The organism is Flavobacterium piscinae (genome assembly GCF_004122145.1).
GTDB classification, from domain to species: Bacteria; Bacteroidota; Bacteroidia; order Flavobacteriales; family Flavobacteriaceae; genus Flavobacterium; species Flavobacterium piscinae.
Genome location: NZ_SBKQ01000012.1, coordinates 1 through 57,671 on the forward strand (window position 1 = coordinate 1; position 57,671 = coordinate 57,671).

The 57,671-nt window shown below is 32.8% G+C and carries 53 protein-coding genes (1 of these 53 running past the window's edge); 42 read left to right on the plus strand and 11 right to left on the minus strand.

Annotated features, from left to right (window positions below; translation table 11 throughout):
- The 3 genes from EQG68_RS11595 to glyA form a co-directional block, all read right to left on the minus strand.
- The coding region (locus EQG68_RS11595; RefSeq protein ID WP_164975448.1) for a hypothetical protein at positions 1 to 1,195 on the minus strand (1,195 nt) is incomplete at its 3' end.
- Between the two features lie 22 nt (positions 1,196 to 1,217).
- A complete protein-coding gene (locus EQG68_RS11600; RefSeq protein ID WP_129465053.1) occupies positions 1,218 to 3,530 on the minus strand; it encodes a muramidase family protein in 2,313 nt (770 codons plus the stop codon).
- A gap of 114 nt (positions 3,531 to 3,644) precedes the next feature.
- On the minus strand, positions 3,645 to 4,919 hold the full coding sequence (gene glyA / locus EQG68_RS11605; RefSeq protein WP_129465054.1) for a serine hydroxymethyltransferase: 1,275 nt from the start codon (positions 4,917 to 4,919) through the stop codon (positions 3,645 to 3,647).
- A 110-nt stretch (positions 4,920 to 5,029) separates the two neighbouring features.
- Between glyA and fahA the strand changes: the two genes are divergently transcribed.
- The 3 genes from fahA to EQG68_RS11620 all read left to right on the plus strand — a co-directional run bounded on the left by fahA (position 5,030) and on the right by EQG68_RS11620 (position 8,812).
- Positions 5,030 to 6,313, plus strand: a complete 1,284-nt coding sequence (gene fahA, locus EQG68_RS11610; RefSeq protein WP_129465055.1) for a fumarylacetoacetase — start codon at positions 5,030 to 5,032, stop codon at positions 6,311 to 6,313.
- Between the two features lie 77 nt (positions 6,314 to 6,390).
- Positions 6,391 to 7,812: a tRNA uridine-5-carboxymethylaminomethyl(34) synthesis GTPase MnmE gene (gene mnmE, locus EQG68_RS11615; RefSeq protein WP_129465056.1), complete on the plus strand. Its 1,422-nt coding sequence runs from the start codon at positions 6,391 to 6,393 to the stop codon at positions 7,810 to 7,812.
- Between the two features lie 43 nt (positions 7,813 to 7,855).
- Positions 7,856 to 8,812: a Fic family protein gene (locus EQG68_RS11620; RefSeq protein ID WP_129465057.1), complete on the plus strand. Its 957-nt coding sequence runs from the start codon at positions 7,856 to 7,858 to the stop codon at positions 8,810 to 8,812.
- Between the two features lie 208 nt (positions 8,813 to 9,020).
- On the opposite strand, the gene dnaK is transcribed toward EQG68_RS11620, so the two are convergent.
- The 3 genes from dnaK to EQG68_RS11635 all read right to left on the minus strand — a co-directional run bounded on the left by dnaK (position 9,021) and on the right by EQG68_RS11635 (position 14,630).
- Positions 9,021 to 10,907, minus strand: coding sequence for a molecular chaperone DnaK (dnaK, locus tag EQG68_RS11625; protein WP_129465058.1), 1,887 nt, complete (start codon positions 10,905 to 10,907; stop codon positions 9,021 to 9,023).
- Between the two features lie 182 nt (positions 10,908 to 11,089).
- Entirely contained in the window at positions 11,090 to 12,115 is a 1,026-nt protein-coding gene (locus tag EQG68_RS11630) for a tetratricopeptide repeat protein (protein WP_129465059.1), read from the minus strand.
- A 16-nt stretch (positions 12,116 to 12,131) separates the two neighbouring features.
- Positions 12,132 to 14,630 carry a M14 family zinc carboxypeptidase gene (locus EQG68_RS11635; RefSeq protein ID WP_129465060.1) on the minus strand — a complete coding sequence of 833 codons (2,499 nt, stop codon included), beginning with the start codon at positions 14,628 to 14,630 and terminating at the stop codon, positions 12,132 to 12,134.
- A gap of 171 nt (positions 14,631 to 14,801) precedes the next feature.
- Here EQG68_RS11635 and EQG68_RS11640 point away from each other — a divergent pair, with 171 nt between their 5' ends.
- Entirely contained in the window at positions 14,802 to 16,226 is a 1,425-nt protein-coding gene (locus tag EQG68_RS11640; RefSeq protein ID WP_129465061.1) for an L-serine ammonia-lyase, read from the plus strand.
- On the opposite strand, the gene EQG68_RS11645 is transcribed toward EQG68_RS11640, so the two are convergent.
- The gene (locus EQG68_RS11645; RefSeq protein ID WP_129465062.1) at positions 16,227 to 16,658 is read right to left on the minus strand and encodes a nuclear transport factor 2 family protein; all 432 of its coding nucleotides are present in this window, start codon (positions 16,656 to 16,658) and stop codon (positions 16,227 to 16,229) included.
- 10 nt (positions 16,659 to 16,668) lie between these two features.
- Positions 16,669 to 17,955, minus strand: coding sequence for a sodium:proton antiporter NhaD (gene nhaD / locus EQG68_RS11650; protein WP_129465063.1), 1,287 nt, complete (start codon positions 17,953 to 17,955; stop codon positions 16,669 to 16,671).
- Positions 17,956 to 18,084: 129 nt separating this feature from the next.
- Between nhaD and panB the strand changes: the two genes are divergently transcribed.
- The 5 genes from panB to EQG68_RS11675 all read left to right on the plus strand — a co-directional run bounded on the left by panB (position 18,085) and on the right by EQG68_RS11675 (position 23,284).
- Complete coding sequence (gene panB, locus EQG68_RS11655) at positions 18,085 to 18,903, plus strand: 3-methyl-2-oxobutanoate hydroxymethyltransferase (protein ID WP_129465064.1); 819 nt, start codon at positions 18,085 to 18,087, stop codon at positions 18,901 to 18,903.
- Between the two features lie 31 nt (positions 18,904 to 18,934).
- Positions 18,935 to 19,636: an RluA family pseudouridine synthase gene (locus EQG68_RS11660; RefSeq protein ID WP_129465065.1), complete on the plus strand. Its 702-nt coding sequence runs from the start codon at positions 18,935 to 18,937 to the stop codon at positions 19,634 to 19,636.
- 128 nt (positions 19,637 to 19,764) lie between these two features.
- Complete coding sequence (locus EQG68_RS11665; protein WP_129465066.1) at positions 19,765 to 21,111, plus strand: hypothetical protein; 1,347 nt, start codon at positions 19,765 to 19,767, stop codon at positions 21,109 to 21,111.
- 42 nt (positions 21,112 to 21,153) lie between these two features.
- Positions 21,154 to 22,482 (plus strand): aldehyde dehydrogenase, encoded by a 1,329-nt coding sequence (locus EQG68_RS11670; RefSeq protein ID WP_129465067.1) that lies wholly within the window; start codon positions 21,154 to 21,156, stop codon positions 22,480 to 22,482.
- 13 nt (positions 22,483 to 22,495) lie between these two features.
- Positions 22,496 to 23,284, plus strand: coding sequence for a hypothetical protein (locus EQG68_RS11675; protein WP_129465068.1), 789 nt, complete (start codon positions 22,496 to 22,498; stop codon positions 23,282 to 23,284).
- A 72-nt stretch (positions 23,285 to 23,356) separates the two neighbouring features.
- On the opposite strand, the gene sucC is transcribed toward EQG68_RS11675, so the two are convergent.
- On the minus strand, positions 23,357 to 24,553 hold the full coding sequence (sucC, locus tag EQG68_RS11680; RefSeq protein WP_129465069.1) for an ADP-forming succinate--CoA ligase subunit beta: 1,197 nt from the start codon (positions 24,551 to 24,553) through the stop codon (positions 23,357 to 23,359).
- Positions 24,554 to 25,429: 876 nt separating this feature from the next.
- On the opposite strand from sucC, the gene EQG68_RS11685 reads away from it, so the two are divergent.
- The 33 genes from EQG68_RS11685 (at position 25,430) to EQG68_RS11855 (ending at position 54,150) form a co-directional block, all read left to right on the plus strand.
- Complete coding sequence (locus EQG68_RS11685) at positions 25,430 to 27,397, plus strand: hypothetical protein (protein ID WP_129465070.1); 1,968 nt, start codon at positions 25,430 to 25,432, stop codon at positions 27,395 to 27,397.
- 195 nt (positions 27,398 to 27,592) lie between these two features.
- Positions 27,593 to 28,192 (plus strand): hypothetical protein, encoded by a 600-nt coding sequence (locus EQG68_RS11690; protein ID WP_129465071.1) that lies wholly within the window; start codon positions 27,593 to 27,595, stop codon positions 28,190 to 28,192.
- Between the two features lie 488 nt (positions 28,193 to 28,680).
- Positions 28,681 to 29,046 carry a hypothetical protein gene (locus EQG68_RS11695; protein ID WP_129465072.1) on the plus strand — a complete coding sequence of 122 codons (366 nt, stop codon included), beginning with the start codon at positions 28,681 to 28,683 and terminating at the stop codon, positions 29,044 to 29,046.
- Positions 29,047 to 29,235: 189 nt separating this feature from the next.
- A complete protein-coding gene (locus tag EQG68_RS11700) occupies positions 29,236 to 29,835 on the plus strand; it encodes a CDP-alcohol phosphatidyltransferase family protein (RefSeq protein ID WP_394343616.1) in 600 nt (199 codons plus the stop codon).
- A gap of 212 nt (positions 29,836 to 30,047) precedes the next feature.
- Complete coding sequence (locus EQG68_RS11705) at positions 30,048 to 30,347, plus strand: nucleotidyltransferase family protein (RefSeq protein ID WP_129465074.1); 300 nt, start codon at positions 30,048 to 30,050, stop codon at positions 30,345 to 30,347.
- Positions 30,340 to 30,699, plus strand: a complete 360-nt coding sequence (locus tag EQG68_RS11710) for a HepT-like ribonuclease domain-containing protein (protein ID WP_129465075.1) — start codon at positions 30,340 to 30,342, stop codon at positions 30,697 to 30,699. The genes EQG68_RS11705 and EQG68_RS11710 overlap by 8 nt, the downstream gene beginning before the upstream one ends.
- A gap of 222 nt (positions 30,700 to 30,921) precedes the next feature.
- Entirely contained in the window at positions 30,922 to 32,100 is a 1,179-nt protein-coding gene (locus EQG68_RS11715; RefSeq protein ID WP_129465076.1) for a cytochrome-c peroxidase, read from the plus strand.
- 211 nt (positions 32,101 to 32,311) lie between these two features.
- The gene (locus tag EQG68_RS11720; RefSeq protein ID WP_129465077.1) at positions 32,312 to 34,516 is read left to right on the plus strand and encodes a tetratricopeptide repeat-containing sensor histidine kinase; all 2,205 of its coding nucleotides are present in this window, start codon (positions 32,312 to 32,314) and stop codon (positions 34,514 to 34,516) included.
- Complete coding sequence (locus tag EQG68_RS11725; protein WP_129465078.1) at positions 34,513 to 35,250, plus strand: LytR/AlgR family response regulator transcription factor; 738 nt, start codon at positions 34,513 to 34,515, stop codon at positions 35,248 to 35,250. Before EQG68_RS11720 ends, EQG68_RS11725 begins: the two co-directional genes overlap by 4 nt.
- Positions 35,251 to 35,429: 179 nt before the next feature.
- Positions 35,430 to 37,202 carry a S41 family peptidase gene (locus EQG68_RS11730; RefSeq protein WP_129465079.1) on the plus strand — a complete coding sequence of 591 codons (1,773 nt, stop codon included), beginning with the start codon at positions 35,430 to 35,432 and terminating at the stop codon, positions 37,200 to 37,202.
- On the plus strand, positions 37,195 to 37,761 hold the full coding sequence (locus EQG68_RS11735) for a hypothetical protein (protein ID WP_129465080.1): 567 nt from the start codon (positions 37,195 to 37,197) through the stop codon (positions 37,759 to 37,761). Before EQG68_RS11730 ends, EQG68_RS11735 begins: the two co-directional genes overlap by 8 nt.
- Positions 37,762 to 38,262: 501 nt before the next feature.
- Positions 38,263 to 38,832 carry a hypothetical protein gene (locus EQG68_RS11745; RefSeq protein ID WP_129465082.1) on the plus strand — a complete coding sequence of 190 codons (570 nt, stop codon included), beginning with the start codon at positions 38,263 to 38,265 and terminating at the stop codon, positions 38,830 to 38,832.
- 36 nt (positions 38,833 to 38,868) lie between these two features.
- Positions 38,869 to 40,119 carry a leucine-rich repeat protein gene (locus tag EQG68_RS11750; protein ID WP_129465083.1) on the plus strand — a complete coding sequence of 417 codons (1,251 nt, stop codon included), beginning with the start codon at positions 38,869 to 38,871 and terminating at the stop codon, positions 40,117 to 40,119.
- An 11-nt stretch (positions 40,120 to 40,130) separates the two neighbouring features.
- Positions 40,131 to 40,778 (plus strand): hypothetical protein, encoded by a 648-nt coding sequence (locus EQG68_RS11755; protein WP_129465084.1) that lies wholly within the window; start codon positions 40,131 to 40,133, stop codon positions 40,776 to 40,778.
- Positions 40,779 to 40,868: 90 nt separating this feature from the next.
- Positions 40,869 to 41,381, plus strand: a complete 513-nt coding sequence (locus tag EQG68_RS11760; RefSeq protein ID WP_129465085.1) for a hypothetical protein — start codon at positions 40,869 to 40,871, stop codon at positions 41,379 to 41,381.
- The gene (locus EQG68_RS11765) at positions 41,378 to 42,193 is read left to right on the plus strand and encodes a tetratricopeptide repeat protein (protein ID WP_129465086.1); all 816 of its coding nucleotides are present in this window, start codon (positions 41,378 to 41,380) and stop codon (positions 42,191 to 42,193) included. The genes EQG68_RS11760 and EQG68_RS11765 overlap by 4 nt, the downstream gene beginning before the upstream one ends.
- A 14-nt stretch (positions 42,194 to 42,207) precedes the next feature.
- Positions 42,208 to 42,594, plus strand: coding sequence for a hypothetical protein (locus tag EQG68_RS11770; RefSeq protein WP_129465087.1), 387 nt, complete (start codon positions 42,208 to 42,210; stop codon positions 42,592 to 42,594).
- A 161-nt stretch (positions 42,595 to 42,755) separates the two neighbouring features.
- Complete coding sequence (locus EQG68_RS11775) at positions 42,756 to 43,268, plus strand: GNAT family N-acetyltransferase (protein ID WP_129465088.1); 513 nt, start codon at positions 42,756 to 42,758, stop codon at positions 43,266 to 43,268.
- Positions 43,255 to 43,668: a GNAT family N-acetyltransferase gene (locus tag EQG68_RS11780; RefSeq protein WP_129465089.1), complete on the plus strand. Its 414-nt coding sequence runs from the start codon at positions 43,255 to 43,257 to the stop codon at positions 43,666 to 43,668. The genes EQG68_RS11775 and EQG68_RS11780 overlap by 14 nt, the downstream gene beginning before the upstream one ends.
- A 6-nt stretch (positions 43,669 to 43,674) precedes the next feature.
- Positions 43,675 to 44,016 (plus strand): n-acetylglutamate synthase, encoded by a 342-nt coding sequence (locus EQG68_RS11785; protein WP_129465090.1) that lies wholly within the window; start codon positions 43,675 to 43,677, stop codon positions 44,014 to 44,016.
- 51 nt (positions 44,017 to 44,067) lie between these two features.
- A complete protein-coding gene (locus EQG68_RS11790; protein WP_164975449.1) occupies positions 44,068 to 45,384 on the plus strand; it encodes a DUF2268 domain-containing putative Zn-dependent protease in 1,317 nt (438 codons plus the stop codon).
- Between the two features lie 14 nt (positions 45,385 to 45,398).
- Positions 45,399 to 45,938, plus strand: a complete 540-nt coding sequence (locus EQG68_RS11795; protein ID WP_129465092.1) for a GNAT family N-acetyltransferase — start codon at positions 45,399 to 45,401, stop codon at positions 45,936 to 45,938.
- A 251-nt stretch (positions 45,939 to 46,189) separates the two neighbouring features.
- Positions 46,190 to 47,041, plus strand: coding sequence for a GNAT family N-acetyltransferase (locus EQG68_RS11800; protein WP_129465093.1), 852 nt, complete (start codon positions 46,190 to 46,192; stop codon positions 47,039 to 47,041).
- 44 nt (positions 47,042 to 47,085) lie between these two features.
- On the plus strand, positions 47,086 to 48,000 hold the full coding sequence (locus tag EQG68_RS11805) for a carbon-nitrogen hydrolase family protein (RefSeq protein WP_129465094.1): 915 nt from the start codon (positions 47,086 to 47,088) through the stop codon (positions 47,998 to 48,000).
- A 102-nt stretch (positions 48,001 to 48,102) separates the two neighbouring features.
- Complete coding sequence (locus EQG68_RS15265; RefSeq protein WP_246011741.1) at positions 48,103 to 49,047, plus strand: VOC family protein; 945 nt, start codon at positions 48,103 to 48,105, stop codon at positions 49,045 to 49,047.
- Between the two features lie 110 nt (positions 49,048 to 49,157).
- The gene (locus EQG68_RS11820; protein WP_129465095.1) at positions 49,158 to 49,802 is read left to right on the plus strand and encodes a hypothetical protein; all 645 of its coding nucleotides are present in this window, start codon (positions 49,158 to 49,160) and stop codon (positions 49,800 to 49,802) included.
- A 13-nt stretch (positions 49,803 to 49,815) separates the two neighbouring features.
- Entirely contained in the window at positions 49,816 to 50,142 is a 327-nt protein-coding gene (locus EQG68_RS11825; RefSeq protein WP_129465096.1) for an antibiotic biosynthesis monooxygenase family protein, read from the plus strand.
- 20 nt (positions 50,143 to 50,162) lie between these two features.
- On the plus strand, positions 50,163 to 50,684 hold the full coding sequence (locus tag EQG68_RS11830; protein ID WP_129465097.1) for a GNAT family N-acetyltransferase: 522 nt from the start codon (positions 50,163 to 50,165) through the stop codon (positions 50,682 to 50,684).
- Between the two features lie 4 nt (positions 50,685 to 50,688).
- Positions 50,689 to 51,132, plus strand: coding sequence for a DinB family protein (locus tag EQG68_RS11835; protein WP_129465098.1), 444 nt, complete (start codon positions 50,689 to 50,691; stop codon positions 51,130 to 51,132).
- Between the two features lie 45 nt (positions 51,133 to 51,177).
- Complete coding sequence (locus EQG68_RS11840) at positions 51,178 to 51,792, plus strand: hypothetical protein (protein ID WP_246011742.1); 615 nt, start codon at positions 51,178 to 51,180, stop codon at positions 51,790 to 51,792.
- An 11-nt stretch (positions 51,793 to 51,803) separates the two neighbouring features.
- Positions 51,804 to 52,394 (plus strand): hypothetical protein, encoded by a 591-nt coding sequence (locus tag EQG68_RS11845; RefSeq protein WP_129465100.1) that lies wholly within the window; start codon positions 51,804 to 51,806, stop codon positions 52,392 to 52,394.
- Entirely contained in the window at positions 52,391 to 52,879 is a 489-nt protein-coding gene (locus tag EQG68_RS11850) for a hypothetical protein (RefSeq protein ID WP_129465101.1), read from the plus strand. Before EQG68_RS11845 ends, EQG68_RS11850 begins: the two co-directional genes overlap by 4 nt.
- The gene (locus EQG68_RS11855; RefSeq protein WP_129465102.1) at positions 52,879 to 54,150 is read left to right on the plus strand and encodes a PA3715 family protein; all 1,272 of its coding nucleotides are present in this window, start codon (positions 52,879 to 52,881) and stop codon (positions 54,148 to 54,150) included. The genes EQG68_RS11850 and EQG68_RS11855 overlap by 1 nt, the downstream gene beginning before the upstream one ends.
- 240 nt (positions 54,151 to 54,390) lie before the next feature.
- Here EQG68_RS11855 and EQG68_RS11860 read toward each other — a convergent pair whose 3' ends face one another.
- Complete coding sequence (locus EQG68_RS11860) at positions 54,391 to 55,068, minus strand: MBL fold metallo-hydrolase (RefSeq protein ID WP_129465103.1); 678 nt, start codon at positions 55,066 to 55,068, stop codon at positions 54,391 to 54,393.
- A 157-nt stretch (positions 55,069 to 55,225) separates the two neighbouring features.
- On the minus strand, positions 55,226 to 57,671 hold the 3' end of the coding sequence (locus EQG68_RS11865) for a fibronectin type III domain-containing protein (protein ID WP_129465104.1). It continues 3,044 nt past the right edge of the window; 2,446 of the gene's 5,490 nt are visible here — the last part of the coding sequence; the start codon falls outside the window, past its right edge — the gene reads right to left on this strand; the stop codon is at positions 55,226 to 55,228.

Here is a 57,671-nt window from a genome sequence, read left to right on the forward strand (position 1 = left end):
TCGCTAATGCCGGTGACCACGTTCCGCCCGTTTCAGGGCTATTGCCCAATTGTGTGAATAAATCTACTGCCGGACTTGTTTCACATAAAACAATACTGTTATCAGTTCCCGCATTGGGGATGGGGTTAATTGTGACTGTGACTGTTGCAGAAGCTGGTGGACATTCAGTAGAGGATTCTACAGTATATGTAAAAACATAAGGACTTCCTGATAATGATAACAACGTTAAATCCAGCGTCCCTAAACTACCGTTGCTCGTAATAAAAGGTCCTGTCCAAACACCAGTATTAAATGGAGTTCCACCTAAAAAGTCAAACAAATCAACAAAATTAGTTGAAGCTAAATCATCCTCACAAAATGAAACAAACCCGTTTGAACCGGCATTATTTTGAGGTTGAATTGAAACTAATACTTCTAATCTTTCATCACTTTCACAAGGAGGGTCAACAGTTGTAGCATAGTAAGTTTGACCATCAATTAAAGGTGTATTCAACTCTAATGGTAATGCTGAAGAGCTAGTTAAATACCAATTATTGTTGCCACTGGCATTTAAATCTGCTACAGTTGGAGGATTAGAAAAGTTTTGACAAAAAGTTTGTATAGCATCTCCATTAGGAACAGGAACAACTCCAACACTCACGAAAACGGATAGTCTTGAAGTTTGACAACCTGTATCGGGATTGGTTTGACTGGCGTAATAAATTGTATTAGGAACTAAAATAGTACTTTGAGCCAAGGGCGAACCACCGCTTGGAACATTATACCATTGTACATTATTTCCAATTGCAATTAAACTGGCAATCGTTGCTTGACTAGGAAAATCGACACAAACTCCTTGGAAATTTTGACCTGTTGGAGCTGAATAAATTGTTACAACAACCCTAATTCTAGTACCACAATTACCTCCACTACTGTCTGCAAAATAATCTTCGCCATTCACTAAACCAAGACCTGGAGCTAAAGGTGTAGTAGAAGAATCTGTTGCAAACCAAGCCACCCCTCCTCCATTATCAATTGCTTGCAAACTAGCAATTGTTGGCGATTGAATATCACAAAAAGTTTGACTTAAGTTAGTAACGGTTGGACATTGAGCAATGACTGAACTTCCTGTTAACAATAATGCAATCAGTAATAATTTAGAATTAACTAATTTTTTTAAAGCATAAGGAAAAAATATATTGTAAAAATAACCCATAAACGCTTGAGTTTATTGTAATTTAATTTGCAATTTTTGTATTGGAGTCTGAATCAAATTGAAGAATATAACCGCCTTTGTTGGAATACCCTCCGCTTAAATCTTTTAAATAGTGAAATTTATGATTTAACTGTTCTGAAATTTCATCTTTTGCCAATGCTTCAAAACTTTTGTCTTGAAACAATCGAACTAACGCATCAAAAGTTACATCAAAGCCTTTCAATACTTCATCAGTAGCTTCAAAGTTGAACTTCTTTTTAAATTCCGTTTTGAACTTATTAATTTCATTCAAATTATTACGACTTGAATAAGAAGGATAAATCGTATTCAATGCTTTGAATCGCATTTCTGAAAAACCTTCTTTTTGAATAGATTCTTTAGGTTCTAATAAAGCCAATTGAATAGTATACTCTTTAGAATGTTTCAACAAAACTGTAGTCGTATTCAAAATGAGTCCAATCTTGTCCGTGTTGAGCAAAACGAAATTTTTTCTGTTTAAGATAAGCTCTTTTGTTAATGTTTCATCTTCCAATACATCTTTGCCTGAAATTTTAACGAACCTGGCTTTAGGATAGTTTTCCAAAATAAAATCTTCATTTAAAGCACTAACCGCATCACTTACTACCACTAAATTTCCGTTCTTATCGGAAATATATTTTAAAACCATCAATGCTAAATCATTTTTAGACGGTATACTAACAAAGGTAGTAGCTGATTTTTGAGCACTCTCTTCATAATTCGTAACTACAAATGGAATTCCGTTTTTAGATGTAAACTCACTGATTTTTTCAGTATTTATGCCTTCTGATTGATAAAACACTGCTTTTGATTGATCTATATTATTTTTCTTGAGTGAAGAAATCTCTGCTTTTCCGTCTTTACTAATTTCAACTTGTACATTTTTCAATTCAATCATCACACCCATTTTTTGGAGTGAATCTATAGCAAAATTAGCTCCGGCATAAAACTCAATCTCTTTTGTTGCTTCCGGGATAGGATTTTGAATAAAACTCAAATATTTTTCGTTGGAAAAGGAAGTAAGAAATGTAATTTCCTTTTTTTCAACTTTATTAATAGTTTTAAGAAGTCCAACTGCCTCAACTTTGTTCTCAATTGCAGAAGTGTTTTTTGCTTCAACAATCGTTGTTAAAGGTTTTTTAAACTCAGAAACTTTTTCTGACGGCATTTTAATAATAACCCCTGCTTTTACACCTTCATTTAGTATTGGATTTACTTCTAACAATTTATCTTGCGACACTCCGGCCATTTTTGATAAACCAAACAAGGTCTCTTTTGGTTGAATTTCATAATCAATCCAATTACTTTTTTCAGATTCTGATTGAACAGCTGTTTTTTCCGTTTGTGTTGATTCCGATTTCTCTACATTTTGAGGTATTGCAACCGCGACTACTTCTTCAACTTTTTCAACTTTACTAGGTGTTTCAATAATTTCCGGTTCCGATTTAATTTCTTCTTTTAAAGGACTTTTTACAACTTTCTCTTCTTGTTTTGTTTCTGATTTCTGAACCAAACTTGAAGAAGTTGTTCCTGGAATAACAATTCGTTGACCCGTTTGTAGCATTCTAACTATTTGAGGATTACGTTGTTCTAATTCATCAATACTTACCCCATATTTTTTTGATAATCCATATTTAGTTTCTCCGGCTTGTACCAAATGAAACTGTCCATTTAAATTATTACTATTTTGACTATTTTTTACAGGAATTCGCAAGACTTGACCAATTTGTAAAATTCCGGTTAGTGAATTTTCATCCATCAAATCATCCACTGTCAGACCGTATCTTCTTGAAATCCCATACAAAGTTTCTCCCGGAAGAACTTCATAAGTTATAAATTCTGTTGTTGCTTGATTAGAATTCGAATTTTGTATTTTTGAAGGATTAGTATCTACACCTCCTCTAATTTCAAGTTGATGACCCGCTTGAAGCATTTTAACAATATGCGGATTTTGTCTTTCCAACTCGCTTATTGAAATACTGAATCTTCTCGAAAGTCCAAATTTAGTTTCCCCAAATTTCACCTCATGATAAATAATTCCATCTCCCTTTGTATTTGAAATGTTCTCTGCTTTAGAGACTTTAGGTTGACTTTTTACTGCCGAAACGGGTATCATGAGCACTTGCCCTTCTTTGATTCCATCATAAGAATCTGGATTTAATTGATACAAATCGTTTGGTGTTACTTTGTATTTTCTGGCAATGGAAGATACTGTTTCGCCTTTAATTACGGTATGTTTAGAAGAATTTTCCTGAGCGAACCCACAAAAAAAAATCAATTGAAAAACCATCAAAAACAGTAAAATATGTTTATTCATTTCTTGAATTTGCAATAGTAAATAAAAACTTACGTTTAATTTATAAATTTAAAAAAAAACCTTCAGAAGTTGAATACTCCTGAAGGTTGTTATTAAGATTGTTATTAACAATTTTTAATAGACAAAAATAGCTCTCTCGCCCATAAAATCATTTACTTCGTTAGCAACTTCTTCAATGATTTCTTCATTCGTATGATTTTGAATGACACGGTCAATGAATTCAACTACTGTTTCCATATCGTCCTCTATCAAACCTCTCGTTGTAATGGCAGGTGTTCCCACTCGTATTCCGGAGGTAACAAAAGGTGATTTATCATCAAAAGGAACCATATTTTTATTCACCGTAATTTCTGCTTTAACTAATGCATTTTCAGCTTCTTTTCCGGTGATGTTTTTGTTTCTTAAATCAATCAACATCATGTGGTTATCTGTTCCTCCTGAAATAATATCATAACCTCTTTTTACAAATGCTTCCGCCATTGCTTTAGCATTTTTTTGTACTTGCAAAGCATACCTGAAAAATTCGTCTGATAAGGCTTCTCCAAATGCCACCGCTTTTGCAGCAATAATATGCTCTAGAGGCCCGCCTTGATTTCCGGGAAATACAGCAGCATCCAGCAAAGATGACATCATTCTGGTTTCTCCTTTTGGAGTTTTAATTCCGAATGGATTTTCAAAATCTTTACCCATCAAAATCATTCCGCCACGAGGTCCACGAAGGGTTTTGTGCGTAGTTGTTGTAATAATATGACAATGCGGAACTGGATCATTTAACAAACCTTTGGCAATCAAACCGGCTGGATGTGAAATATCAGCTAACAAAATAGCTCCTACACTGTCGGCAATTTCTCTAAAACGTTTAAAATCCATATCACGAGAATAGGCTGAAGCACCTGCGATAATCATTTTTGGACTTTCTTTTGTAGCAATTTCTTGTATTTTATCGTAGTTCAATCGCCCGGTTTCTTTTTCAACACCATAAAAAACAGGATTATATAATCTTCCTGAAAAGTTTACCGGAGAACCGTGCGTGAGGTGTCCGCCATGTGATAAATCAAAACCTAAAATCTTGTCTCCTGGTTTTAAACAAGCAAAAAACACAGCAGTATTGGCTTGCGATCCCGAATGAGGTTGTACATTCGCATACTCAGCACCAAACAAAGCTTTTGCTCTGTCGATTGCTATCTGCTCCACTTGATCCACCACTTCACAACCGCCATAATAACGTTTGCCCGGATAACCTTCAGCATATTTATTAGTTAAAACAGAACCTGCTGCTTCCATCACCTGATCACTCACAAAGTTCTCTGAAGCAATTAATTCCAATCCGTGAATTTGTCTGTCTTGCTCATCTAAGATCAGTTCAAAAATTTGTTCGTCGCGTTGCATTTGATAATATTTCGTTAAATTGAGTTCAAAATTACGAAAATCGTTTGTTAAATTAATAGTTAATAATATATTTGATTGATAATTTTTCAACATTTAATAAACATACAAACATGCCGATAACAGCAAACAACCCGAACAGAAAATCTTGGATAAATGTTCAAGCAGATAGTGACTTTCCTATTCAAAATATACCCTTTGGCGTTTTTTTAACCAAAGATGATATTATAACAATAGGTACACGAATTGGTAATTGTGCTATTGACTTAGGGGCGATGCAACAATTAAATTATTTTGAAGGAATTGAATTGACTGACGATATGTTTATGCAAGACACGTTGAATGATTTTATTTCGGATGGAAAAAAAACATGGCGGTTAGTAAGAAATCGGATTGGAGATTTGTTTGACAGTGAAAATCCTAAACTAAGAGATAATAAAGCTCATCGTGATATCATTATTTTTGACATTAATGAAGTTGAAATGCAATTGCCTGTTTTGATTGGGGATTATACGGACTTTTATTCCAGTAAAGAACACGCAACAAATGTAGGTAAAATGTTTCGTGATCCTGAAAACGCGTTATTACCCAATTGGTTACACATTCCCGTTGGATATCATGGTAGAAGCTCAACGATAGTTCCGTCCGGTATTCCCATTCATCGTCCAATAGGTCAAACCTTACCAAATGGTGATACTCAACCGGTTTTTGGCCCTTCACGCTTGGTTGATTTTGAATTGGAGACAGCTTTCATTACAACTGATGCCAATGTTATGGGAGAAAACATTCCAATTTCTGAAGCCGAAGATTATATTTTTGGAATGGTTTTATTAAATGATTGGAGTGCTAGAGATATTCAAAAATGGGAATATGTTCCACTAGGGCCTTTTTTAGCTAAAAATTTTGCCTCTTCTATATCGCCATGGATAGTCACTATGGACGCCCTTGAACCGTTTAGAACAAAAGGACCTAAACAAGAACCCGCCCCATTACCCTATTTACAGCAAAAAGGCAAACATGCTTACGATATTAATTTAGAAGTTTATTTAACCCCAAACAATGGAGAACCAAATCTAATCAGTAAATCAAATTTTAAGTACATGTATTGGACAATGTCTCAGCAACTAACTCACCACACCTCTAATGGATGTAAAGTCAATTCAGGAGATATGATGGGTTCTGGTACAATATCGGGTCCGACACCTGAAAGTTTTGGTTCGATGTTAGAACTTACCTGGGGCGGAAAAAACCCCATAAAATTATCTAACGGAACTGAACGAAAATTTGTGGAAGATAATGACACAATTAATATAAAAGGCTACTGTAAAAATAGTCAGGTAAGAATTGGGTTTGGAGAAGTATCCAATAAACTATTACCGGCATTCGTAAGAAAATAATAGGTATCCAAAAACATTATCATCCAAAACTATTGTTTTATATTTTTAGTTTTCAACTAAAACGTTAAACTTATATTATGATTCCAACCGAGACCATTGTTGCTTTAGCTACACCTTCCGGTGCAGGTGCAATAGCAGTCATACGCCTTTCCGGTAGAGCTGCAATTGCCATTGCTGCAAACATTTTTGTTTCGGTTTCCGGAAAGGATTTAACAAAACAGAAAACCCATACCATTCATTTAGGACATATTGTTTCGGAAGGAAAAACGTATGACCAAGTTTTGGTTTCGATTTTTAAAAACCCTAACTCTTACACGGGAGAAGATGTGGTAGAAATTTCGTGTCACGGCTCTACTTTTATTCAGCAACAAATTATACAACTTTTGTTGCGAATGGGAGCAAAAATGGCTCAACCCGGCGAATTTACGCTTCGTGCATTTTTGAACGGAAAGTTAGATTTATCACAAGCTGAGGCAGTAGCGGATTTAATTGCCTCAGACAACGAAGCTTCTCATCAAATTGCTATGCAACAAATGCGTGGCGGATTTAGTAATGAAATTGTTCAACTGCGACAAGAATTACTCAACTTTGCTTCCTTAATTGAATTAGAATTAGACTTTGCCGAAGAAGATGTGGAATTTGCCGATCGATCACAATTTAATGAACTTTTAAATCGAATTGAATTCGTGCTGAAACGTCTAATCGATTCGTTTGCGGTGGGTAATGTCATAAAAAACGGCATTCCGATTGCCATCGTGGGCGAACCAAATGTAGGGAAGTCAACCCTACTTAATGCTTTATTGAACGAAGAACGTGCCATTGTTTCTGACATTGCCGGAACCACTCGCGACACCATTGAAGATGAATTAGTGATTGAAGGCATTGGTTTCCGATTTATCGATACGGCAGGAATTCGTGAGACCACTGACCATGTGGAAAGTATCGGTATTAAAAAGACGTTTGAGAAGATTGAGCAGGCTCAGGTGGTTGTTTATTTGGTTGATAGTTCTCAGTTATCGGTTGTCGGTTCTCAGATGACGGTAGACCACATGAAAAATGAAATTGAACAAATTAGGAACAAATATCCCAACAAGAAATTGTTGACTGTAATTAATAAAAAAGACTTACTTTCTACTGAAATGCTAAGTAAGTTAGAAACGGAACTCACAACAGTCAACAGACAACAGTATACACTTTTCATTTCTGCCAAAAACAACATCGGCATCGATGAACTCAAACAAAGGCTGCTCTCTTTTGTAAATACCGGAGCTTTACGAAATAACGAAACAATTGTAACGAACTCAAGGCATTATGATTCATTATTAAAAGCGTTGGAAGAAATTCAGAAAGTGAAATGGGGATTGGAAAGTAATCTTTCTTCAGACCTTATGGCTATTGATATTCGAGAAGCGTTGTTTCACTTTGGTGAAATTACCGGTGAAGTAACGAATGATGAGTTATTGGGGAATATTTTTGCAAATTTCTGTATTGGGAAATAATCTTTAACTATCTTTGTGATACTATCAAATGATACTATCATAAATGAAACCACCTTACATCATTACAAATGAAATTGTAACGTTAGTTGCTTCTATTTCAGAAAAGATTGGAGAAATTAACGCTTCTCATTTATATAAACCTGCTACTGAATTACGAAGGAAAAACCGAATCAAAACCATTCAATCGTCATTAGAAATTGAGGGCAATACGTTGACCGAAGAACAAATCACAGCTTTATTAGATAACAAAAGAGTTTTAGCATCTCTGAAAGATATTTTAGAAGTTCAAAATGCCATAAAAATATATGAACAGCTCAACAGTTTCAATCCGTATCAGTTAAAAGATTTAGAAAAAGCTCACAAAATTTTAATGTGTGGTTTGATTGATAATGCAGGAAAATTAAGAACTACTAATGTTGGTATCGTAAAAGGCTCAAAAGTAGAACATATTGCACCAAGCGGAACAATGGTAAATGGATTGATGAGAAATCTTTTTGATTATCTAAAAAAAGACAACGATTTAATCTTAATCAAAAGTTGTGTTTTTCATTATGAATTTGAATTTATCCATCCCTTTTTAGACGGAAACGGAAGAATGGGTAGATTGTGGCAAACGTTGATTCTCATGCAACAATATCCCGTTTTTGAATTTCTACCTATTGAATCACTCATTAAGCAAAAACAAAATGACTATTACAACACGTTATCCGAATCTGATAAAAAAGGGAATTCAACACCATTTATCGAATTTATGTTGGAAATAATTTTAGAGTCTTTAGACGGACTTTTACAATCTCAATCAATCACGCTTCGTACGGAAGACAGAATATTTTTATTTAAAGAAAAAATAGGACAGAATACTTTTAGCAGAAAAGAGTATATGCAGAATTTTAAAAATATATCGGCACCCACAGCAAGTCGAGATTTAAAATGGGCAGTTGAACAAAACCTTTTAATTAAATTTGGAGAATTTCGATTAACAGAATATCAGTTTAAGTAACTCATATTTAAATTAATGCTATCGTTATTTTTTGAAACTTTTTCCAATTGATTAGTAGTCGTAACCTTGTTATACTGAAATTTTCAAAGCAAATTTTTTAGCGGGAAGAAACCTTCATCAATGTATTTTTTGATATAGAAAACTAAAAAAAAATAGGGTTCGAAAACCCTATTTTTATTACTCCGTTATGAGTTATTTTTATTGAAGATTACTTCACCTCTTCAAAATCAACATCTTGTGTTTGATCTCCGCTGGCATCAGCTTGCGGCTGAGCTTGTTGAGCACCTTGACCTTCTTGTGATTTATACATCTCTTCTGAAGCATTTTTCCATGCTTCGTTGATTTTGTCTAAAGCAGGTTGAATCGTTGCAATGTCTTTGGTTTCATAAGCCGCTTTCAACTCGTTTAAAGCAGCCTCAATGTTTTGCTTACTTGCCTCTGACAATTTATCGCCGTATTCTTTTAATTGACTTTCGGTTTGGAAAATCATTCCGTCTGCCTCATTCAATTTGTCTACTTTTTCTTTGGCGATTTTATCTGCTTCCGCATTGATTTCCGCTTCTTTTTTCATTCTTTCGATTTCTTCCGGAGTCAACCCTGAAGAAGCTTCGATACGAATATCGTGCGATTTTCCGGTTCCTTTATCCGTTGCCGAAACTTTGATGATACCGTTGGCATCAATATCAAAGGTTACTTCAATTTGTGGCACACCTCTTGGAGCCGGTGGAATTCCGTCTAAATGGAAACGACCAATTGTTTTGTTGTCATTTGCCATCGGTCTTTCTCCTTGCAACACGTGAATTTCAACCGATGGTTGGTTATCCGCCGCTGTAGAGAAGACTTGTGATTTTTTGGTTGGGATGGTTGTGTTCGACTCAATTAATTTAGTCATTACACTTCCCATGGTTTCAATTCCTAAGGATAAAGGCGTAACGTCTAACAACAATACATCTTTTACATCGCCGGTTAACACACCTCCTTGAATGGCAGCACCAATCGCTACTACCTCATCCGGATTTACTCCTTTGGATGGTTTTTTTCCGAAGAATTTTTCAACTTGCTCTTGAATAACCGGCATACGGGTTGAACCTCCCACTAAGATTACTTCATCAATATCAGAAGTTGATAAACCGGCATCTTTTAAAGCTTTTGCTACAGGTTCCATTGAACGTTTTACTAAACTTTCTGCCAATTGCTCAAATTTAGCTCTGGTTAATGATTTTACCAAGTGCTTTGGACCGGTTGCAGTAGCCGTAACATAAGGCAAGTTGATTTCTGTTTGTGTAGAAGAGGATAATTCAATCTTCGCTTTTTCAGCCGCTTCTTTCAAACGTTGCAAAGCCATTGGGTCTTTACGTAAATCGATCCCTTCTTCGCTATTGAATTCATTAGCCAACCAATCGATGATTACTTGGTCAAAATCGTCTCCACCTAAGTGAGTATCTCCATTTGTTGATAATACTTCAAAAACACCATCACCTAATTCAAGTACAGAGATATCAAAAGTACCTCCACCTAAATCGTAAACGGCAATTTTTTGATCTTTTCCGGCTTTGTCTAAACCATAGGCTAAAGCCGCAGCCGTTGGTTCGTTGATGATTCGCATTACTTTTAGACCGGCAATTTCACCCGCTTCTTTCGTCGCTTGGCGTTGAGCATCGTTAAAATAAGCAGGTACAGTAATCACCGCTTCGGTTACGGTTTGACCTAAATAATCCTCAGCCGTTTTTTTCATTTTTTGAAGAGTCATGGCTGACAATTCTTGTGGAGTATATAAACGACCATCGATATCCACACGTGGTGTATCGTTATCTCCTTTTACTACTTTGTATGCTACATTTCCAGCCTCTTTTGCACTTTCAGTATATTTATTACCCATAAAACGTTTGATAGACGCAATGGTTTTGGTTGGATTAGTTACTGCTTGTCTCTTGGCAGGGTCACCTACTTTGATTTCACCACCGTCAACAAATGCAATAACAGAGGGCGTAGTTCTTTTACCTTCAGCATTTGCAATTACTACCGGTTCTCCACCTTCCATTACGGATACACAAGAGTTGGTAGTTCCTAAATCGATTCCAATTATTTTACTCATAATGTTTTAATTTGTATGTCTTGTTTTTAAATTCGTTTTTCAAAACTTGATTTGCAAATGACAAGGATTATGCCAAGTGAGAAATTTAAAAAAAAATGTCATATTTTGACTGACGTATCAGAAAAAATATGACATTATGACATTTTATTATTGAATTTAGGGCTTTAATCATCCCTAAAATATTAATAAGTATGCTTGTAAGTCTCTAGCCAAAACATAAGCTTCTCTATTTGAACTGCATTATTTTTCAACCATTCATTGCTATTACTATCATTCGTTGGTTGATAAATATGATGTGAATAAGCTTCAAACATTTGATTATCTTTAATTAAATCATAGAAAAAATCGACATAAAAATCCCAAAAGAAGCCTTTTTTGTCTTTTCGTTGTTCTCCTAATACCTTAAAAAAAGAATTATTAGTATTTGAAAATATTTCAAAATCAGTTTTATTATCATTGACCTCAGTTTCCCTTGAGGCTTCCATTAATGATAACATCATTTCCGCAGTTCCGAAATCATTTTTATCAAAATCTGAACGTATATTAACTGTTATATTTTTACTATCTTCTCTAGATACTCCTTGCTTTTGTTGTTGTTCGATTAAAGTAAAAACTTGATTTGCTCTTTTTCCCTGAGGCTCCAAAAGTAAAAAGTAAAATAAAGAGAGTAACGATTTACTTCTTTCTTTTTGGTCATACTTCAAAAAACCCAATAACATATGACTACTTGCATGATAAGGGTTAACTTTAATTCCATCGATGACTGCTTCTTCCGCTTCTTTAAACTTACTTTGATTATAGGATGTTAATGCTAAACTGTAATAAAGATTATGATAATTGGGATTAAACTTAATCCCTTCTTTAAATGATTTTATTGCTTTATCCGGTTTACCTTGATAATCTTCGCAAGCCCCTTTAATAGCGTAAGCTAAATGAGAAATATCTGATTTAGATTTAATTACTACATCACAATGTTTGATAGCTTTATCGTACTCTTTCAACATCGAATAAATGAAAGCCATTTCATAGTTGGCTTCAATATGCTTTTCATCTTCCTTTAAAATACTCTCATAAACTTCAATTGCTTGGTCATATTTTCCTGCTTTATGCAATTCTACTCCATTTGAAATTCTTTCTTCAACTGATTGCGGAAATCCGTTTACAAAAACTAAAAAAAAACCAATCAACAATTTACTATTTTCTCTCATAAACTAAAGTTTAAAATTACTCCACCAAAAACAACGCGTTACTAAACAACAAATTACCATTCTCCCAAAACCCTCTAAAAAGCGGATTATCAATCATATAAATCACTTTTCCGCTGCCGTGATAATCAACAGCAAATGAAACCGTTTCTTCAATTGATTTTTTTAATTTGTTTCCAATGAAGCCAAAACTTTGATAATTTTTAGGAATATAAATCACATTTTGAGCCCCTTTCAAGAGTTTAAAATTTGAATCCGTTGTTTTTAAACTAAAGTATTTTTCACCTAAACCAAATGTCAAGGGGTGACTGGCATCAATTAAATTTTCAATAATTGCACCGGGAATAAAACCAGAAATCGAACGTCTTTCACTTCCTTCAAAATCTAAAAAGCGATCTAATAACTCTTGTTCTTCGATGTATTTTTGGGCTTCTGCTTTTTCTTCTTCGGTAGCAAATTTTGTCAGATGATAACCGGGGCGATCTTCAAACTGACCGACTGCACCGCCAATGGCAATGACTTTACCGCCTTTAGAAATAAAATCATCAATGTTTTTCTTTTGATTTTCTGAAAAACCATACCAACCCTCTGGCAAAATCAATGTATTGTATTCGGCTAAATTCACACGATTAAAATGTTGTATTTCCACTGTACTCATAGGATACTCAATCACCTGATCCATAAAGAACCAAACTTGTCCAAAATCAATATTGCTCACACCACTTCCTCCCAAAACCAATACTTTTGGTGCTTTGAGTAAGGGATAATTTTCTCCGCCCAAATCACCACCATTACTGGCAAAACCACTTTCTAACGCCACATAATCATATTTTTCTTGGATTAAATTCTGAATCGTTTCTTCAAAATTTTGCACTTTAGAATTATCGCCTTTGGTCACAATCAATCCACCTCGTTCTATTTTTAAATCGCCAAAATAAACTTCTTTTCTTGCCGAACGGACTTTAATATTTTCTTGATGCAACAAGCTCAATACACGTGCGGAACTTCTGTTATTCCACGGAATATAATAGGCATACGCATTCGCAATTTTTGAAGTTGGAATTACATTCAACTTGGTTTTAGTTTTTACAGGTAAATTTCCTTTTACAGCAAAACTTTCGACACCATATGCCAATGGCAACGACCAAGCTGTAATGTCATACGACAAACTATCTGTCAATTTGTGGTGAGGTTCAAATAAAACTTGCGTTAAAACCGATCGGGGTTGGTCCACTTTAATAATCAAATCATTCGGTTCTATGATGAACGACTTCTCTTTGTTGGATTGATAATGATAACCCGACATTTTTTTGGTCTCATCAGCAAAAGCACTTTCAATTCGATTTCGATTGAGTAGAACAGAAAGTTCTTGAATCTTAGGATTATTTTTTACGATGTACGTTTGGTATTTTCCTTTTGGTTTTGTTCGATTATCTTTAAAATAAGCTCTGAATTCTTTGGATAATACATCTTTTTGTACGTTGGCAAGTTCAACCACCGTCAAAATTGCTTTGGTATGATGATCGATTCTGTCTTGTAGTGTTAAAACTTCACCATTTTTTAACAACACTGCTCTTCCGGCACCAATACCGCCTTGTTCATACGTCATTCCAACGGCTCCATTGTAGCAGGGATAGGTATCGCCATAACTCGGATAGAACAAATCAAATCGTTCGCTGGAATAATACATCCAACCTTCTTTATCAAATTTCTTGGAGGTAATCTCTCCGATTTTTTTATGAAAATCACGTTGAAAAGGGGCTATTTGTTCATGATACGGCTCCGCAGCTGGTGGAAAAAAGTAGGGTTCATTGTAGCCCATTTCGTGTACATCGGCATGCACCATGGGCATCCATTGATGATACAAATCCATGCGTAATTGTGTTTCCAATTGTGTTTGCCAAGCCCAATCACGGTTTAAATCATACACATAATGATTTTGTCTTCCGCCCGGCCATGGTTCCATATGCTCTCTATCAGAAACTCCGGGATGCGTTTTCTTTCCGGAAACATCGCGAAGCCAATTGGCATAACGGGAAAAACCATCCGGATTTAAACAAGGATCAAGAATCACAACAATGTCTTCTAACCATTTTTTTGTATCTTTATTATTGGGATTGACCAATTCATACGCCACCGACAAAGCACTTTCTATCGCTCCGATTTCATTGCCGTGAACATTAAAACTTAACCAAACAATCGTTTTTGATTTTGCATTTGATTTAGTTGGGTAAAGTCCGATTTCATACAAATGATTTTTTCGAATTTCTTCTAAATTCTTTAGATTATCGGGTGTAGAAATATAATACGCATTAAGACTTCTTTCTTGTGTAGTTTCCCCATATTTCTGATGTTTAATCCAATCTGAATTTTGTACTAATTGTTCAAAATAGGCTTCTACTTGGTGATAATAAGTCACTTGTTTGCCATAATTTGGTAAAAATTCGGAAGGTGATTGAGGTTGTGAAAAAGCAATAAAACACGTAAAAAACAACAGTAGGTTAAAAAAACGATTCATTTTAAAAAAATTAGAAGTCAAATATAGGTTATTTTTTTTACGCTTTAACGTAAAGTGAATATGAAAAAGTAATAAATAAAAGTTAACAAACAGCAATATGATTTTTTGTAAATGGGGTTGGAATATGCTTCAAACAAAACACTATATTTGCCCTACTCAAACGTTTTAGTTATGGAAGAATGTATTTCAGTTTTTGATATGTTGAAAATTGGTGTTGGTCCATCCAGTTCACACACGCTTGGTCCTTGGCGAGCCGCCGAACGATTTTTGTTAGAATGTAAAGAAGAAAATATTCTGCATCAAGCCATTCGAGTGAAAGTGGATTTATTTGGTTCACTTTCTCTAACGGGAAAAGGGCATGCCACTGATTACGCTGTGATGTTAGGTTTGAGTGGACAAGACCCTGAAACCATACCGGTTGCCGATATTGACGGAATTGTTCAGTCGATTAAATCGAATAAAAAAATCAAACTCGGTAATGAATTACTTTTGGATTTTGAGGTCGAAAAAGACATCGTATTCAACAAAAACTTTTTGCCCTTTCATGCGAATGGGTTAACGTTTACGCTATATACAGCCGATAAGGAATTTAGCGAAACCTATTATTCTATCGGAGGTGGATTTGTGGTAAAAGAAGAACGTGAAAATGCCAAAAAGAAATTAGAAATCAAATGTGCTTTTCCTTATCCAGTTCAAAAGGCGGATGAATTATTGGAATTTTGCAAAAAAGAAAACAAATCGATTTCCGAAATTGTTTATGAAAATGAAAAATCGATGCGTTCCGAAGAAGATATTCATCGGGAATTGATGCGAATTTGGCATACTATGTTGGAATGTATGTACATCGGTTGTCATTCCGAAGGCATTTTACCCGGTGGATTGAATGTGCGACGAAGAGCCTATGACATGCATTTAGGGTTAAAAGGTGAACTTCCCTACTCCAATCCGCAAGAATGGTTGGAAACCATCCGAAAAACAGAAGTGAAATTTCGTCAAATTTTAAAATGGGTAAGTTGTTTTGCCTTGGCGGTGAATGAAGTAAATGCCGCTTTGGGTCGAGTAGTTACCGCTCCAACCAACGGTAGTGCCGGTGTGATTCCGGCTGTTTTGATGTATTATTTGGTGATTGAAAATCATCAAGCCGGTGAGAAGGAAATCAAACAATTTTTACTGGTGGCCGGAGAAATTGGCAGTATCTTTAAAAAAGGAGCTACCATTTCAGCTGCAATGGGCGGATGTCAAGCCGAAATTGGCGTGTCCAGTGCCATGGCTGCGGGAGCCTTGTGTGAGTTAATGGGTGGAACACCCGCTCAAGTGACGATGGCTGCCGAAATTGCCATGGAACATCATCTGGGAATGACCTGCGACCCCATTGGTGGCTTAGTCCAAATTCCGTGTATCGAACGCAATACGATGGGAGCAATCAAAGCCATCAATGCCGCTGAATTAGCCTTAGAAACCGATGCCAATAATGCGAAAGTCCCATTAGATAAAGTAATCAATACCATGTGGGAAACGGCTAAAGATATGAACTCAAAATACAAAGAAACGAGTGAGGGCGGATTGGCTGTGGGAGTGAATTTGGCAGATTGTTAATTACTTCCTCCTCGTATCCAAAATATACACCACTTTCCAACCGTCATTTTCTTTATATAATTGAAAAGAATTCACTCCGGAATGGCTCAATTGATTATTCACATAAAATTCGTAAGGCGTCCAAACGTGAGCCATGGCTCCATCTACCTGAACTTTGAAACTTAGAATCTTTTCTTCAAATTTGATTGATAGTGGAATTGTAGCAATGGATTTATAAAAATTAGTCGCTTTTTCAACTGAAAATTTTGTTCCTTTTTCCGTTTCAGAAATCGAATGTAAAACCAAATTTTCCGAACACACCTTTTTCAAAGCAATGGAATCCCTTTGATGAAAAGCGTTAAAAAATTTTCCAATGGTGAGTTGAATTTCATTTTCTTGAGCGAAAGAAAATTGAAAAAAAAGGGATATCATCAAGATTAAAACTTTTTTCATAATCTATGGTTTAATGCATGAGTAGGTTTAAAATCAAATACGTTACAATTCCCGAAGCATATCCGGCAATAGCCAAAGGTGTGATTTTCTTTAAATACCACAAAAATGTCATCTTTTCTTTTTCCATGATGGCAATTCCGGCAGCGGAACCAATAATCAGCATACTCCCTCCGGTTCCGGCACAAAGGGCAATGAATTCCCAAAGTGAATCATCCATAGGGTAATCCGTAATTGAAAACATCCCTTGCGTGGCCGCCACTAAACTTCCGTTATCCACGATCGAAGATAAAACGCCTATGGCAACCACCATCACATTATTGTTTGGTAAATTCTTTTGAAGAAAAAGAGACAATTGACTCAAAATTTGGACTTCCTGCAAGGCATAAACCAAGAGCAAAATCCCCATAAAATATAAGATGGAACTCACATCCACTTTAGACAACGCATAAGCAACCGAATATTTTTCCTTTACTTCTTGCGGTTTATTGCGGTGGTAGATTATGGAAACTAAGGCAACAAATGCCAAAGCCATTAAAACACCTATAAACGGGGGTAACCCGGTGATGGATTTTATTACCGGAACCATGACTAACCCAAAAACTCCTGCCAAAAACACACTCAAACTTCCTCGCATTTTTTCCTCTTTAATAACTTCCGCCATGGAAAGTTGCACACGAAGCATCGTAAATCCATTCATTCGATAACTGGCAATAATTAAAGGAATTAAAATACACATGATTGAGGGTAATAATAGTACTTTGACTATACCAATTGCACTGACTTGACCTCCTATCCAAAGTAATGTTGTTGTAATGTCACCAATCGGACTAAAAGCTCCACCGGCATTGGCGGCGATTACAACTATTCCGGCCAAAGTCATTCGGGTTTCACTCTTGGGCATCAACTTTTTTAGTAACGTAATCATTATGATTGCTGTAGCTAAATTGTCTAACAAAGCAGACATAAAGAAAGTAATTCCTCCAACAATCCAAAGTAGTTTTAAAACAGATTTTGTTCGGATACGATTTGTGATGATAGAAAAACCTTTATGAATATCAATTAATTCTACAATGGTCATGGCTCCCAAAAGAAAAATCAACAATCCGGCGATTTCGCCAAAATAAAGAAGTAATTTTTCAGCCACTTCGTGTTGATTACCCGGATAAAAAATGGCATAAATAATCCAACATAAAGAACCGGTTAAAATAGACGTTATGGTTTTATTAATTCGAATTGGCGATTCAAAAATAATTGAAAGATAGCCCAAAACAGCAATAAACAGAAGGATTGATATCATTTTTTTTCATTAAGAAATCATCAGCTAAAGTAGTAAGTTTTTGAAACCAAAATCATCTTTATCCAAAATATTTTAAGTCACAAATAAACATTCCTTACATTTGTAATTCGTTCCCTTAAAATTAAAAAAATGTCAACAGCAAAAAAAGATTACAAACGCATTACGACCAAGTCACTTTTTGATATGAAAGCCAATGGAGAGAAAATTTCCATGCTCACGGCCTACGATTATACGATGGCTAAAATAGTGGATGCCGCGGGTGTTGACGTAATTTTAGTGGGTGACTCTGCCAGTAACGTAATGGCAGGTCACGAAACAACTTTACCCATCACGTTGGACCAAATGATTTATCATGCCAGTAGTGTGGTACGTGCGTGCGAACGTGCTCTGGTCGTTGTAGATTTACCTTTCGGGACTTATCAATCTGACCCCAAGGAAGCCTTGCGTTCTGCTATTCGGATTATGAAAGAAAGTGGCGGACATGCCGTAAAATTAGAAGGGGGAAGCGAAATCAAAGAATCCATCAAAAAAATATTGAATGCCGGCATTCCGGTCATGGGGCATTTGGGTTTAACTCCTCAATCCATTTATAAATTTGGAACGTATACCGTACGTGCGAAAGAAGAAGCCGAAGCCGAAAAACTAGTGGAAGATGCCAAGTTATTAGAACGTATCGGTTGTTTTGCCTTAGTCTTAGAAAAAATCCCTGCCAAATTAGCTCAAAAAGTAGCCGAAAGTATTTCGATTCCGGTAATTGGAATCGGTGCCGGAAGCGGTGTGGACGGTCAAGTACTGGTGTTGCACGATATGATTGGCATGACGCATGAATTTAGTCCGCGATTTTTGAGACGGTATATGACTTTATACGAAGACATGACCAAAGCCATCGGGCAATATGTAACCGATGTAAAAGCCTTGGATTTTCCAAATGCGAATGAACAGTATTAATGGGGCAATGTGGCAATGAGTTAATGGGCGAATGAAAATAGTAACGACAAAAGATAATTTACAAATTCTTCATGAAGATAATCATCTCATTGTAGTGAATAAACGGGTGGGCGATATTGCTCAAGGAGACAATTCGGGCGACAAACCCCTACCCGACATCGTCAAAGAATACCTCAAAGAAAAATACAACAAACCCGGTGAGGTTTTTTTAGGCGTAGTTCATCGGTTGGACCGACCCACAACCGGCATTGTAGTGTTTGCCAAAACCAGTAAAGCCTTGACCCGAATGAACGACTTATTCAGTTCAAGGGAAACACAAAAAACCTATTGGGCTGTGGTGAAAAATAAACCACCAAAAGAAGCAGACACACTCGTTCATTACATCAAAAGAAACCAGCAAAACAATACGTCCAAAGCTCATATCAAAGAAGTTCCCAATAGTAAAAAAGCAAGTTTAGAGTACAAAATTATCGCTAAATTAGATCATTATTTTGCGTTAGAAATCGAACTACACACCGGAAGACATCATCAGATTCGGGCTCAACTGCAAGCCATTGGTTGTTCCATCAAAGGCGATTTGAAATATGGTTTTGACAGAAGCAATCCGGATGGTGGCATTCACCTTCACGCTCGCAAATTATCCTTTATTCATCCGGTTTCAAAAGAACAAATTACAATCATCGCTCCCGTTCCTCACGATGTCATTTGGAAATCAATTGAAACTAAATCCTAATTTTTTTCGTTTATACAGTAGGGAAATTCCTTTTTCAATTGTTTCTATTCTGAATAAAAATACCTAATTATAGGTAGTGATTATTACTTGAAAAAATATCATCTTTGAAATCAACTAAAAAAATCAACATGAAAAAATTATTTATTTCTGCTTTTTTTCTGCTTAGTGTGTATTCATTTGCCCAAGAACACTTTTCCGGCATTGGAACATCCAAACGAATTGGCATTCTGAACGCCAATTTTAATCCGGCAGAATTAGCCAATCTGAGTTCAAAAATGGAAATAAACCTTTTTGCCACCAGCATCAATGTTTCGAATAACAAAATTGGTTTTAGCGATTTGAATAGTGATGAAAATATCGAAGATTTAATTTTTAAAGGAAATGAACCGGTTAATTTGCGGTTTGATGTGGAAGTAGCCGGACCCGGTTTTGCATTTCGCCATAAAAAATGGGGATTTGCCATTTCATCCAAAGCCTATGGAAAATTAAACTTGGTGGACGTTGACGCCAATATTGGTGATGCCATTGCTAATAACGGTCTGAATTCTTTAGTAAACTTCACCACCTTAAACGGAAATTACAACCAACGTTTATTAGGAACCACTTATGGTGAAATTGGTTTATCTGCAGCACGCAGTTTATGGGAAACCGACAAATATAAACTAAATGGCGGGGCTACTTTTAAACTGTTATTCCCGGGTTCGTATGCCAATTTCGGTGCCGATCAGTTTGAAGGAACGGTGAATTACATTGGTGGAAATGCTTTCCTAACCAATGCCAATGCTTCTGTTAACGTGGCTTATTCCGGCAACTTAGGCAGTAGTTTTTCTGATTTTGACAGTTATGCAGATTCTGTGTTTGGCGGATTGAATGGCTTTGCTATTGATTTTGGTGGAACCTTTACCATTAAAGATGAAAAAGACGGGTATAAATTCAATTCCGGAATTTCTGTTAGAAATATTGGTTCCATGACTTTTAAAGACGAAAACAATTCCACAACCAATTATGATTTATCAATTCAAGGCACCGAAAGTTTGGATTTATCGCAGTTTGAAAATGTAGACAGCTTGCAGGAAGTCGAACAAATTTTGGTCGATAGTGGTTTTCTAACCTCAACCTCTTCAACAAAAGATTTTAAAGTGAAATTACCAACGGTTTTGAATGCTTATGCTGATTTACAAGTAATTCCAACTTTATATATTTCGGTATTTTTGCAACAAAAATTAACCGATGATGCCAACAATGACCAAATTACGGCACAAAATGTTCTTACATTAACGCCGCGTTTTTCACTTAAAAACTTCGAAGTGTTTGCTCCGCTATCCCAAACTGAAATTGCCGGATTCAATGCCGGAATCGGTTTTAGAGCCTATGGTTTCTTCATTGGTTCCGGTTCTGCCTTCACTGCATTGATTAACGACAGTAAGCAAGCGGATTTTTATATCGGTTATCGTTTGGGATTGGGTAAAAGTTAATTTTTTCTACTATATTTGAAAGCATTCTCAAACCCATTTGAAATGAGTTCAATTAGTACTGTAGCCAAACGAAAAGCGTTGCTGAAAAAGCTACTCGTTACCATCCAAAAAAACGAGAAGGCAATTAGTGAAGCTTTATACAACGATTTCAAGAAACCTGCTTTTGAAGCTTACCTTACGGAAACCCAATATGTGATTTCCGATTTAAAGCATACTATTTCCAATATCAATCGGTGGGCTAAACCCAAACGGGTTTGGTCCTCGGTTTTAAACTTACCGTCTTCTGAATTTATTTATTCGGAACCGTATGGTCGGGTGTTGATTATTTCGCCGTGGAATTATCCGTTTCAACTGGCGATGTGTCCGCTTATTGCTGCCATTGCTGCGGGAAACACGGTTGTTTTAAAGCCTTCGGAATTAACGTTTAACACCTCGCAAATTGTTACAAAAATTGTAGAAGAAGTCTTTGATGTCAAAGAAGCCGTTGTCGTGCATGGCGGAGCCGAATTCACTCAATCCTTACTCGAAAAACGATGGGATTATATCTTTTTTACCGGTAGTGTTCCGGTGGGTAAAATTGTGGCACAAGCGGCTGCAAAAAATTTAACGCCGGTTACCTTGGAATTAGGCGGAAAAAATCCGTGTATCATTGATGAAGGAGCCGATTTAGAAATTGCGGTCAAACGCATTGTGTGGGGAAAATTCATCAATGCCGGACAAACCTGCATTGCACCGGATTATATTTTAGTACAAGCCAAGGAAAAATACAATTTTGTGGAATTACTCAAACAGGAAATTACGCGGGCTTACGGCGAAAATCCCGAAGAATCACCCGATTTTGCCCGTATCATCAACACCAAAAACTGGCAACGCTTACAAGCGATGATTGAACCGGAAAAAGTTATTTTTGGTGGCATTTCAAACGAAGAAAGTCGCTACATCAGTCCTACCCTATTGGATGAACCCGATTTACACAGCGAAGTGATGAAAGACGAAATCTTTGGTCCGATTTTACCCATTCTTTCCTATCATGATGAAAAAGATGTAGAACGAATCATTTCAAAATATGAAAAGCCTTTGTCGTTGTATGTTTTTACCGAAAATAAAGATTTTGCCGAAAAGATGATTACTCACTATTCGTTTGGTGGCGGATGCGTGAACGATTGTGTAATTCATTTTTCAAACAAACGAATGCCATTTGGTGGCGTGGGCCACAGCGGATTGGGTGCTTACCACGGAAAATTCGGCTTTGATTCCTTTTCCCATAAAAAAGCCATCGTCAAAAAACCAACCTGGGGCGATGTTCCGGTTCGCTACGCACCGTATAAAAATAAATTGAAATACATCAAAAAATTATTATCTTGGCTTTAAACTAACTATACTTATGAAAAACAATTTTACCCAACGCATCAATCAAGCTACAGAAAAAGGATACTACCTTGACTTTGGAACGACTATCGAAAAAGCATTTGACAATTATAAAAAAATTGCTCTCACCGGTGGTTTAGCGTTTTTATTAATTATGCTTGCTGCCTTTGCCCTTTTTGGATCAATTGCTATGGTGGCTTTTGGAGCAGCCGACATAATGGGCACAATGACTGAGTTTAATCCGATGGATTTTTCCGTAGTCGGTATTCTGATTTATTTTCTGGTGATGGTCGCTTTTGCAGGATTAACAGCTCCTATCGGTGCAGGATTTTTCAAAATGGCACATTTGGCTCAAACCAACAAACCGTTTTCTGTTGGTGTTATTTTTGATTATTATAAAACTTCCTATTTCAAAGAGTTGTTTATACTTGCTTCAGTATTAGCTACTATTAATTTTGCTTTTACTATTGGAGCTGAACTTTTGGCCTTTCCAATTCTTGGTTCTTTTATCACCTATGTGGTTGCTTTTTTTAGTATGTTGGCAGTTCCCTTGATTATATATGGAGAGCAAAAAGCGATAGATTCCCTTGTTATCAGCATCAAATTGGTAAGCAAACAATGGTTGATTTTACTAGGATTAGCCATTGTCAGTATTATATTTGTCTGTTTAGGCTTAATTGGCTTATGCATCGGTATTTTGTTTACCTTTCCATTTTGGTATTCTTTTCTTTATACTACCTATAACACCATTTTGCCTATTGAGGTGGCCAGTGAGATTGAGGAGATTGGACGAGTGGAGGAATAAATACAATATCATCTAAAATAAAAACCTGAGCATTCACTCAGGTTTTTTTATATAATCTAAAATCGTTTCTTCTTACTTCGACAACGCCGCTTTCACTTGATCCGCTGCTTCTTGGAACTGTACCGCAGATAAAATCGGCATCCCTGAATTATCAATCAATTCTTTTGCAATCTCAGCGTTGGTTCCTTGTAAACGAACGATGATGGGCACTTTAATCGCATCACCCATGTTTTTGTAGGCATCCACAACTCCTTGAGCCACACGGTCGCAACGTACGATTCCACCAAAGATGTTGATTAAGATTGCTTTTACATTCGGGTCTTTTAAGATGATACGGAAAGCCGTTTCTACTCGTTTTGCATCCGCTGTTCCTCCCACGTCTAAGAAGTTAGCAGGCTCAAAACCGGCATACTTAATCAAATCCATCGTAGCCATTGCTAATCCGGCACCGTTTACCATACAACCTACAGTTCCGTCAAGGTCAACGTAGTTTAACCCTACTTCTTTCGCTTCTACTTCAATCGGATTTTCTTCACGAATATCACGCATATCCGCAATTTTGGTTTGTCTGTACAATGCGTTATCATCAATGTTTACTTTTGCATCTACCGCCATGATTTTATTGTCTGACGTTTTTAAAACCGGATTGATTTCAAACATCGACGCATCAGAACCTATATAAGCTTTATATAAACTATCCACAAATTTCACCATTTCTTTGAATGCATTACCCGAAAGTCCAAGGTTAAACGCAATTCTTCTGGCTTGAAACGCTTGTAAACCTACAGCCGGGTCAATTTCTTCGGTGAAGATTAAATGTGGCGTGTGTTCTGCTACTTCTTCAATGTCCATTCCACCTTCGGTAGAATACATGATCATGTTTCTTCCTGTGGCACGATTCAACAAAACCGACATATAAAACTCCGACGTTTCACTTTCACCCGGATAATACACATCCTCGGCAATCAAAACTTTGTGTACTTTTTTCCCTTCTGCCGACGTTTGCGGCGTTATCAATTGCATACCAATGATTTGCTCTGCAATTTCTTCCACTTGTTGCAGGTTTTTAGCCAATTTCACTCCGCCGCCTTTTCCTCTTCCACCGGCATGAATTTGTGCTTTAATCACGTGCCATCCTGTTCCGGTTTCTGCGGTTAATTGTTTGGCTGCTGCTACCGCTTCTACCGGGCTGTTGGCCACAATGCCGCGTTGAATTCTAACGCCATAACTGGCTAAAATTTCTTTTCCTTGGTATTCGTGTATGTTCATAGTAGTATAACGTTTGTCTGTTAAAAAAGTGCCACAAAAATAGCAAACAAAATCTGAAAAGCGATTATTTTTTTGGAATAAATTGTCAATTTGGTATATGTGGGAGTTTGACAATGTGGCAATGTGGCAATTCGACAATGTGGCAATTCGACAATGTGTCAATTAGTCAATTTGCTTTCTTCGTTCTAGAAGCAGTAGTCAATATCCAACTTGGTTTGAATGGAACACGGATTCCCGAAGTCTCGGGACGGATGGAAAAAATTTGCACGGATTTTTTTGATTCGCTTAGCGAAAGCGGATAATCCCGAAGTCTCGGGAGGATTCGTGTGTGCTATCGTTTTCTTCTTTTGAAAATGGTTCTCTTCCTTAGCACAAACAAACCTTAGTGCCTTAGTACCTCAGAACCTCAGCACCTCTGAACCTCAAAACCTCAGCACCTTTTCTTCCTACAAATTCCTCCCCAAAAAAGGGGTTTCCTTCGGGATTGATTCCAGATTTGTTCGAACCGTGTTCGGAAAAAGGGGGCGTTTTCCGAACAACTACAGAAGCTCTATCGAACAAATCCCGAACAAAACCCCCAAAACCTCCCAAAATAGGGCTATAAACGATGTTGTGTTTGTAAGAATTTTTAAAGTGACTTTTTGCCTTTTAGGGCTTCTTTTTTAGAACAACCTCTTTACGATTTTACATAAAAAATTATCGCTTTTTTGTAGGTAGTTTACCATTCTTTTTCTATTTTTGGATTTCCATTATACAAATACCACACTTTTTTATCGGGAGAATGATTTCTTTTTTAAGGAATGGGGTGTTTTTTGGAAAAAAGTTAGATGAATATGTTTAATAGTTAGCAACAAGATTAACTCACAAAAACTAAAAATGAATAAGGAAAGAGCAATTACTTATAGTCTTTTATCACATATCCGAAATAAAGGAACATTAATAAAAGGTCCATTAGACATATTCAAACCTTTAGTTCAAAGAATTATTTCAAAAATGAATTCTAAAGGAATTTTTAGTGGAAAAAGTATTTCAGAAATAAAAAGCGAATTTGATAATGAATATAAAATTGATATTCCAATTCCGGTTCTAAAGACTATTTTAAATCAAATTGCTAAAGATCTCAATAGTAAAGAAAAGACAGTATTTGTATTATATAATGATTATTCCTTTAGTATTTCAGAATATATTTTCTTAGATTATGAAAATGATATAATAGAAAAAGAAACTATTGTTAATGAAATTGAGCTTTTATTTCAAAAATTTTGTGAAACTTCAGACTTTAAAATAGAAGAGAAAAACTCAATTTTCCAATTTATTGAAAAAAATAAATATTCTCTTTCGAGTTATCTTTCAAATAGTGTTGTTCAAATTGATAAAGATTTTACTGCTGAAGCACAATTTGTAAAATTCTTTAGAAATATTCCTGAAATTTATAAACAAATAAAAGATATATACATTGGTTCAATCATTTCAGGATATATTCAATATAATCCTAGCGAAACAAAACTAGAAGTTGAATTAATTTTTGATACAAATTTCATAGTTGGACTTTTAGATTTGAATACTCCTGAATCAACACATACTTGTAACACGTTGTTACAAATTGCAAAAAATCAAAAATTTAAGATTAGAATTTTAAAAGACACTATTGAGGAAACAAAAAATTTACTTGAGCAAAAAGCCAAACATTTTGACAAATCATTTTTACAAAGAAAGGTTTACCCTGAAGATATTTACAATGCGTGCGATAGAAAAGGTTATAATAAAAATGATATTGAAAGAATCTCAGATAATTTAGAGAATGAAATTTCAAAATTAGGCATTTCAATCATTAATGATGAGAAAATAAAAAAAGAAGCAAAATTTAGTGAAGAGTATAAAATATTAAAAGAATACAGAAATAGTGATATTTCTGCATTACACGATGCTACTGCAATAAATTATGTAAAAAAAGTTAGAGGAAAAAAAATTAAAGAATTTGATAAGGTAAATTGTTGGTTTGTAAATAATGTTACGTCAAGAGAAAATAATGGCTTCTCTATAAAATCTGAATTTCAACCAGAAACTATAAATGCTGATAACCTTTTAAATATCTTATGGTTAAGTAATCCTCGAGCAAAAATAAATATTGATGCGAATGACTTAGCTGATATAAGTTTAACGAGTTCTATAGCAATAACATTAAACAAAGACTTACCTAAAGCAAAAATTTTAAGAGAACTTGATGACAATATTCATAAATATGCAAGTGAATCACTTAGCGATACAGATATAGTTAGAATTGCAACTAGAATTACTAATAAGCAACTTGATGATATTGATAATTTAAATAATCTTGCAAATACAAAAAAAGAGGAATTCGTTAAACGTTTAGAAGAAGAAGCAAGTAAGCAAAAAAAACTTGAAGAAATTAGAATTAAAAAACTAGAACATATACTAAAAGAGTTTTCAGAGAAATCAAATGAATTTCAAAAGAAAACAAAGCAAATTGAAAATAACGAATTAAACAGTTCTAAAGCTATTGAGGATTTGCAAACAAAAAATGATGATCTGACTGAAAAATTAATAGAAGAAAAATTAAAAACTTGGCAAAAAAACAGTATTTATTTTCTGCTATTAATTTATGTTACTTTATCTCTTATTTTTTTATATTTATTATATGATAATAATTGGAATTTAAAAGTTGTAACTGAAAAAATCACCGATTATAAGTCGAATATATTTGTAAGTTTTATACTTTGGACAATTGCTATTATAGTCAATCTTTTTGGTTTTAAATTGGTTTATGACAGGTATTTTAATCATTCAAATATTAATAACAAAAGAAGTAGAATAAAGTTATAAATCCTGTTTCTAACCCTGGTTTGCATTAATTGCTTGACTTTGGCTTGCGTTTTTGTCTTCGTGGAAAGTACTTAAATATTTTCAATTTTAACTTTCATATTAATTTTGTAAATTTTTTTAAACAGTGCTGGCAGCAGTTACTGAATGCGAGCCTCAAATGTTTCACACTTTAAAACAATATTATATTCAAGCATAATGAATGAGAATTTTGAGAAATGGATAGCTTTCTTAAAACCTGAAAACTTAAAGGACAATCTTATTTGTTGTTCCATATACATTGCTTTTTTTGAAACAACAAAAGATTACATTGTAAATCAAGTCAGAGATTTTTATTCAATTGGTTGGAGTTTGGAAAATGGTGATTTAATTAGTGACGATTATAAAACTTATGTTCTTTCAAAGGACAAAGATAAAAACCCAGTAAAAGCTTCATTGATTTGGTTTAAAGAAAACAATGCAATAACAGATGAAGATATTTTAGTTTATGATGAACTAAGAAAGTATAGAAATGTAATTGCCCACGAAATGTTAGAAAAATTATTTGATGGTATAAACAAAGATTACGGTGAAAAACTCAACCAACTTGTAGAATTAAGAATAAAACTAGAAAGATGGTGGATTTTTAATATTGAAATGGAAACCGGAATGATTGAAAATCCCGAAAACATAAAAGAAGATGTAATTAGTAATTCTCAAATGATTTTTAAACTAATTTTTGATATAGTAAGTGGAGACGAAGAAAAATCAAATTACTATTATAATGAGTTTATGAAATATAAAGCTAAAAATAGCTAAGTGGCTTACCAAGCTCTCCTAAGTCTTCTTTGATAGCACATGCTCTGCGAATCGCGATAGCTAACGAGTTTGACTTCGCAGCATAAATACTTTTCCAATTTTTATTATATTTGATTAAATAAATGAATATGGGAGAAGGTTAAGTTATTGAGATTATAAACTAACCGTTTCCGTTTCGGAAAAATTATGAATATTTTTGGTATGTAAACTAAAGTAAGAACGTTACCCAACATTTGAGAAAAAATTGAGAAAAAGAAAAATCATAGGAATTCATATATTAACTTTTGTCATTTTGGCAATTGCTTTATTTCTTTCTGCTGAACCATTATTGAACAAATTTGCATCAGGAATTCATAATGTTGGAATGTGGCTGAATTTAATATTGTTTGGAACAATTGGAATTTTGATTTTGACAATAATTTCGTGTCTTATTTTCCTCAAAAAATAAACCCTGAATATTGAAAAAACTGACTTACAAACAGATTTCAATGCTTCTCTATGGAGTTGCATTAATTACACCCATGTTTTTAGGTTCTTGGACAATTGGTGTTTTCGGACTCGTTATGGGCTGGTTAGGAATTTTTGCATTAGAACCCTATATTGCGTTTCCTTGGATTGCGAATTTTCTTTATTTCGGAAATTTGATATTTTACAAACTTAATCTGAAAACTAAAATCGTATTATCGATTTTGACTATTATTTGTGCCCTTTTTATTATCGGACTCCGAGAATTGCCGGAAAACGAAGGTGGACGGAATTCTAATGTCGTTGTTGGAATTGGATTTATACTATGGATTTCGAGTTTTGTCGTTTTATTAATCGGACAAATAAAAGAAAAAAATAAAAATGTTTAGTAACAGTGGTAACCGTTGCACAACCCCTCCAAAAATAATCTTCAATATAAACCACCAAACCACCTCGTTTATCCCGAAGTTTCAGCACTTTTAAGCGAGGTTTTTTTGAGCAATTGACTTATTACTATTTTACTATATTTGTTAAAGAGATGGTGAGGTTTTTCAAAGTCTGACCTTAAAAAAATGAAAATGAATATTCCGCTAGCCTTAATACTTTTTAGATTTTTACTGGCTCCAATAATATTGATGTTGGCCTACTTTATAGGAGAAAGTGCAAAAACAATTATTGTCATCTTAATGTATTTAGGATTAATATCTGATATTCTAGACGGGATAATCGCAAGAAAACAAAACATTTCATCAGCAAAATTGAGACGAATGGATAGTCAAACAGATATGATTTTTTGGTTATCCATCGGATTTGCAACATGGATTTTATATCCTACATTAATTTCTGAAAATGCTGCGGTAATTTGGACAATACTCGGAATGGAAGTCGCTTGTTATGTAATAAGTTTTCTAAAATTTAAAAAAGAAACCTGCACGCACGCATTCCTTTCTAAATTATGGGGGCTTACCTTATTGGTGGCATTTACATCCTTAATAGGATTTAATTATGCCGGAATTCCATTTGCTTTGGCAATAATTATGGGGTTATTATCTCATATTGACCGAATTTTAATTACGCTGATTTTACCCAAATGGACTCATGACATACCCAGTGCCTATCACGCTTATTTGATAAGAAAAGGAATTGATTTTAAACGGAATGACTATTTAAATGGATAAAAATATCTTGTGCTAAAACCGGTTACCTGTGCACAACCTTTTTCAAAAGACAATTTTTTAAAATAATCCACCAAACCACCACGATTAATTAATTTAAAATGAGCTTTTATAGTGTAATTGTCTAATTACTATTTCACTATATTTGTTAAAGAATTGGTGAGGTTTTTGCTATGTATATTCGTCATAAATGTTTTTTACCTAAATTTGTTATTATGGGAATTGTGGATCAAAATAGAGAGGCTTTGAACAGACTTTGTACACTTTACAATGTGGAAAAGATGTACCTTTTTGGCTCAGCTTTAAATGCTAATTTCAACCAAAAAAGTGACCTCGATTTTCTGGTAAAATTTAAATCTATTGATTTATCTGGCTATTTTGATAATTATATGAATTTCAAAGAGAAGTTAGAAAAACTATTTGGACGAGAAATTGATTTAGTTGAAGAACAAACCTTAAGAAACCCCATCTTAATCCAATCAATAAACAAATCTAAAGAGCTGATTTATGGATGAACGGATACTTAAATGGTTTTATGATATTAAAATCTGTATAGATGAAATCGATAGCTTTTTCCAAGAAGATGAAAAGAATTTTCTTCTCTACAAAAATAATTTAATGCTTAAAAGAGCGGTAGAAAGAAACTTAGAAATAATTGGTGAAGCCGTAAACAGAATAATCACGCGTGACCTTTCCTTTTCCGACAAAATCAGTAATGCAAAAGCAATTATTGGTTTAAGAAATCAAGTCATTCATGCCTACGACAATATATCTGATGAGAATATTTGGTCCATACTCACCAATCATCTTCCAAAATTAAAAGTGGAAGTTGAAAGATTAATTCAAGATAACGAAAAGAACTTTTGAAATATTCTTTCATAGAAAATTCCTTTAAAAATAATTTTAAAAAAAACCACAAAAAATCGACATCGTTTAATCACTTTTAATCGAGGTTTATTTTTATTACAATTGACTCAAATCAAACAATCAACGGCATTATTGTGACCCTTTTATAAAAATGCAAGTTTAAAAATTAAACCATTCCGTGTTGCAATGGTCTAACCTACTATCTAACCAATTGCATTTAGTATGACCAATCTTCCTATCCTCGCAAGAACCGTATTTTTTATTGTCGTTTTTAGTCTTATTTCCTGTAGCAAAGAGGATGTTTACGAACCTATTCCGGAGAATGGTTTAAACCTACCGGAAACTCCTTATGATTATGTAAACCTCAATTTGCCAAGTCATTTTCTAACCAATGCCGGAGGACCACTGCCTACTTCCATAAACGGAACCGACAATATGCCAATCAACAACCCCATCACGAATGACGGGGCAACCTTGGGAAGAGTCTTGTTTTATGACAAAAAATTAAGTGCCAATGAAACAATTGCTTGTGCTTCCTGTCACAAACAAGACAAAGGCTTTTCAGATGAAGCAATCTTGAGTGTAGGATTCAATGGGGAGACGACCGGAAGGCATTCGATGACCTTAATTAATGCTCGTTTTTACCAACGCGGACGCTTTTTTTGGGACGAAAGAGCCACTACTTTGGAAGAACAAGTGTTGATGCCTTTCCAAGACCCGGTTGAAATGGGCATGACGTTGGAACAAGTAGTGAGTAAAGTACAGGCACAAACCTATTATCCTGAATTGTTTCAAAAAGCGTTTGGTTCCACCGAAATTACGGCTGAAAAAATTTCGCTCGCATTGGCTCAATTTGTCCGAAGTATTGTGAGTTTTTCCAGCAAATACGACCAAGGAAGAGCAATGGTCGCTTTTCCCGGTGCAAATTTTCCAAACTTTACAACAGAAGAAAATACCGGAAAGAACATCTTTTTTCAAACCATACCCAATGGCGGAGGGGCTTGTTTTGGTTGCCATACCACCGAAGCTTTTGTGAGTGCCAATCCCGGACCGCAAAACAATGGATTGGATCTTACCTCTACTACGGATTTAGGAGCCGGAAGCGTTTTTACCAATCCGATATTTGTCGGACGATTTAAAACGTCAACCTTGAGAAATATTGAACTCACCGCACCGTATATGCACGATGGTAGATTTGCAACATTGGAAGAAGTGGTTGAGCATTACAACAGCGGCATAAAAGCACACCCTACGCTATCCCCTGCCCTAACCGATGCGAATGGCAATCCCGTTCAATTGAATTTTACGAGTGCACAAAAAGCAGCCTTGGTAGCCTTTCTCAAAACGTTAACCGACGATAGTGTGAGCACGGAAGCGAAATGGAGTAATCCTTTTGAATAAAAAAACCGGTTATGGAGTAAACTCCGGAAGGATTGAACAGTTTTTTTTCCAAAAAATATAAATCGTATTTTAAACGTATTTACATTAATTACCGAATAGGTTTCCTTCTATTTTATTAATGCAAATTGGATTATGTATGCATTATACATGGTAATTGAACTTGATTTAATGAATTAAAAATGTAAATTTGACTTCTTTCAAATCAAATTTGATGTTTTTAAATACTTCTTCCGGTAGATTAAAAAATGTTTTTACAATTAGTTTTTTACTGATTGTACACTTCTTTTATGGTCAGAATAGTAAAATTGACAGTTTAAAAATTGAATTGCAAAAGCATACTGCTAAAGATACAACTCGTGTTAATATTTTGAATCATCTCGCTTTTCAGCATTACAGAAACAATCCGCCTCAAGCAATTACCTATGTTCAAAATGCTTTACAATTAGCTAAAGAAATACATGACGAATCTGGAACAGCTAGAAGCTACTATATTTATGGAGCCATTAACATGGAATTGGCTAATTTTGCCGAGGCAATACAAAACTATGATAATGCAATTGTAATTTATAAAAAAAATAAGGATTTAAATGGTTTAGAGAAAAGTAACAATGCTTTGGGAGTTCTATATACCTACAAAGGTGATTTGGAGTTATCACTTAAACATTATGAAGCGGCTAAATTGATTGCTAAACAAAGTAATAACACTAAAAGTTTACACAAATATCTAAGTAATATAGGAGTTATTTATTCTAGAAAGGGAGATTATGAAAAAGCATTGAGTAATTTTAAGAATGCCTTAAACGTAAATATAAAAAACAAAGATTCTTTAGGTATTATAAATAATTATAATGCTCTTGCTAATGCTTATTATGAACAAGGTAATTATCCAATTTCGTTAGAATACTATAATAAAAGTCTTCACATAGCAAAAAATAGTAAGGATTCAATAGGTGTATTTCAGGCCTACAATAATATTGGAAATTTATATAGACAACAAAATTCTAATAAAAAAGCATTAGCATATTATAACAAAGCCTATTCTATCAAAAAAGCTAGATTTAATATCAAAAATGTAACTACTATTAAAAATAATATTGCAGGAATTCATTATGAAAATAAAGATTATGATTTGGCGATAACCGCCTATTTAGAATCTATAAATTTGAGTAAGGAAATTAATGATGAATCTACTAATTTAACTACTGCCTTTAATGGTTTAGGATTTGTTTACTTAGAAACAAAACAATTTTTAAAAGCCCTGGAATATTTTACGAAAGCCGAAAAAATAAGTTTGAAAAATGATTTTTCTTATGAATTATTAGACACTTATCAAGGAATAGCCGAAACTTATTTTAAGTTAAATAAATATGATTTATCACTCGTAAATGCAAAAAAACTGGTTGATTTAGCTAATAAAAGTGAATCATTATTTCATAATAAAGTAGGTTATGGACTACTCGCGGAAATTTATAATATAAAAGGCAATTACAAAGAAGCTTTTGAAAACCACGAAATGTTTAAAAAGATTAGCGACAGTATTTTAAACGAAGAAAACATCAAAAAGATTGCCGGAATAGAATATGAATACAAGTATAAAAAAGAACTGGACAATGCTGCATTAAGAGAAACCAAACTCACTAAAACGGTTGAAACTACCTCTTTAGATTTAGAGAAATCTAGGCGTAATTTATTACTTGGAATTATTACTTTTTTAGTGGTTGCCATGGTGTTGGGAAGTATTATTTTCTACTTGAAGTTGAGAAACTCCAAAGCTAAAACCCAAAACATTATTACCGAACAAAAATTGTTGCGTACGCAAATGACACCGCATTTTATATTCAATTCGCTTTCGGTTTTGCAAGGCATGATTTTGAATAAAGAGGAATCAAAATCGGTCAACTATTTGTCGAAATTTTCAAAACTATTGCGTATTACGTTAGAAAATTCCAGAGATAAAACGGTTTTACTTTCGCAAGAATTAGAAGCGGTAGAAAATTATTTAAACTTACAAAACATTGAAAACGAAAAGATTACATTTCAACTATACATAGAGAATACAATTGAAACCAATACCATAAAAGTACCACCAATGCTCATTCAACCTTTTGTGGAAAATGCTATTGAACACGCCTTTAAAATACAAAAAGAGAATTGTGTTATAGAAATAAAACTCACGTTAGTCGATTCAAAACTAATTTGTGTAATTTTGGATAACGGTATGGGAATTGATTCGAGTGAGCGAAATTCAAACCAAAATAAAAAATCATTGGCAACAAAAATTACCAAAGAACGTTTGGACTATTTGTCAAAAGATTTTAAAATGGATGCTTCAATTAGTATTGAAGATAGAAGTAAATATAATGCACAGGGAACGCAAGTAACTATTCAAATGCCTTATAGTAAAATTGTATTATGAAAGCCATCATTGTAGAAGATAAAGAATACATCAGAAAAGGATTGCTCAATCTGCTTTCTGGTATTGATGCGGAGGTGGAAGTAATAGGCGAATGCGAATCGGTTCAGGAAGCTGTTATTGTAACAAAAACCTGTAAACCCGAATTGGTTTTTCTCGATATAAATTTATCGGATGGCACTGCTTTTGATTTTTTAGATCAATTGGAAACGATTGACTTTAAAATTATATTCATTACCGCTTACGAAGAATATGCCTTAAAAGCCTTAAAAATTGGGGCGGTTGACTATTTATTGAAACCCGTTGATGTAGAAGAACTTAAAACAGCTTTACAAAAAGTGGCTAAACTTTCCGCTGACGATCAAAAACACCAAATTGCAAAAGCCAAACAAGTTTTTACTAACGAAGCTAATCATATCATTTTATCGTTTCACGATAGTTACCAAGTAATCAATTTAGACGAACTTATTTATTGTGAATCGGATAAAGGATACACCACTTTTTATTGCAGCGATGGTAAGAAACATTTGGTTTCAAAAACGTTGAAAGACTTTGAAGACCGTTTGTTAGAAGCTAACTTTCAGCGTCCGCATCAATCGTTTATGATTAACATGAAGTTTGTGGATAAATACGATAAAGCGGGAACCATTTATTTAAAAAACGGAACAAAAATTCCGGTTTCTTCACGAAAGAAAGAATCTTTTCTTTCTTCGTTATTCAATTGGAATAAGAGGTAAAAAGTCTTAAACGAATAACATCCAACAGTTCACGAAAATTTGTTTATATCCAACATAAATTTATTTACACTATATTCATTTGTTGTTAGATTGTAACTTAGCAAGCTCATTATTGAACCAAAAAAATCATAAAGATGTATGGAATAGTAATATTCAAAATTGAAAAAAAATTAGTCTAAATGAAAATTACCTTCTCATATACGAGTATCATCTTAACTTTTTTAATACTAGTTTCTTGTAAAGAAATTACTAAAGGTCAAACTCCTATTGTTTCAAAAGACAAAGTTTCAAATCAAAATGAAAAGATGTCAATCGTTCAAATGTTTAGAGAGAACGTTCATTTACCAATGAAAGAAAGAATTGAACATTTTTATAAGCTTAAAATAGAACATCCTAACACCTATGATTTTGAAAATGAAGATGCTTTAAATTTCTATGGCTATCAATTACTTTGGAATAATGAAAATCAGGATGCTTTTTTGATCTTTAAATTGATAGTTTCTGAATTCCCTAATTCATCAAATGCTTACGACAGTTTTGGAGAAATATGTCTTAAACTAGGGGATAAAAATCAAGCCTTAACTAATTATAAAAAATCATTAGAGCTAAACCCAGAAAACTTTAATGCCGAGGATCAAATAGCGTACATTTTAGACCCGAATAAAAAACCTGAAAATAATGCTGAAAAGTTTTCAAAAGTGTACAAAACAGATGAGTATCGTAAAGATTTAGAACAATTGGCAGAGAAAATAACAACGATTCATCCCAATGTTTTTAAATTCATTACGGAGGAAAACTTCTGGAAACTTATTGAAGAAAAGAAAAATCTAATTACATCTAAAACAACTTTCGCAGAGTTTATTTGGCATTGCGATGAAATAATTGCCAGCGTTAATTGTTCTCACACATCAGTTAGTGGTTTCTATCAGGAGATAGAAATGTTGCCCACAGCATTGAGCTTCCCACTACAAACGCGTTGGATTGATGAAAAATTATTTGTCATTAACCCAATGAACAACGGCAGTAAGATAGGTTTAAAAGCTGAAATCACGAGTATAAATGGTGTTCCCGTAATTGATATTGTAAAAAACATATATAAGCATTTACCATCTCAAGGATATATTGAAACGACTAAGAGACATTTATTCAATGTGTGGTCAACTTGTCTAATTCCTTATGCGATGAATTTCCCTAGCTCCTATACGATTACTCTTAAGGGAAATGACAGCCCTATAGCTCTTAATCAAGCTACAGAAAAAAAGGCACTCCATACCGACCCATCCATTCAGAATTGTAAAAAGGATTTATGTCTGGAGTTTTTGCATAATGATAAAACAGCACTTTTAACTATCGGGTCATTCAATTATTATAAAGTCAGAAATAGTTTTACATATTTTAGGGATTTTATTGACAGCAGTTTTATCGAAATCAATTCAAAAAAAATCAAAAACCTGATAATTGATGTTCGACACAATGGTGGTGGGTCTCAATCTGCCAGTATTCATCTTTTAAGGTATTTAGTTGAAAAACCATTTGTATATTATTCCAACGCTGACTTTGTTGGTAAAAAAGAAAAAATAGAAGGTGAAGAACCAGTGAATCCTTATGAAAATAGATATGATGGGAAAATCTATTTTTTAATTGATGGCGTTGGAAATTCCACAACCGGACATTTTATGTCTATTGCAAAGGTACTTAACCTAGGAACTATCATAGGCGAAGAATTAGGATCCAATCAGTTTTGCTCAGCCGGGGGACAAATGTTGAGACTTTCAAATACCAAATTGATATATACTGTTGCTGATAACACACACGAATCGATGGCTACATCTCTTCCAGATGAAAGAGGAATTCTACCTGATTTATTTATTACTCAAAGTATTGACGATTATTTAAACAAAATAGATTCAGTAATGAATAGTACATTAAAACTTATAGTTAAAAATGAATAGAAAGATTTTAGCCTTATGGTTCTTAGTGCTGTCTTTAAAGTTATTTGGACAAGAAAAAAGTAGTATAAGTATCCTGGAAACCGAGAGTACATGGAATCAAGAAGTTTTTCATTTTCCAATTCCCTTTGCTCCTGAAATTAAATTTGAGGGGCTTGAAGATGCACGCTTCCCAGAATTTTGGGCAAATAAAGACAATATAGATTTTTGGTCATATGTTTTTGTATGGAGTATTAATAATCCTGTGAAAATAAATTCATCTTTTTTAGAAAATAATATTGAAATGTATTTCAATGGCTTGATGAATTATAAAAATTCTAAGGTTCTATTTTTAAAAAGTGAAACCTCAAAAAATATCACAACATATGTTGGAAAAATAAAAACATTTGATAATCTTATCACCAAAAGTAGTATAACATTAAATGTAAAAGCACAATATCATTATTGCCATAACAATAAAAAGACATTCGTTGTATTTAGATTTTCTCCAAAAAACTTTGAATCTGCTATTTGGAATAAGCTGAACAAAGTTTCCTTACGAAATGATTTTTGTGATTTATAGTTTTCTGACCTACTTAAAAAACTATTGAAGAAAAAAAATGGTTCAAAAATAATAAGTGTAAAGTAATATTGTCCATTTAAAATTCTTTTCATTTAATGACAAAAAAATCAATTAAAAACGATAAAATTATACTCTTTTTTAATTATTACCACAATAACAAGCATTTGTTTTCTAAAACCTTTAAAGATTTAGAAAACATTTATAAAATTAATTTATTACTGCTATATTTTTGCTTTTTGATTGATATAAAATTTGTAGATAAATACGATAAATCAGGAACCTTTTATTTAAAAAACGGAACAAAAATCCCTGTTTCTTCACGAAAGAAAGAATCTTTTCTTTCTACTTTATTCTAATGGAATAAGAAATAATACTATTTCTTACAATCAAATTTTTATTCAACGGTAACGAATATCGATTCAAAGGAATCGGATATTGGTTGAGTATTTTATGTTGTTAATTTAATAAATACATTGCAGTATTCATTTTTAAAATAACCTCATGAAAAAAAATTACATTACTTTTTTATTAGTCTTGTCTTCTTTATTTATAACCTCTTGTGGAGGTGGAAGTTCAAAACAAGAAGCCAATGCAACCGGTTTTTCGGTAATTGAAAACCAAATTAAAGATAAATTTGGTAAAGAAGCTTATTATACGGATTTGTCGATTACTTACAACGAGTCAATTGGGAATATTGTTAGCGTAACCGTTACCGATAATCCGGAATTACTGCAAATGGCACAATGGAATCAAACGCAAGACAATTGGAACCAAACATCAGACGTAACAATTGAAATTCCGGAAGGAACAAAAGCGACCGATTTCATGTTTCAATTGAATGAAAAAATAAACTTAAAAAAATTAGGCGAATTAGTAGAACAATCGAAAGCCCAACTCACCAAAGAAAAAAGCATAGAAAACCCGAAACTACATATTGCAGCTGTAAAATATCCGGACACAGGTGAGGTTTCTAAAGCCGAATATGTGGTGATGTTACAACCGGAAAATGGTGGAACCACCTTTAGCTTTTCCTACACTTTAGCCGGAGAATTAACTAATATGGATTATTAAAAACTAATTATAAATTAACCTTAAAATACCCAAATCATGAAAAAACAAGTACTTATTTTAATGGTATTTTTCACAACTGTTGTAGGGAATTCTCAAACTTTTGTTGATAATTTTATTACCTATACAGTTCTTTCTACAACCGCTAATACAGTTGAAATTACAAATTACAACATAGCAGGTGGAACTAACGTTGTAATTCCAGCTACAGTTGGTTATAATAATACAACATACAATGTAATAAGTATAGGTGCAAATAGTTTTCTGCAAAAAGGATTAGTTAACGTTGACATACCATATGGTGTTACAAGTATTGGAATTCAAGCTTTTAGAAACAATTCATTATCTACTGTTTTAATTCCTAATAGCGTAGTTGTAATTCATAATAATGCTTTTATGCAAAATCAGTTAACAAGTGTTATAATTTCTAATAGCGTTACAACTATTGGACAACAAGCTTTTAGTTATAATCAATTAACTGGTATTTCAATTCCTACTAGCGTAACAACTATTGGTAATTATGCCTTTTCAGATAATTTACTTACAAGTGTTACTATACCAAATAGTATAACAAACCTTAGCGATGGTCTTTTCAGATCAAACCTATTATCAAATGTAACTATCCCTAATTCTGTTACTTCTATTTCCAATCTATGCTTTCAATCTAACCAACTTACTAGTATTATTATTCCAAATAGTGTTTTAAGTATCGGTGCTGATTCTTTTTCAAACAACCAATTAACCGACGTCGTTATTTCTAATAATGTTACTAGCATAGGTAATTATGCATTTCAACAAAATCAACTAACTAGTGTTCTACTACCTAATAGTGTTACAAATATTGGTTATGGTTCATTTAGCTATAATCCTTTAACTAGTGTGACTTCTTTAAGTATTACACCTCCAACAATTATAACTGGTTCAGATGATTCATTTTCTGCTAATCGCAGTACTATTCATCTTCACATTCCAGCGGGCACTTTAGGAGCTTATGTTACAGATCCCGGAGCATTATGGACTGGTTTTGCACCTGTAACCGAAGATGCTTTAAGCACGTCTAATTTTGAATTGGAAAATGATATTAAAATAATATCAACTGAAAATAGTATTAAAGTATTTGCTAGTAATCAATTACAATTAGAGAATTACACCGTTTTCAATTTATTTGGTCAAGAAATTGCAAAAGGCGATGCAAGTGAAATCCCGACCAATTCCTATTCAAAAGGTATATATATTATATTGCTAAATTTTGATGAGGGAACTGTAGTTAAAAAAGTTATCATTAATTAAAATTAAATACTATGAAAAAGACAAAAAAAATTTTTATTATTCTGTTAGTTTTAAATTTCATATATTCTTGCAACTCAGATGAAAATAATTTAGATCATCAGTCAAGTAATTTTTATGCCCTTACTGTGGGAAACTCTTGGGAATATAACTATTACCTAAGGGAAAATGCCACAAACAATTTTCTGCCTACACCAGTAACGGAAACTGTTGATATTACTGAAACTATTGTGCTAAATAATAAAACCTATTATAACTTTAAGCATATAGTTAACGGGAATGATGGAAATTATAGTTCACTTCCCTCTAATGGAGAAAGAAATTATGTATTAAGGGATTCACTAGGATTTTTAATAGATGAAACAGGTCTAATTAAGTATAATAATAGTAACAACAATGAATATTTTGTTGATCAAATGAATGATGAGCTTTCTTATTATCTAAAGCTTTCCGATATGGATAATAATATTATAACCAACGCAGGAAGTTTTATGTGTTATGACAATCATTATTATTTAAAAGATGGAGATGGAAACCAATCAAATTCTTTAGACCATATCTATAGGGAAATTGGTAAAGGAGAGATTTTAAGAACAATGTCATTTGCATCACAAAATGAACATTTTGCGGAAAAACGTTTAGAATCTTATTCTACTCAATAATTAATTTATATTATAAAATTGCCAAATAATTATAGTTGGTTTTTTATGAAAATTTCGTTTAAAACATACTTGGATAATAAAGTCATTTTTATGCGAAATTTTCTTTTTTTGCTTCTATTAAGTTTTACTTTTTCGTGCCATTGTAACAGAGATATTCATCAGCCGAAATACCTGCGTTGGGTTGGAGATATAGAATACAATGATAAACTAGATAATTCCAATTTTAAAATCTGTAATGGTGAAGAAAATGTGCTCCAATATTTCAGCACAGCAGAAGGTCCTGTTTATTTTGGAGAAAAGAGTGTCCTTTTAGAAATATTTAAAACTAAATATTCACCAAAATATGATAGTTCCCAAAATGGTTTAATACGAATTCGTTTTATTGTGAATTGTGAAGGTAAGGCAGATCGATTTAGAATGATACAATCTAATTTTGATTATGAAGAGTTTGAGTTTAATACTAAAATCACAACCCAGCTGTTAGTCATAACAAGAAGTATTGAAAAGTGGGAAGTTTTATACCAAGATAATGTTCCTGTAGATTATTACAAATATTTGATTTTTAAGATTAAGAATGGACAAATTGATCAAATTTTACCATGATTAGAGCTTTTTATTTATTTGTAGTTTTTTTTGTATATCAAAATATTTATGCACAACCTAATTGTGAAGTTTTTAAGTATAATGGTGATACTCTTAAATATGAAGCTTGTAAAAAGGCAATGGGAATTAAGGGGCAATATCAATTTAGTAAAGAGTATCAATCTATTCTTAATGAATCTTTAAAAATCGATTCAACTTTTGATTATGCTTATTGGGCAAAATCGATTGCATATTTAAAAAGTGGTGACTTTATAACTTGGAAAAAATTAATTGATAAAGCTGTAGATTTAAATCCAGTTGAGTATTTGGGTTATAGAGGCTGGTGTCGTTATCAATTTTTTAGAGATTATGAAGGAGCTATTAATGATATTGAAGCCTTAGAAAAAATAAAAGAAGGCGATATTGCTTATTCGCAAAACGGAACGTATCATCTAAAAATCGTTAAAGGGTTATGCTATAAAGCTATTGGTAAAAAAGATAAGGCTATTGAGATAATTGAAAACCAACTAATTATTAATGAGAAAATTGATTTTGTTGGACAATTTGATTATTTACATTTGGGAGTTTTGTATCTAGAAACAAATCAACTAGAAAGAGCAATTGAAACTTTTAATAAGCAGTCTATTAGCTATGAATTAGCTGAAAATCAATATTATTTAGCATTAACATATTTACAATTGAAAGATAATGATAAATATATTTCCTGTTTACTGGAGGCCAAAGCGTTATATCTTAAAGGAAGTAAAGTAATGGACGTCTATGATAATCCTATGGATAAAATTTATTTAACTGATATTGAAAACAAATTATAATTAAAATAAAAAAAATGGAAAATCTAATTACAATTAAGAATCAATACAATTCGCTAGATGAATTACAATACGCTTTAATAAATAATTCAAATTATAGTTGTACCAAAGAATATGATATTTGGGAACATCGAGTAGATAATAATGGACAAATGGCGCAATGCCTTGTGTTAAAGAAGAGTAACATGCATGCTGTTAAATTGTTTTTTATAAATGAAAACACATTAAAAGCAAATCATATTATTCCAAACAAAATTATGCAGGCTTATTTTGGTAAAAGTCAAAAAGCATATCAAAATGTACTTGAAATTATTACAGGTAAAATTAAAACAGCCGTTTTAGAACCAGCTCAAAATAAGGCTTTTAATGAGATTGAAGCAGAAATTATTAAAGTCGTTTCCTAAATTTATATTCTTACTGATGCGAATAGATTGTATTACGTAATCTTAGAAACAGAATCACATAAACAAATTGTAAAAATTATAAACAATAATTGTTTACTAATTTTATTAGCGATTTTATTACATTTATATCAATTTTTTTACTTGCATGTAGTTTAAAAATTATGAACTTAAAATTCAGAAATGGGACAATAAAGGACAAAGACAAGCTACAAGAATTAGGAATTCTTTCGTACAGTCAACACCAACAAGCTATGACACCAGAGAACTGGAACAAATACAGTTCCTTTATGTCAAACCCTGAAACTTTTACCTACTTAATGAACACTTCAACGTGTTTCTTATGTGAATACGAAAATGAAATTATTGGAATGGCATTTTTGGTTTCAAATGGACATCCAACGGAACTATTTGAAAGCGAATGGAGTTACATAAGAATGGTGGGGGTTCATCCTGATTTTGGTGGAAATGGAATTGCAAAAAAGTTAACCCAAATGTGTATTGATTTGGCGAAAGAAACCAACGAAAGCTTTGTTGCATTACATACATCAGAATTTATGAATACTGCAAAACATATTTATGAAAGTTTTGGATTTCAAGTTATCCGCGAACTAACTCGATATGACAAGAAATATTGGATATATCTTTTAAAACTTACCACTAATGACAACAATTAATTATCAAATTGAAGAAAAAATTTCGATAGAAGAATTTAAAAATGTTTTAATTAATTCTACTTTAGGAGAAAGAAGACCTGTGGACGATGAAGTAACATTATCCAAAATGATTGAGCATGGAAATTTGATTGTTACAGCAAGAGAAAATGGGAAATTAATTGGAGTTGCTCGTTCATTGACAGATTTTAATTATTGTACCTATTTATCCGATTTGGCTGTGGACGAAAAATATCAAAAAATGGGAATTGGAAAAGAGTTAATACGACAAACAAAACTAGCTTCATCTAAAGCAAAATTGATTCTCTTATCAGCTCCAAAAGCAGTCAATTATTACCCAAAAATTGGTATGGCACACTGGGAACAATGTTATGTTTTGGATCAATTGGAAGACCTCAAATAAACATATATGATTGATTATAATAACAAACTATTCAGACCAGTCGTTAACACTGAAAACGGAGAGACTTCCAGCGAAACGGTTTTTATTTACAAGCAAGTGGGTAACATTTTGACATCAAAATACTCCGGTGGTAAAATAATAAAAGGACATTTGATTGGCCTGGTTAATGATAAAGGGGAAATTGATATGCGATACCATCAAGTAAACCAAAAAGGAGAACTCATGACCGGAATCTGTCATTCAAAACCAGAAATAATGGAAAACGGAAAAATTCGGCTTCACGAAACGTGGCAATGGACTTCGGGTGATTATTCCAACGGAGAGTCCATTATTGAAGAACAAGGATGATGTCAATTATTCATGAACTTTTATAGCTCAACAAATCTAAACTCAAAAAATATGAAACAATACGCAATAATAATTCCTTTTTTAGTTTTTTCAAATTTTGCTTTTTCGCAAGACTTTGAGCAATCGTTTGTTTCTAAAGATATTGAAAATTTTTGGGAAGCATATGATAAAATTACAACAACAAAAGATTCTTTGCTTCAACAAAAATACCTCAAAGAACTTTATTTAGATAAAGCCACTGAAGGACTAAAGAGTTTAATTTTAGTTCGAAATTATTCGGAAAAAGAATTTTTGGATTACATCAATAATTGCCCCAATTTTTGGAACTCAATCAAGAACAACACTTTGAATGTAAGTGAGTTATATCCGGAAATAGAAAGTAATATTCAAAAATTAAAGGTGTATTATCCGGACTTAAAGCAAAGGCCTATTTATTTTTTAATAGGAGCTTTTCGAACCGGAGGAACCATACACGAAAATAAAGTATTAATTGGATCAGAGATTTCACTAGCAGATGAAAAAACGGTTATAGACGAATTACCGGAATGGAGGAAACCGTTTTTTGTTGAGTATAAAAATCCAATAAAAGGAATAGCTTTATTATGTACACACGAATATATTCACACACAACAAAAAGAATTCGTAGACAATCTGTTGAGCTATTGCCTTTACGAAGGAGTTGCAGAATTTGTATCTTGCAAAGTAACCGGTAAAGCATCAAATGCTCCTGCAATAACATTCGGAAAAGCCAATGAAAGTGAAGTTATCAAACAATTTGTGAAAGACCTATTTACGGGTGAGAATATTTACAATTGGTTGTGGGGTGAAAATTCAAATCATTTAAAAGTGAGAGATTTGGGTTATTACATTGGTTATGAAATTGCTGAACGTCATTTCAACACATCCACTGATAAAAAGAAAGCAATAAAAGAATTAATTGAACTCGATTATACCAATGAAAACGAAGTAGAAAAAATGGTTGATGGAACTAATTTTTTACCCAAAACGCTAAAGGATTTATATACTGAGTATCAAAACAAACGTCCCAAAATTATTGCTATAAAACAATTCAAGAATGGAAGCCAAAAAGTAAATCCAAAAACTTCTCAAATCACCATTGACTTTTCTGAACCAATGGATGATTGTTGTCGTGGGTTTGATTTTGGAGATATGGGTCAAGAACATTCCATTCAAATTAAAAATATCGTGGGTTGGTCTGTAGATAAAAAAAGTTTAACTTTAGAAATTAACGAACTGAAACCCAATTGGAATTATCAATTAATAGTAAAAAATTTTAGAGGTATAAGTGGATTTCGACTAATTGACTATCAGTTAGCATTTAAAACAAAAAAAAGTAATAACAAGTGAAAATTCAAAATTAAATGACAACAGTGGAAAGACAGACCATAAAAACCGAAAGAATTTTACTTCGTCACATAGTTGAAAATGACATAGAAAACATTTTCAAAGGACTATCGCATCCTGACGTCATAAAATATTATGGAGTCAACTTTCAGTCCTTAGAGGCAACAAAAGAGCAAATGGATTGGTTTGCCGGCTTGGAAAAAGAGGAAACAGGAATTTGGTTTGCTGTTTGTTCATTAGATAACCAGACTTTTTATGGTGCCGGCGGACTAAACAACTTGAGTAAAGAACATAAAAAAGCAGAAATCGGTTTTTGGTTATTACCCAATTATTGGGGACTAGGAATTATGCAAGAAGCAATGCCATTAATATGTAACTATGGTTTTGAAAAACTTGGCCTTCACAGAATTGAGGGCATTGTTGAAACAGAAAATAAAAATTGTAAAAATGCAATGGCTAAACTTGATTTCCGACACGAAGGCACAATGACAGACTGCGAAATGAAGAATGGAAAATTTATAAGTTTAGATATTTATGCAAAGATAAAAATTGAATGACCACCTATGAGAATTAGAATCCTGAATAGCTCATATTGCATTGATTGGGTAAAAATGTTTAGTTGAATAGGGTATAAAAATAGGCTAGCTCCAAAACAGACAAACTGAAAAATAATAAAACAAGATAAGCAAAAAAACATAAAATTACAAATTTCGACTGGACAACTTTTAAAAGTGAAACTCCGACTAGCTCACGACTCTGAAACAAAAAGCAGGAATAATTGGAAATAAAATAAATTGTAAATGGCTCAATGAAAAAAATTGAAACATTAGAAAAAGTATCATTTGATGAAATTGCAGAAACATTTAATTCTGCATTTTCTGATTATTTATTTCCTATTCAAATAAATAAAGAACAAATCAAGAACAAGTTTTTAAGTGAAGGTGGTAGATTGGATTTATCTGTAGGTGTTTTTGAAAACAATAGTTTAATTGCTTTTATTTTACATTTTCTTGATAGCTCAGCTGAAAAAAAAGTAATCTACAATGGCGGAACGGGTGTGCTACCAAATTATAGAGGTAATAATCTTACTTCTAAAATGTACGATTTTATTTTACCAATATTGAGGAAAAATCAAGTAGAACAAATGGTGTTAGAAGTTTTGACAGAAAATATACCTGCGATAAAAATATATCAAAATCATGGTCATAAAGTAAGAAGAGAACTATATTGCTATAAAGGAAAATTAATATTTAAAACACCAAAGTTAAATGACAATAGTTATGAGATTATTAAAATCAATGATTTGAATTGGAAATTAGTACAAACATTTTGGGATTATCCTATAACATGGCAAAATTCCATCACAACTATGAATAATCTTAAAAATCAAATTCTAAAATTGGGAATTGTAAAAGACAAGGTCTTGGTGGGTTATGTAATTTATAATCCTAAAATGAAAAGGATACATCAATTAGCTATAGATAAATACCACAGAAATATTGGTCTGGGAAATCTTTTATTAAATTCAATTTTTGAAATTGAAAAAGAAGAAATCTCTATTATAAATATTGACAAAAGAACTGATAATATGAAACAATTTCTGGAAAATAGGGGATTAAGCTTTTATAGCAGTCAATATGAAATGGAGCGTGAATTATAAATACAATAATCCTCATGAAATCATTAACTCCCTAAAAAAAAGATATGAAACTAAAAATCGCTACAAGCCAATTTTCTGTAAGTTCGGATATAGTTAAGAACAAATCAAAAATCTTGAAACAGATAAAAGAAGCAAAAGAATATGGAGCACAATTGATTCATTTTCCAGAAGGGAGTTTATCAGGATATGCTGGTGTCGATTTTGAATCTTTCACAGAATTTGACTGGAAAGAATTGGTTGATTCAACACTAGAAATCCTTCAAGAAGCAAAAAAAAGTAACATTTGGGTTCTTCTTGGCTCTGCTCATATGCTTGAAAATCATAAACCACACAATAGTTTATACATTATTGACAATTCAGGATCCATAGTTGATAGATATGACAAAATGTTCTGTGCAGGAACAGAGGAAGAAAATACGGATGACTTATTGCACTTTTCTCCTGGTGATCATTTTTCAACCTTTGAAATTGATGGAATTAAGTGTGGGGTTTTAATATGTCATGAATTTAGATACCCTGAATTATATAGGGAATATAAGAAAATGAATGTAGAAATTATGTTTCACTCCTATCATGCCGGAAATATGAATCCAACAAGAAAAGCCGATATGGAAGCAGCCGTTGGTAAAGAAAATTTTGAGTTCAATTTCGGAAAAACGATACCTGAAATTACCATGCCTTCAACAATGATTTCTTATGCAGCCAATAATTACTTGTGGATAAGTTGTAGTAATACATCAGCGAAAGAAAGTTGCTGGGCAAGTATGACTGTAAGACCTGATGGAATTGTGGTCGGAAAACTTGATAAAAATAAAGACGGGATTCTCATCACTGAAATTGACACTGACAAAAAATACTATGATGCAACAAAGTTTTGGAGAAATAGAGCTATGAATGGAATATACCATAGTGGAAATTTAGTAGAGGATAGTAGGTCAAAAAATAAAAATGAGATTTAAAAATCTTAAGTTGATAAAAGTTTGTAATAGGATAATGAAGCACTTCTAATCCGGCATAAGGCAAATTTCACTTTAGCAAGTAAAATAGTAAAAAAACAAAACATGACATTTAGGTACGCAAGACATACAACAGACTTAAATAGAATTGAAAAATTTTATACAGAAATCGTAGGGCTTGAAAAATTGGGTGGTTTTGAAAATCACAATCGTTATGACGGACTTTTTCTGGGTTATCCTAACGAAAATTGGCATTTAGAATTTACTACTTCTATGAATAAACCAAATAGTAAGTTTGATGAAAAGGATATGCTTGTTTTTTATTTGAACTCAGAAGCTGAATTCAAACGAATTAAAAAAGTAATTAACCAAAAAAATATACTACTTGAAAATCCTAAGAATCCTTATTGGGCAGAAAATGGTATTTTGATTTCAGATCCTGACAATTTTAAAGTTGTTTTTTCTATGAAACAACTTATGTTCAATTCTAGGGACAAGTTAACGACATTAATTTTAAACAAAGGAATTAACAACTGGAGCGAATTAATCGACTTTACTCAAAAATTACCTTATGGAAGAAATGAAAACCGACAAGACTTTTCTCTTGTTATGAAAGAAAATAAAGGAACTTGTAGTTCTAAGCACTCATTCTTAAAAAAAGTTGCTGATTTGAATCATTTTGACAATGTAAAACTAATTATAGGAATGTATAGAATGAACAATTTGAATACCCCAAAAATTGAAGATACCATTTTAAAATGTGGATTAGACTATATTCCGGAGGCACATTGTTATTTAAAGTTAAATAACCAACGAATTGACATTACGAATGCTCATGCTGACATTGAAAATTTAATTCCTGACATTATAGAAGAAATTGAAATCGAACCAGAACAAGTGAGTACCTTCAAAGTAGATTATCATAAAAATTACCTACAAAATTGGATTATTAAAAATGAAATGAAATTAAAATTTGAGGAGATATGGGAAATAAGAGAACAATGTATTAAGAAACTAGAACAATCAGATTTGCACGTCAAAACTTTTTAAAATATGGTTTTGGTGTTTTCAAAAAATGCTCGATACAAATACGAAGTGTTTTATTTCAAATGTGGTTTTACTTAAAAAAATAACCTTCACCAAGCCCAACTAAATTCATTATGAAAATAAAAAAATACATCTTTTTTTTAGGATTACTTATTTCACTCATTATGGCATGTGGTATTAATGTACAAAACAACAAAAAGTACATTTATTATTTACACGGCAGAATAATTGAAATTCAAGGGAAAAATGCAATCAGTGAAGAATATGGTAAATATGAATTTGACAGTATAGTTATGGCATTAAGTGCACCCAATCATGTTGTAATTGCAGAGGTTAGAACTGAAAATGTTGTTTATAACGACTATGCAAATAAGGTTTCCAAAGAAATAGATAGTTTGATTACAACAGGAGTTCAACCAACAGATATTACCATAATTGGGGCTTCCAAAGGAGCAATCATCGCTAGTCATATTTCTAACAAAAATCTGAATCCTGTAAATTATGTTTTACTTGCCGGAAACAATGGGTACCAAGAGCAGAATAATGATTGGAAATTTCACGGTCAAGTGTTATGTATTTATGATTTATCAGACAGTATTGCTGGGAAAAATTATAATTATTGGAAAAACAAAGAGAATTATACTAATAAATTTGAGCAAATAGAATTAAAAACCCATTTAGGTCATGAATTTCTCTACAAACCAATAAAGGAATGGATTGAGCCAACAAGAAAATGGATATTGAAGCAAGAATTATAATGGATAAATAAGCATGATAGCAACTACACCAAAACCGCCTTATTATGCGGTAATTTTCAGTTCAGTAAATACAGAAAATAATGAAGACTACTCAGAAATGGCAGAGCAAATGGTTGAATTGGCGAGTCAACAAGAAGGATTCCTTGGAATAGAAAGTGCCAGAAACGACATAGGAATTACCGTATCCTATTGGAAAGATTTAGAATCGATTAAAAAATGGAAAGAAAATACCGAACATTCTTTTGCACAAATACAAGGCCGAGAAAAATGGTATCAATCCTACAAAACTAGAATTGCTTTAGTTGAAATAGATTATGAGTTTGTTAAGGAAAGTGAATAATATAAAAATTAAGAAACTATATGGAAAGTTATTATGCGATAGAAACAGAAAGGTTACAATATAGAAAGCTTACAAAAGATGATATTCCTCTATGGTCAACTTTCTTTGAAAATAATGATAGAATAAAATTTTTAGGAGTTGATGTAACTAAAAAGCCAAATTCTTTAGCAAAAGAATGGATAGAAATGCAGTTTGACAGATATGAAGATAATGGATTAGGTCATTTAGCAATTATACTTAAGGAAACAAAAGAATTAATTGGTTTAGGAGGAATAATTCCAAGAGATTTTAAAGAAAATAAAGAATTTGAAATTGCGTATTCGTTATTTCCAAAATATTGGGGTAAAGGTTATGCAACTGAACATGCAATTGCAATGAAAAATTTTGGATTTAAAAATATTGATACTGAACGTTTTATTTCAATAATTGATGTTGATAATTTTGATTCTGAAAAAGTTGCTAGGAAAAATAAAATGGAAATACTTTTTAAAACCGAACATTTAGGAATGAATGTGAATGTATTTGGGGTTTATAAAATATAATTGAATGGTAACAACAATAAAAAAATTGGAGGAATTAATTACCCAACTACAAAAGTATGTTTCTGAAACATCTGAAGCCGAAATTTCAAACAAACCAAACACTGAAAAATGGTCAAAAAAAGAAATTTTGGGGCATTTAGTAGATTCTGGGATTTATAATATTCAACGGTTTACAGAAATCCAATTTAAAGAACAATCATATCGATTACAAAATTACAATCAAGATGAATTAGTAAAAGCAAATAGTTATCAAAATTCATCTACAAATGATATTCTTGATTTATTATGTGCTTTAAACAAGAGAATAATTGAATTAATAAAGTTTCAAGATCATTTAACACTTAAGAATGAAATCATATTATCAAGTGGAGAAATTATAAATTTCAAATTCTTAATTGAAGATTATGTAATTCATTTTGAACATCATACTAAGCAAATAGTAGAATAGAAAATGAGGGATTACTTATTAATATTATTTATTTTCTCAGTAAAATTGAATTGTCAAGCACAAAGCACTAATGTTGAAGATTTTATCCCAAAAGGCTATGTTTTATACGAAAAAGTCTTTGGTGATTTAAATAACGACAACCAAGAAGATTGTATTCTTATCATAAAAGGAACAAGTAAAGACAACTTTGAAATTAATCGTTTTGATGAAGTTGTAGATCGCAATCGAAGAGGAATAATCATTTTATTTAAAAACGAAAGCGACTATCAAAAAATTACAGAAAATTTAAGTTGTTTTTCTTCAGAAAATGAAGATGGTGGCGTTTATTATGCTCCGGAACTTTCTTTTGATGTTAAAAAAGGAAACTTAATTATTCATTATAGTCACGGTCGTTATGGTTTTTGGAGCTATACCTTTAGATATCAAGATTCAAAATTCAAATTAATTGGCTACGATGAAACAAATGGTGGAGCTATAATTAATGGTCAAACAAGCATTAATTTTTTAACCAAAAAGAAGCTTGTTAGAGAAAATATTAATGAAGATGCTGAAGGAAACGATGAGGTTTTCAAAGAAACTTGGAGTAAAATTAAAATAGACAAATTACTTAATCTATCAGAAATTAAGAATTTTGATGATTTAGATATGTATAATTATTAAAATTTAACCCCTTGCTAATACTACTTCTTTTGTTGCTTTTACTTCTTTTGTTCGCTTTACTTTTTGCGATTTACAAGCTGGTAAAATGGACATTAAAAGATAAAATAAGAGTAAAATGGGCATTCACTTTGCTTTTTGCCTTGGGATTAGTAATAGCAATAAAAAAAGTCTATTTTACGAGAATGGAATTTATTCAATCCAAAGTTTATTCTAATTTATACATTGTTGAAAACCCTGAAAAAGACAGTTTACTGGTAAAAAAAGCAATATTAGAAAAAATTAAAGAACATCTTAGAACGCAACATAAACAAAAAAATAAACTTTCCTACTCAAATGAAACAGATTGTATTTACTTTTATGAAAATGGTGGAAGAACATTAGGTTTTCTTGGTGAAGCAGGTACAAGTTATTTTATCGATAATGAAGAAGATTTAGGTGGATTTGTCTCAGAAGAATTAGGAATGTATCCAGAGTATAGATTGGTTGAATTTTATTATCAATTACCTGAAAATAAGACAAATGAGATTTTCGGCGAGATCAATTATTTTTATGAAGGAAAGCACGTAAATACCGATTCTGTAAAAATTCAAATAAAAAAATGAAAAATGAAAGCCAATATAATCTTTTCATATCAATCCTAAATGGAATATTTTTTTTACTATTCCTTCTTTTTTGTATCGATAGTTTTACCAATGTAGATATTACGAAGCAAGAATTAAAATCAGTAGTCTATTTTGGAATTTTGGTAAGCACACCTGTTGTTTTGATTGTCAATGGATTGTTTTATAAACAACTAAAACCTAAAATAAAAAGTTTACTATTTCCTTTTTTGGTTTTTGTTTTTATATTAATTATTGGTCCAACAAAAATTGTGTTTTCTTCACGTGTTTGGAAAACCAATAAAATACTATTTATAAATAAAGAAAATCAAAATCTTAAAGTTGAATTCCAAATGCAAGACATGGGAGCTTTAGGATATAACAAGCGTACAGTAGAAGTATTACATCATAATAAATGGTTTATGACTGTAAAATCTAAAAACAAAAATTTTGAACTCAATACTAATTGGATTAAAGTGAACAACTAATGAAAACATTTTTATTTTTTATTACACTATCAATCACACTATTATTTTCATGTAAAGAAAATACTAAAAATGAAAATGAAGAATCTCTAGTAAATGAAAATGCACTAGAATCTCTAGTAGAAGTAACGAGTGGCTATGCAACTTTTGAAGAAGCATTTCATAAATTACCGTTAAAAAGTGTTCCAATACAAGCAATCATTTCTAAGAATGAAAAAATACTAACTGGAATAAATCCAGTTGCTTTCAGTCTTCCTTCTATTTATGAACTTTGGTTTAATAAAAATTATAATTATCAATTAATATCAGGCTATCGATTAAATCTTTCAAACGATTTTTATACAGCAATTCTAAAAATTAAAATTGGGGAAATAGATCAAGAACATTTGTTAATCAACTATGATTTTGATGGTAAAATTATTGATTCTATTCTAGTAGCCATTTTTTCTGATGGTGAATATGAATACTCAACAACCAAATCAACTATTAACCAAAATGAAATTTTAATTACATCTAATTTTTTTGTTAAAGATGCTGATGATAGTGAAGAAATGCAACGAATTATTAAAATATTACCTGATGGAAAATTAAAAGAAATTTCTGAGAAAGAATCCATTTTAGATTTTGTTGCCAAAGAGCTAAATATAGAAAATCCCAAACGAATTAAAGATTTAGAAGCGTTTAAATTGCAACCAAATAATCCAAAGGAAGCTATTGTAGTAATTCCCGAAATTATGGAAGGAAGCAAAGAAGAAGAATTTTTTAGATTAAATTCACATATTGCCATTGTAAATTTAAAGTCCAAAACCATTACACACCAATATTTTGAAAGTCATAAAACAAATGGTTGGGTATCTGATGCTATTCGTTTAGATGAAATAAAAATTGATACTGCTCCTTATTTTGTTAACGAGTCAACTAGAGCATTCGGAATTAGAGTTTCGTATTTTGGCAGCTCAAGAGTTAATCCTTACTATAACCAAACTCTTTCCTTATTTATAAAAGAAAATAATACCTTAAAAAAGATTCTGCATAACTTCAACATAGAAAAAAATACCGGTGAATGGAATGGGAATTGTGAAGGTGAATTTTTCAATGAAAGTAAAACACTTGTTATTTCTAAAAAAAAAACAAACGGTTATGTAGATATTTTAGTTAAACACAAACTTGCAAAGTCCATTGCTTTTCTGAATCAAAATGATGAATGCGATGAAAAAGATACTATTTCAAATTCATCTTCTATCTTAAGATTTGATGGCCAACTCTATAATTAATTTTAAATGGATAAAATTTAACTTGAAAGTTGTTTTTATTAATTGATATAAACCGAAAGTAGAAAAAAAGTAAAAAAGAATTGAAGTACTATTATACCATATCGGTTTTGGGCTTGCCCAAGGTGGAGTTTTTGAAATACTAATGCTCAAATTTACGATAATGTTTAACAGAATTCCAAAATGGGGACTTGCATTTCTGCACTGCTTTTGGCAAAGCCTTAATGGCGGCTGAAGTATTGGTTAATATTTAATAGTTATAACTTCTCCTTGTTTAATTAAGGGGACAATTTGTTCTGGTGCTGAATTTGTGAATTTTTGGTCCGGATATAAATGATATATTCCAAATTTTTCAGTGTCAATTTTTAACTTTTTTTCTTTAGCGTCCAACATTATCCAATAGGGAACAAAAGCCCAATTTATGTTTTTGACTGTTGAAATTAAATCTGCACTTTCTGTGTCGCCCGATAAAAATATTCTTTTTCCGTGCCAAGTAATTAGATAAGAATAATGTTTGAAAGTAAATCGATGTTTTGTTTTAAAGCTTTCGATTTTGAAGTCTTCTATCAAGTTATTTATTTTATCAATTTTTTTAATATTCCAATTACCAAAAACTTTTCCTTGATGTTTGCTTTTTATTTGCTTTAGAATTTTTTTTGAATAGTGGTCTGCATGTCTGTGTGTAAAGAGAAAAATAGAGTTTTCCTTTATGCTGTCAATTTCTGTTTGGTCATATTTCATATAACCAAAAGCACCAGATTTATATGGAAAATCAATATATAAATTCGATATTCCGTCAGTCAGATAAAGTCCGCAATTTCCAATAAATTTAATCTTTATTTCGTTTGATTGGCTGTTACTAAAATTTGAAATTCCGAATAGTGAAATCAAAATTAATAATTGTCTATAAAAATTTGTCATATTTGTTGTTTTTGTTTGTTCGTTGTCTTGTTTAGAAATATTACTGCATACATTTTTTAAAAACCGAAAACCTGTCTTTAACTAGACAGGAATTCGGAATTACAGAAGCAGAAAATTATGAACATATCTGTATATACTATCTTGGAATAATTACAAATTATTCTTTTATAATCTTATACGTTTGACTATTACTTTCTTGATATACTTTTATAAAATAAATTCCACTGGAATAGGTACTCAAATCTATTTGAACATGATTCAAATCAGAATTTATTTCCTTGATTTTTTGACCTAAGCTATTTAATATAAGTATTTTATCAAAAGAGTTCTCCCCTACTACATTTACGAGATCTTTTGTTGGATTTGGATAAACGCTGGCAAGAGATTTTTCAAAATTAGAATTACTTAATGTTGCAGAACACTTTATAATTTTTGTTCTGTTTGAATTTGACACACCACAATCTGAATCAGTATGGAAATAATACCGCATAGTCCCGGAATTGGTCTCGGAATTCCAAACCAACGGTGCATTACCACTTGTATAGATGATACTGGCATCTGCATTGGTTATGGTGATAAAATCAGTAGTAACAGAACTTTCAAAAGTATAAACTCTATTAGGAATAATACTAATATTACTGTATTCACCGGCATAAGCATCCGTAGCAATTGTTTCATTTGTTTCTGTACATGAAGGTATAAAAGCAGTTGGCGGATAAAGTCCATAAGGAGCCACCAAACAGCCTGATCCTGATGGAGTTGTTGTTGTAAAACTTGGTCCTGCTATCCAATCGCTAAAACCAGAATCATCACAATTCGAACGAATCCAAATGTAATAAGTAGTAGATGGATTCAAATTGCTCAATTGACCACTTAAAGTAACAAAATAGAGTGATGGAGTGGTAGCAGGAGATATTGAATTTATAGTACTAAAATAGATTTCATACCCACCGGATGGAACTGAAGATGCAGCTGTCCACTGTAAAAGTGCCGACGTAGAAAGAACGTTAGAAACCGTTAAATTTGATGGAGGATTACAAGGAGTCACAACATCTTGACATTGAATCGATTTTGTCCTATTTGTGGTTGAAGTACCACAAGCAGAATTAGTATGAAAATAATACCGTATTACTCCGGCATTAGTCTCAGAGTTCCAGATTAACGGTGTTGTTCCACTCGCATAAATGATACTGGCATCGGCATTGGTTATCGTGATAAAATCGGTTGCTACTGAACTGGTAAAGGTATATTGTATATTGGCAATAATATTCACATTACTGTATTCACCGGCATAAGCATTTATAACGATTGTTTCATTTGTTCCGGTACATGCAGGTGTAAAAGTTGCTAAGGGATAAAGTCCATAAAGAGCGGTTATACATCCTGATTCTGATGGAGTTGTTGTAAAACTTGGTCCGGCTATCCATTCACTAACATCAGAACCACCACAATTGGAACGAACCCAGAAATAATAAGTTGTAGCCGAATTTAAATTGGTCAATTGACTAGTCAACCCCGTAACAGTCCCTGTTGGATTAGTAGCTGGGGTGATTGAATTTGTTGTACTGAAATAGAAATCATAACCACCTGATGGTGCAGGAGATGCCGCTGTCCAATTTAAAAGTGCTCCGTTTGAAAGTAGGTTAGAAACCGTCAGATTCGCGGGTGGATTACATGGGGTAGATTCATTTTGACATTGGATAGATTTTATCCTATCAATGTCCGCACTACCGCAGGCGGAATTCGTATGAAAATAATACCGAATTACACCTGTATTTGCTTCGGAATTCCAGATTAACGGTGTTGTGCCACTAGCATAAATAATACTGGCATCTGAATTGGTTATAGTGATATAATCGGTTGTTACTGAACTGGTAAAGGTATATTCTTTATTGGAAACTATGTTAACATTACTGTATTCTCCTCCATAAGCATCCACAACAATTGTTTCATTTGTTCCGGTGCATGCCGGTGTAAAGGTTGCTGTTGGATAAAGTCCGTATGGAGCTGATATACATCCTGATCCTGTTGGAGTGGTGGTGGTAAAACTTGGACCTGCTACCCATTCACTAACATTAGTACCACCACAATTGGAACGAACCCAGAAATAATAAGTAGTAGCCGTATTTAAATTGGTCAATTGACCACTTAAGCCTGAAACAGTACCAATTGGAAGAGTTGCAGGAGTGATTGAATTTGTTGTACTTAAATAAACATCATAGCCTACAGAGGGGGCTGGAGAGGCAGCTGCCCAACTTAAAAATGCTTCTGTTGGAAGTATATTAGAAACCACTAGATTGGAGGGTGAATTACAAGGAGGTATGGCAAACTGACATTTTATATATTTTATCCTTTCAATGTTTGAAGCACCACAAGTGGAATTGGTATGCAGATAATATCGTATGACACCTGTTGTTGTCTCAGAATTCCACACTAAAGGCGTTGTACCACTAGCATAAATGATACTAGCATCCTCGTTGGTTATTGTAATATAATCAGTAGCTACAGAACTGGAAAAGGTATATATTTTATCAGGTATAACATTGACATTACTGTATTCACCGGCATAAGCATCAGTAACAATGGTTTCATTTGTTCCAAGA

What these genes read in the sequence shown, in the direction of transcription:
- EQG68_RS11745 (WP_129465082.1), top strand. Translation starts at nt 38,263, where the DNA reads ATGAAAAAAAATTACATTACTTTTTTATTAGTCTTGTCTTCTTTATTT.
- EQG68_RS11750 (WP_129465083.1), top strand. Translation starts at nt 38,869, where the DNA reads ATGAAAAAACAAGTACTTATTTTAATGGTATTTTTCACAACTGTTGTA.
- EQG68_RS11665 (WP_129465066.1), top strand. Translation starts at nt 19,765, where the DNA reads ATGAAAAAATTATTTATTTCTGCTTTTTTTCTGCTTAGTGTGTATTCA.
- sucC (WP_129465069.1), bottom strand. Translation starts at nt 24,553, where the DNA reads ATGAACATACACGAATACCAAGGAAAAGAAATTTTAGCCAGTTATGGC.
- EQG68_RS11820 (WP_129465095.1), top strand. Translation starts at nt 49,158, where the DNA reads ATGAAAATAAAAAAATACATCTTTTTTTTAGGATTACTTATTTCACTC.
- EQG68_RS11700 (WP_394343616.1), top strand. Translation starts at nt 29,236, where the DNA reads ATGAATATTCCGCTAGCCTTAATACTTTTTAGATTTTTACTGGCTCCA.
- EQG68_RS11695 (WP_129465072.1), top strand. Translation starts at nt 28,681, where the DNA reads ATGCTTCTCTATGGAGTTGCATTAATTACACCCATGTTTTTAGGTTCT.
- fahA (WP_129465055.1), top strand. Translation starts at nt 5,030, where the DNA reads ATGCCGATAACAGCAAACAACCCGAACAGAAAATCTTGGATAAATGTT.
- EQG68_RS11725 (WP_129465078.1), top strand. Translation starts at nt 34,513, where the DNA reads ATGAAAGCCATCATTGTAGAAGATAAAGAATACATCAGAAAAGGATTG.
- EQG68_RS15265 (WP_246011741.1), top strand. Translation starts at nt 48,103, where the DNA reads ATGACATTTAGGTACGCAAGACATACAACAGACTTAAATAGAATTGAA.
- EQG68_RS11805 (WP_129465094.1), top strand. Translation starts at nt 47,086, where the DNA reads ATGAAACTAAAAATCGCTACAAGCCAATTTTCTGTAAGTTCGGATATA.
- EQG68_RS11825 (WP_129465096.1), top strand. Translation starts at nt 49,816, where the DNA reads ATGATAGCAACTACACCAAAACCGCCTTATTATGCGGTAATTTTCAGT.
- EQG68_RS11860 (WP_129465103.1), bottom strand. Translation starts at nt 55,068, where the DNA reads ATGACAAATTTTTATAGACAATTATTAATTTTGATTTCACTATTCGGA.
- mnmE (WP_129465056.1), top strand. Translation starts at nt 6,391, where the DNA reads ATGATTCCAACCGAGACCATTGTTGCTTTAGCTACACCTTCCGGTGCA.
- EQG68_RS11735 (WP_129465080.1), top strand. Translation starts at nt 37,195, where the DNA reads ATGAATAGAAAGATTTTAGCCTTATGGTTCTTAGTGCTGTCTTTAAAG.
- EQG68_RS11660 (WP_129465065.1), top strand. Translation starts at nt 18,935, where the DNA reads ATGAAAATAGTAACGACAAAAGATAATTTACAAATTCTTCATGAAGAT.
- EQG68_RS11635 (WP_129465060.1), bottom strand. Translation starts at nt 14,630, where the DNA reads ATGAATCGTTTTTTTAACCTACTGTTGTTTTTTACGTGTTTTATTGCT.
- EQG68_RS11645 (WP_129465062.1), bottom strand. Translation starts at nt 16,658, where the DNA reads ATGAAAAAAGTTTTAATCTTGATGATATCCCTTTTTTTTCAATTTTCT.
- EQG68_RS11760 (WP_129465085.1), top strand. Translation starts at nt 40,869, where the DNA reads ATGCGAAATTTTCTTTTTTTGCTTCTATTAAGTTTTACTTTTTCGTGC.
- EQG68_RS11790 (WP_164975449.1), top strand. Translation starts at nt 44,068, where the DNA reads ATGAAACAATACGCAATAATAATTCCTTTTTTAGTTTTTTCAAATTTT.
- EQG68_RS11775 (WP_129465088.1), top strand. Translation starts at nt 42,756, where the DNA reads ATGAACTTAAAATTCAGAAATGGGACAATAAAGGACAAAGACAAGCTA.
- EQG68_RS11640 (WP_129465061.1), top strand. Translation starts at nt 14,802, where the DNA reads ATGGAAGAATGTATTTCAGTTTTTGATATGTTGAAAATTGGTGTTGGT.
- EQG68_RS11620 (WP_129465057.1), top strand. Translation starts at nt 7,856, where the DNA reads ATGAAACCACCTTACATCATTACAAATGAAATTGTAACGTTAGTTGCT.
- EQG68_RS11685 (WP_129465070.1), top strand. Translation starts at nt 25,430, where the DNA reads ATGAATAAGGAAAGAGCAATTACTTATAGTCTTTTATCACATATCCGA.
- EQG68_RS11765 (WP_129465086.1), top strand. Translation starts at nt 41,378, where the DNA reads ATGATTAGAGCTTTTTATTTATTTGTAGTTTTTTTTGTATATCAAAAT.
- EQG68_RS11755 (WP_129465084.1), top strand. Translation starts at nt 40,131, where the DNA reads ATGAAAAAGACAAAAAAAATTTTTATTATTCTGTTAGTTTTAAATTTC.
- EQG68_RS11830 (WP_129465097.1), top strand. Translation starts at nt 50,163, where the DNA reads ATGGAAAGTTATTATGCGATAGAAACAGAAAGGTTACAATATAGAAAG.
- nhaD (WP_129465063.1), bottom strand. Translation starts at nt 17,955, where the DNA reads ATGATATCAATCCTTCTGTTTATTGCTGTTTTGGGCTATCTTTCAATT.
- dnaK (WP_129465058.1), bottom strand. Translation starts at nt 10,907, where the DNA reads ATGAGTAAAATAATTGGAATCGATTTAGGAACTACCAACTCTTGTGTA.
- EQG68_RS11850 (WP_129465101.1), top strand. Translation starts at nt 52,391, where the DNA reads ATGAAAAATGAAAGCCAATATAATCTTTTCATATCAATCCTAAATGGA.
- EQG68_RS11630 (WP_129465059.1), bottom strand. Translation starts at nt 12,115, where the DNA reads ATGAGAGAAAATAGTAAATTGTTGATTGGTTTTTTTTTAGTTTTTGTA.
- EQG68_RS11670 (WP_129465067.1), top strand. Translation starts at nt 21,154, where the DNA reads ATGAGTTCAATTAGTACTGTAGCCAAACGAAAAGCGTTGCTGAAAAAG.
- EQG68_RS11710 (WP_129465075.1), top strand. Translation starts at nt 30,340, where the DNA reads ATGGATGAACGGATACTTAAATGGTTTTATGATATTAAAATCTGTATA.
- EQG68_RS11795 (WP_129465092.1), top strand. Translation starts at nt 45,399, where the DNA reads ATGACAACAGTGGAAAGACAGACCATAAAAACCGAAAGAATTTTACTT.
- EQG68_RS11600 (WP_129465053.1), bottom strand. Translation starts at nt 3,530, where the DNA reads ATGAATAAACATATTTTACTGTTTTTGATGGTTTTTCAATTGATTTTT.
- EQG68_RS11770 (WP_129465087.1), top strand. Translation starts at nt 42,208, where the DNA reads ATGGAAAATCTAATTACAATTAAGAATCAATACAATTCGCTAGATGAA.
- EQG68_RS11835 (WP_129465098.1), top strand. Translation starts at nt 50,689, where the DNA reads ATGGTAACAACAATAAAAAAATTGGAGGAATTAATTACCCAACTACAA.
- glyA (WP_129465054.1), bottom strand. Translation starts at nt 4,919, where the DNA reads ATGCAACGCGACGAACAAATTTTTGAACTGATCTTAGATGAGCAAGAC.
- EQG68_RS11785 (WP_129465090.1), top strand. Translation starts at nt 43,675, where the DNA reads ATGATTGATTATAATAACAAACTATTCAGACCAGTCGTTAACACTGAA.
- panB (WP_129465064.1), top strand. Translation starts at nt 18,085, where the DNA reads ATGTCAACAGCAAAAAAAGATTACAAACGCATTACGACCAAGTCACTT.
- EQG68_RS11715 (WP_129465076.1), top strand. Translation starts at nt 30,922, where the DNA reads ATGACCAATCTTCCTATCCTCGCAAGAACCGTATTTTTTATTGTCGTT.
- EQG68_RS11690 (WP_129465071.1), top strand. Translation starts at nt 27,593, where the DNA reads ATGAATGAGAATTTTGAGAAATGGATAGCTTTCTTAAAACCTGAAAAC.
- EQG68_RS11675 (WP_129465068.1), top strand. Translation starts at nt 22,496, where the DNA reads ATGAAAAACAATTTTACCCAACGCATCAATCAAGCTACAGAAAAAGGA.
- EQG68_RS11855 (WP_129465102.1), top strand. Translation starts at nt 52,879, where the DNA reads ATGAAAACATTTTTATTTTTTATTACACTATCAATCACACTATTATTT.
- EQG68_RS11800 (WP_129465093.1), top strand. Translation starts at nt 46,190, where the DNA reads ATGAAAAAAATTGAAACATTAGAAAAAGTATCATTTGATGAAATTGCA.
- EQG68_RS11720 (WP_129465077.1), top strand. Translation starts at nt 32,312, where the DNA reads ATGTTTTTAAATACTTCTTCCGGTAGATTAAAAAATGTTTTTACAATT.
- EQG68_RS11780 (WP_129465089.1), top strand. Translation starts at nt 43,255, where the DNA reads ATGACAACAATTAATTATCAAATTGAAGAAAAAATTTCGATAGAAGAA.
- EQG68_RS11705 (WP_129465074.1), top strand. Translation starts at nt 30,048, where the DNA reads ATGGGAATTGTGGATCAAAATAGAGAGGCTTTGAACAGACTTTGTACA.
- EQG68_RS11730 (WP_129465079.1), top strand. Translation starts at nt 35,430, where the DNA reads ATGAAAATTACCTTCTCATATACGAGTATCATCTTAACTTTTTTAATA.